This is a genomic window from Streptomyces sp. A0642, assembly GCF_004795105.1.
Lineage (GTDB): Bacteria > Actinomycetota > Actinomycetes > Streptomycetales > Streptomycetaceae > Streptomyces.
In genome coordinates, this window is the sequence record NZ_SSBL01000009.1 from 171,159 (window position 1) to 225,657 (window position 54,499).

A 54,499-nucleotide genomic window follows, 5' to 3' on the forward strand; every position below is an offset into this window, starting at 1 on the left:
CCGCATCACGGACGACCTCTGCACCCAGGCGGGCTTCGTCCCCCGGGTCGCCTTCGAGGGCGAGGAGGCGGAGACCTTGCGGGGCCTGGTCGCGGCGGGCCTGGGCGTGGCATTGCTCCCGCCCCCCGCGGTGGCCCGCCCCGGGGTGGTGGAACTGACGGTGACGGCACCGCGGGCCGCCCGGGAGATCGGGGTGGCCTGGCTGGACGGGCACCCGGACACCCCGCCGGTGGCGGCGTTCAAGAAGTTCCTGCTGTCGCGACGGGGGAACCTGCTGCCGGACTGAGGGGGCGTGACATGCGGTCGGCGTTCGCCGCGGGTGTGGCTGCTCAGTACGGAGCCATCACCAGGTCGCCGATCACCGGGAGCCCGACCTGCGCGGCCAGCCAGGGCGCGCGCTCGGCCTCGATCTGCTTCACGTGGACGAAGACGGTGTGATCGGTGGCGGGCTCTTCCAGGTCGAGGTCGCGGACGTTCACGCACAGGGTCACGAACGCGCCTCTGGAACCACCGATATCCAGGCCGACTTCAGGGGCGGCCGGCCAGCCCACGAAGTCCCACCGCACCGTGGCAGGCGTGTCATGCAGCGATCCGAGAAACGCTCCCACCGTCTCCGGTGCCGCTGCGCAGGCCCTCAAGCGAATGGGCAGATGCGCCGACGGATCGTCGCCGTCCTCCGATGAGGCACTGTCGTCTTCGGTGTACCACGTCGCCCTCGGCAACACCTCCAACAGAGGCGTCAGGGTTCTTGTCGAGGAGATGTGTGCCTCGTAGTCGATTTCGAGCTCTCGCAGGTCAGCGATTGCCAGCAACCGCTCGACAACGCGCAGCCCTTCCGACAGATCGGTCGTTCTGAGGACGGGTTGCGCATACGAGTTGGCCATGGGCGGTGATTCTGTCGAGCTCAGTGCTGCGGCGCGACCACGTTTCGTACGCCGAGCGCCTCTCAGGGTGCGACGGTGGACGCGTACGCGGTGAAGTCCGACCACGCGGTGGCGGAGACGGTGAGCGGGCGGCGGGCGGTGTCCTTGGAGTCGCGGACGTGGACGGCGTGGGGGCGCAGGGCCACCTCGATGCAGTTGTCGCCGTCGCCGCCGCTGTAGCTGCTCTTGAACCAGTCCCGCTCTGTGGTGCTCATAGCGCTCCTCGCATCCGTTCCAGCAAGCTCACCGTAGCCCGGCAGTCCAGGGCCTGGGAACGCAGCTTGCCATAGCGCTGAAGCAGGATGCTCACTTCACTCGGAGCGGTGAGCAGGGCGCTTGAACGGTGTCCTTCGGTGTAGCCGAACCACTGGTTGCGAGGGCTCTCGGCGAGGTACAACTGCCCATCGATCCCTGTGTGATCCTCCTGCCGGAGTGGCATGATCTGGATTTCGACGTTGGTGTACCGGCCCATGGCCAGCAGGTGTTCGATGACGAAGGCGGTAACGCCCTCCCCACCCACCTGACGCTCCAGAACGGCTTGCTCGATGACGAAGCTGAAAGCGGTGTTGGGGCGTTCGCACAGCAGTCGCTGCCGTTCGAGCCGGGCCGCTACTTGCCGTTGGATCTGTGTCTCCGTGAGCGGCGGCAGCTGGCGTTCAAACAGGGCTCGGATGTAGCCCTCCGGCTGTAACAGCCCAGGGACCCCCCTGCACTCGTACGCGTACAGCGTGATCGCCTCCTCCTCGATCCCCGCCCACTGCTGGAACCAGGAGGCGAGCCCGGCCCTCCTGCGCAGGCTCCGCGCGGCGGCGCCCAGAACCTTCCCCGCGACCGGCCCCAGAGCCTCCGCCGCCCGCTCGGGGAGGTTGTCCGGCGGGAATCTCTTGCCCTGCTCGATCTTGGCGATGTAGGCGGGCGAGTACTGCACGCGGGGCGCGAACTCCTCCTGCGTGAGGCCCGCGGCCTCGCGCAGGGCCTTTATGACCGCACCGAACGTCCGCAGACTGTCGGACAGCTCGGGTTCGCCGTTCGCCGTGGTGTTCTCGTGGTCTGACGTCATCGCCGCCGCCCCGTCTTCCGTGCATCGATCAACTCATCAATGATCACGGACGGTTACTCACCCGGTCCAGAGCGTGCACCCATACAGGTGGATCTGTATGGGTGCCGTTCCTGCTGGAAGCGGTGGCTGAGGCGGAACGCTTGGCGCATGACAGCACTGCGCCAAGCCCAACCGCCGACAACCGTAAGCGTGTTCGTGCAACGCTGCTCCGCCACCCGCCTGGGCGCGACCCTCGCGAGGCGGCTGGCCGTGTGGAAACTCGACACCTGGGGGGTCCCGTACGACACCCAACTCTCGGACACCGTGGCGCTCCTCGTCGCGGAACTCGCGGCCAACGCGGTCCTCCACGGACGCGTGTCCGGGCGCGACTTCGAGTTGCGGCTCTCGTACGCGTACGGAACCGGAGTCGTACGGGTCGAGATCTCCGACACCCACGAGGCCCGACCGGACCCCGCGTCCGTTTCGCAGCCCGACGCCGAGGCCGACGGCGGCAGGGGACTCGTCATCGTGGAGGCCCTTGCCGCCCGGTGGGGCGTGAGCGACCGGCTCGGTCCGGGGAAGACCGTGTGGGCGGAAGCGGAGATCCCTCCGCCCGGTGGGGCGTCCCCTCCGGGCGGAGCGGCTCAGGCGGACCGGTGAGTCCTCCGGGCTGCCCCGGAGGGGCCCTCGGCGCGCAGGCGTGCGGTCCGGGCGAGGCGGAAGTCGAGGTAGGCCAGGGCCGCGACGATGACGGGAGCGAGGGTGCACATCAGCACCACCCGCAGGGCGCCGTCGGTCAGGGTGGCCACCATGACGATCACGACCGTACCGGCCACGAAACCCAGGATCTGCCGGTAGGACCGGAAGGATCCGATGGTCAGGGGCCTGCTGCTCTCCTCCGGCTCCTCCTCCGAGAAGGCGGCTCGGAGAGGATGGTCGGCCCCCTCCTTGCGTGCCTGGTGCCAGGCCAGGAACAGACGGGTGAGCACATAGACGGCGAACGCACCGAGGTAGATCCACCACTCGGTCGGACTGTCGGGTAAGGAGCGCGCCAGAGTCATGACGCCTCGCGTACCCCGGCCCCGTGGGAACAGACGATTCCGTATCCCGAAGGCTCACGGCTCCCTCCGCGCCGGCCCTCTCACCCCCGCAGCGACTCCCCGAACCCCGCCGCCAGCGGCATCCGCAGTCCCAGCGGCGGCGGGGCCGCCAGTGCGTCCGCGAGGGGGCGGGCGTAGCCCCGGCCGAAGAGGGAACCGCGGATGAAGTCCGCGGCCAGGGCGGTCACTTCCCTGTGGTGCTGGCGCAGGGCGTGGCCGTCCGAGTGGACCTCGAAGCGGCAGGTGTCGCGGTTGGACTTCTTGGCGCGTTCGGCCAGGCGGAAGGAGAGCTCGGGCTCCGAGCGGGCGTCGTTCGTGCCGTGGACGAGGAGGACGTGGCGGCCGACCAGGTGCTTGACCGGTTCCGGTTCGGCGTCCGGGCCGGCCGGCAGCCAGGGGGCCATCGCGAGGACCGAGGTGACGGCCGGGTGGCCGCCCGCGCGGAGGGCCGCCCGGCCGCCCATGCCGTGGCCGGCCAGGCAGACGGGGATGTCGCCGTAGCGGCGTACGACCTCGTCCACCGCCCATTCGGCGTCCGCCGCGAGGTGGGCTTCCGCGGTGTTCCAGCCGCGGCAGCGGTAGTGCACGACGTGGGCGGAGAGGCCGTCGTCGGCGCCGGCGCGGGCCAGGGCCCGGGCGAGGGGGAGCCGGCGGGCGTAGGAGAGGGAGGAGGGGCGGCGGTACGAGTAGGGCTCGCCGTCCGGGAGCAGCAGGACCACGCCGCTGACCGTGGGAGATGCTCCGGCCGTCCTGACGGCCCGTCCCAGCCTTGCAGCAGGCAGGGGGAGTGCGCGCTGTGCCATGACGCAACAGTGTCAGAAGGGCAGATGTACGCCACCCGTATTCGCGGTCTCTGTTACGTATCGGGAGCGCGCTCTACGCGCGTAGGCGTTAGAGTGCGTGGATGATGAGCCCCACCCTCAATGTGCCCGGCCAGGATCAGATCCGGCGTGCCCCCAAGGTCCTTCTCCACGACCACCTCGACGGCGGCCTGCGCCCGGGGACGGTCGTCGAACTCGCCGCGGCCAACGGATACGACGGACTTCCCGAGACGGATGCCGACAAGCTCGGCGTCTGGTTCCGGGAGGCCGCGGACTCCGGTTCGCTGGAGCGGTATCTCGAGACGTTCGCCCATACCTGCGCCGTGATGCAGACCCGAGACGCGCTCGTCAGGGTCGCCGCCGAGTGCGCCGAGGACCTCGCCGCCGACGGTGTCGTCTACGCCGAGATCCGGTACGCCCCCGAGCAGCACCTGGAAGCCGGTCTGAGCCTCGAAGAGGTCGTCGAGGCCGTCAACGAGGGCTTCCGGGAGGGCGAGCGCCGGGCGCGCCAGGACGGCAACCGGATCAGGGTGGGCGCGCTGCTCACCGCGATGCGCCACGCCGCGCGTTCGCTGGAGATCGCGGAGCTGGCCAACCGCTACCGCGAGCAGGGTGTCGTCGGCTTCGACATCGCCGGCGCCGAGGCGGGCTTCCCGCCCACCCGGCACCTCGACGCCTTCGAGTACCTCAAGCGCGAGAACAACCACTTCACCATCCACGCGGGCGAGGCCTTCGGCCTGCCGTCGATCTGGCAGGCCATCCAGTGGTGCGGCGCCGACCGGCTCGGCCACGGCGTCCGGATCATCGACGACATCGAGGTCGCGGAGGACGGCAGCGTGAAGCTCGGCCGCCTCGCCTCGTACGTACGGGACAAGCGCATCCCGCTGGAGATGTGCCCGACCTCCAACCTGCAGACCGGTGCCGCGACCTCGTACGCCGAGCACCCGATCGGGCTGCTGCGCCGCCTGCACTTCCGGGCCACCGTGAACACGGACAACCGGCTGATGAGCGGTACCAGCATGAGCCGGGAATTCGAGAAGCTGACCGAAGCCTTCGGATACACGCTCGACGACATGCAGTGGTTCACCGTCAATGCGATGAAATCAGCATTCATTCCTTTCGATGAACGTCTGGCCATGATCAATGACGTCATCAAGCCCGGATACGCCGAGCTGAAATCCGAATGGCTCTTCGAGCAGACCGCTGCGACCAGGGTTTCCAGCTCGCTCGCCGGCTGATCGACGGTCTTCGGGAAACGGCCGGGAGCGTGACTTCCGGCCGTTTTCCGTGTCTTTCGATGTTTGCGGGAGGGGCAGCGAGCTGACTAACTTGCAGAGCCGCTCACATCCCCTTCCCCAAGGATGAATTTCACATGAAGCAGTCTGCTGCCAGGACTCTCGGCGTCGCCGCTCTCGGTGCCGCTTTCGCCGCTGCCGCCGCCGGTACCGCGTCGGCTTCCGCGCTGCCGCTGGAGACCGCGACCAGCGCCCTGCCGGTCGCCGGCGCCCTGGCGAACGCCACGTCGACCCTGCCGGTCCAGGACACCGCCACCCAGCTGCTCGGCACCAGCCAGACGAAGGTCCTGGGCGACGTCACCGCCCCGGCCAAGGGCCTCCTCGGCGGTCTGCCCGCCGGTGGTCTGACGACCAGCGGTCTGTCGGCCAACGGACTGCCGCTCGGCCGCTGAGCCCGGTTCCGCACCTGCCTGTGGGCGGGCACCCGTAGGCCGGGTGCCCGCCCACAGGCGTGCGGAGGGACGAGGACTACCAGGCGGTCGCGGCCGACGACGGCCGCTCCTCGGGGAGCAGCAGCCACAGCGCCAGGTAGAGCAGGAACTGCGGGCCCGGCAGCAGGCACGAGATGACGAAGATGACGCGCATGGTCTTCGCGGAGGTGCCGAAGCGCCGTGCCAGCGCTGCGCACACTCCGCCGAGCATGCGTCCGTCACGGGGGCGGGCAAGTGCGGCCATGGTGGGCTCCTTCGCGAACCGTTGCTGAGAGGGAGCGGTCCGTTGTGCTCCCGATGTATCCAGGATGGCTCGCGGAACGGGGCGGGGCGTCGCTCTACGGGGCGATGCCGACCCTGGAAATCGTCGGGGTCGGCCCCTGAGACGCGGACACCGGCGCGGCCGGGGACGTGCGGGCGGCCCGGGGCAGTGAGCGGCGCAGCCGCGCGCGCCACGCCGGGACGACCAGGACGTGTGCGAGTGCGATGCCGATGGTGTTCAGGATCATCGAGTCGACGTCGACGACCTGGCCCGGCACCCCTGTCTGGCCCAGTTCGATGGCCAGCGAGATCAGCGCCCCGGCCGCGACGGTACGGGTCAGTGAGGCCCACGGCGAGACGAGGAGGCGGCCGCCGGCCAGCGGCAGCAGCACGCCGAGGGGGGCCAGCAGGAGGAGTTCCTTGCCGATGCGGCGGACGGCGGTGACCGGGCCGAGGGACAGGTCCGCCTTGATGCCGGCGAACGGCTGGAGGTTGGCGGCGGTCATCCACGGCACGTCCAGCGGGCGCAGAGTCAGCCACCCGACGAGCAGGAGATGCGCGAGGAGGAGGGACACTCCGACCGCGCGGAAGCGGATGACGGCTTGGCCGCCCGAACCTTGACGCACGTTCCCCAAGACGCGGGCGGCGGCGGGATCGGTTCCGCTCGTGCGGGGGAGACCTGGCTCACGCCGCGTCGTGGTGCCCGCGGAGGGGCCGGCCGGCCCCCTCCGGGGCCGCGTCGCGGGGTCCGCCGGGGCTGCCTTACGCCCGTGCCGCGTCGCGGGGTCCGCTCACGGCACCTGGGCCGCGTCCTTCGTCGGTACGGCCTCCGGGCTGGCCTTCGTCTCCGTGGTGCACACGTAGCCGCGCGGGGCGTAGTGCCCCGGGCCGCCGAGCGTGACCGAGCCGTCGGGGACGAGCGACTCGCTCTCGGCGTACGTGCAGACGATCTGCGCGAGCGCCTCGGACGGCAGGTCCTCCGGCTGCTCGCTGAGACGCAGGGTGCCCTTCGGGTCGCCCGCGAGGGGGCCGGCGACGCGGAGCGTCTCGGGGACGTGGGTGGAGAAGCCCGCCTGCTGTTCGGGGCCCGGCGGGTCCACGCGCAGTTCGTCCAGCAGGGCGCGGGCGATCCGCAGCCGGTCGGACGTCGTCTCCCGGACCTGGACCGTGCGGTCCACGGTGACCAGTTCCGAGGCGCAGACCAGATAGATCTGCACGGGGATGCCCTGCTGGGCCTGCGTGGCGATGTCCTCCGCCGGCATGGCGCACGGCACCCGGGACGGGGCCGGGCCCGCGTCGACGGGTACGGACGTCGTCCTGATCCCGCAGCCCGCCGCCAGTACGGCACAGAGCGCGGCACCGGCCAGGGTCGCGGCGGGACGGCGGCCCCGGCGTTCGCTGCGTGTCACGTCGCGTCGTCCTCCTCGTCCGGGATCCCGGCGCCGTGACCCTCGGTGCTGCCGTTCAGCGCCTCCGCGTCGCGCGGCAGGCGCAGGACGAATATCGCGCCGTCGCCGTCCGGCGAGTTGGCGGCGGTGATGTCGCCGCCGTGGATGTGCGCGTTCTCCATGGCGATGGACAGCCCGAGCCCGCTGCCCTCGGAGCGTGGCCGGGAGGCGCTGGCCTTGTAGAAGCGGTCGAAGACGTGCGGCAGCACGTCCTCGGGGATGCCGGGGCCGTGGTCGCGCACCTCGATGACGAGGTCGTCGTCCTCGGTCCGTACGGAGACCCGCACGGGTGAACCGCCGTGTTTCAGGGCGTTGCCGATCAGGTTCGCGAGGATCACGTCGAGCCGGCGCGGATCGAGGCGGACCATCATGCCGCGTTCGGCGTCCAGGTCCACCGCGTCCAGCCAGGCGCGGGCGTCGATGCAGGCGGTCACCTGGTCGGCGACGTCGACGGTGTCGAGGACCAGCCGGGCCGTGCCCGCGTCGAAGCGGGTGACCTCCATCAGGTTCTCCACCAGGTCGTTGAGGCGCCGGGTCTCGCTGACCACCAGGTGCACGGCGGGCGCGATCATCGGGTCGAGGCTGTCCGCCTCGTCCTCCAGCACCTCGGCGACCGCGGTGATGGCGGTCAGCGGGGTGCGCAGTTCGTGCGACATGTCGGCGACGAAGCGGCGGCTGGACTCCTCCCGCGCGCTCATGTCCGCGACCTTCTTCTCCAGGGAGCCGGCCGCTCTGTTGAACGTCCGGGAGAGATCGGCCAGTTCGTCGGTGCCGGACACCACGAGCCGGGTGTCGAGCTTGCCTTCACCGAGCTTGCGGGCGGCGTCGCCCAGCCTCTGCACGGGGCGCAGGACCGTCGTCGCCGCGGCCTGGGCGAGCAGGGCGGAGCCGACCAGGGCGAGCGCGGTGGCGATCCCCAGGGACCAGGCCAGCGAGTTGAGGTCCTGCCGTTCCTGGTCGAGCGACTTGAGCATGTAACCGGTCGGACCGCCACCGATGATCTTCGTGCCGGCGACGAGGTACGGCGTGCCGCGGATCGAGGTCCGCTGCCAGAACAGGTGGTACTGGTACTTGTTGCCCGCCTTGACCGGCTGCTTCCTGTCGACCTGCTCCTGCAGCGACACCGGCACGTTGTCCCGGGTGAAGGTGTCCAGGTCGGAGTTGCCGACGATCGGCTTGCCCGGGCCGCGTTCGTCGATCAGCAGCACGCTGTAACCGGGGCTGCTGCTCGCCATCTGCACGGCGGCGGTCTGGAGGTCCTCCCGGGTGGGGCGCAGCGGCAGCGACGCGGCACGGCTCTGCATCTCCTGCCGGAAGTCGCCGAGCGCGGAGTCCTGCGTACGCGTCAGCACCGCCTCGCGGTTCAGCCAGTACGCGATGCCCGACGCGGACACCGCGGCGGTCAGCGCGACCAGGGCGAAGACGACGACGAGCCGCAGCCGCAGGCTGGTCCAGCGGAGCCCGGCGAGCAGGCTCCGCCGTACAGCCGTGCTCACTGCGGCGAGTCCAGCCGGTATCCCACGCCCCGCACGGTACGGATCAGGGTCGGCGACGACGGCACGTCTTCCACCTTGGCGCGCAGCCGCTGGACACAGGCGTCCACCAGGCGGGAGTCGCCGAGGTAGTCGTGCTCCCAGACGAGGCGAAGCAGTTGCTGCCGCGACAGGGCCTGGCCCGGCCGGCGGCTCAGCTCCAGCAGGAGCCGCAGCTCGGTCGGCGTGAGCTGCAGGTCCTCCCCGTTCTTCGTCACGGTCATGGCGGACCGGTCGATCACCACGCTGCCGAAGGTGGCGGAGTCGGTGGACTCCCGCTCACCGCGGCGCAGTACGGCGCGGATGCGGGCGTCGAGCACCCGGCCCTGGACGGGCTTCACCACGTAGTCGTCGGCGCCGGACTCCAGGCCCACCACGACGTCGATGTCGTCGCTGCGCGCGGTGAGCAGGATGATCGGCAACTGGTCGGTGCGCCGGATGCGCCGGCACACCTCGAAACCGTCGATCCCGGGCAGCATCACATCCAGCACGACCAGGTCGGGCCGCTGCTCGCGCAGCAGGTTGAGGCCGTCCTCTCCCGTCGCCGCGGTGGCCACTCGGTGGCCCTGGCGTGACAGCGAGAGTTCGAGGGCCGTGCGGATGGCGTCGTCGTCCTCGATCAGCAACAGGAAAGGCACGGGGGTCATTCTGACCCATGGGGGAGCCCTAGTTCGACAGTTGGTCCCCTCCCATGCATCCCGCGGCCCCGGATCACGTCGGCGCCGGGCCCTGTGACAGGCCTGTGACAGTCGGCGGACAGGGCCATGAAATCGCCCCGGCAAGCTCGTTGGCACAAGGAACGGACGGACTCCACCGACGGGGGGCGCGAGATGAACGCAACGCACGGCATCACCACGAGCGCAGTTGTCACGCGTCTCCACGACCTCGGGCGGAGCACCGAGCAGTCCGGCGCCGCGCTGAACGGGCGGGGATGCGTCCGAGCCGCAGGGCGTTCGTACCCGTCGTCCGAGCGCAAGCCGTTCCTGACGGTGGTCGACGCGCCCGCCGCCACGGCGGCGGGCAACGGGGGAAGCACGTACGGGGAGGTCACGGGGGAGCGGAACGCCCCGGAGCGGGACGGGGACGCCGAAGCGGCGTTCACGGCCTACGTCCAGGAGCGCCGCGCCTCCCTGTACGCCACCGCCTACCACCTGACCGGTGACCGGTTCGAGGCCGAGGACCTGCTGCAGAGCGCCCTCTTCTCGACGTACCGGGCATGGGACCGGATCAGCGACAAGGCGGCGGTCGGCGGCTATCTGCGCCGCACCATGACCAATCTGCACATCAGCGCCTGGCGCAGGCGCAAGCTGAACGAATACCCGACCGAGGAGCTGCCGGAGACGGCGGGCGACACCGACGCGATGCGCGGGACGGAGCTGCGCGCCGTGCTCTGGCAGGCGCTGGCGCGACTGCCCGAGACGCAGCGCACGATGCTGGTCCTGCGCTACTACGAGGGCCGCACGGACCCCGAGATCGCGTCGATCCTCGACATCAGTGTCGGCACGGTGAAGTCCAGCATCTGGCGGTCGCTCCGCCGGCTGCGCGAGGACGAGGTCCTCAGCTTCGGCCGTGACGAGGAGGAGTCCTTCGGCGAGCTGGTGGCCTGAGGCAGCGGGGGGTACGGGGGCGTCGCTTCGGGGGAGGCGGCGGTGTGACGGGGGAACGGGGGCCGCTGCTTCGGGGGAGGCGGCGGTGTACGGGGTACGGAGCCGCCGCTTCGGGGGAGGCGGCGGTTTCACGGGGGAAGCCGAGGGGTCGGACGGGCCGGGGGGTCCTGTCCGGCCCCTCGGCGTTCGTGCGGGCCTTTCGGGGCCGCTGACCGAACCCCCGCTCCTCCTGTGTCACCCGGGGTCCGTCCGGGGAGGACGACAGCCCTTACGGGGCCGGGCTCGTCTTCGCCGGTGCCGGCGTCCGGCAACGGCCCGCCGCTGCCGCGGCCAGCCGGCCCAGGGCCTCCGCCTTGCCGCACGGGTGCGCCCCGAGTTCCACCTGGCGGGCCACGATGCGGCGTTCGGCGCGCATCAGGCGCCAGCCCCGGCGGAGGAGGAACGGCACGGATTTGCGGCCCTCGCGCAGGTCCCGCAGCAGGCGGCGGCGGAACGTCGTGGACGGACGGCCGCGCAGGCACAGGGCGTCCGCCAGGAGGCCCAGCGACTGGCACCGCTCGACGATGTCCGCGGCGAAGATCCCCTCGGCCACGAAGAGCGGCGTGCGCTCGATGTGGAAGCCCTCGTGACCGGTCCGGGAGCTGGTCGCGATGTCGTACACCGGTATGTCGGTCCGGCCGGTGCGGCACAGTTCCGTGATCGCGGCGACCGCCGCATCCGCGTCCCAGGAGAGCGCGGAGTCCCAGTCGATGTCCGTGCTTCCGCTGACGAGCGGCAGCGTGGGGTCGCCCGCCTCCTTGTAGAAGTCGTCGAGCCGCAGCACCGGAAGACCGGTGCGGGCGGCGAGGGAGGACTTGCCGGAGCCGGAGGGGCCCGCCAGCAGGACGACGCGGGTCGAAATCGCATGGGAACTCACGGAACACAAGTGTGAGGCATTGACCCGCACAGGGGATCCCCGGAGGTCCGGTTGGTATCCCGCATCACACCTCAACTACTCTGAGCACTCGATTGATTACTCGATCGATGGTTCGATCGGCCCGATCAGGTGGGAACTCCATGGCACGTCACGCACTTTCCAAGTCCCGGCGCCGCGCACTGCTGCGGGCAGGTCTGACCGTCACCGCGGTGGGTGCCGCGCTCGGAGCGGGGGGTGCGGCGGCCCAGGCGGCCCCGCTGCCCCTCGTGCAGGCGACGGGGACCGACACCAGCCTCGGCGAGGCGAGCGAGGCCGCGGGCGGCGCGGTCACGGGGGCGCTCGGCCACTCGCTCGACAACGGCATCGCGCCCGTGACGCATCTGCGTCTCGACCCGCTGGCCGGTACGGGCGTGGACCCGCTGGACAACGCGGTGGGGACGCAGGTCGCCGACTTCAAGCCGGTCTCCACCGCCGCCGTGACCGACCCGCTGACCAGCGGCGGCGCGCTGAAGGACCTGCCCCTGCTGGGGCCGGTCACGGGCCTGCTGCACGGCTGACACGGACGGCGGCCCGCGCCCGGGGTGTCCCGGGCACGGGCCGCCGCCGTATCCGTGTCAGTACGAGGAACCCGCCGCGCCCAGCGCGCCCGTCGGGTGCCACACCGTCTTGGTCTCCAGGAACGCCGTCAGGCGGCGGGTGCCCGGGTCGGCCGACCAGTCGGTGTCCGCGTCCGCGTCCTTGTCCACAGCCTGTGGGCGCGCGACGCGCTTCAGGTTGTCGGCCGCCGCGATCTCCAGCTCCTTCGCCAGATCCGCGTCGGCCCCCGTGAGGTCGATGCCGTTGACGTCCTGGTGCGAGGCGAGCGGCGTGGCGATCTCCGCCGTCCTCCCCGACAGGATGTTGACGACTCCCCCCGGCAGGTCCGAGGTGGCCAGCACCTCGCCCAGCGACAGGGCGGGCAGCGGGGACCGCTCCGAGGCCACGACGACCGCCGTGTTGCCGGCCGCGATCACGGGTGCGAGCACCGAGACCAGGCCCAGGAACGACGACTCCTGCGGCGCGAGGACGGTCACGACGCCGGTCGGCTCCGGGGTCGAGAGGTTGAGATACGGCCCCGCGACCGGGTTCGCGCCGCCCACGATCTGGGCGATCTTGTCCGTCCAGCCCGCGTACCAGACCCAGCGGTCCACCGCCGCGTCCACGACGGCCGCGGCCTTGGACTTCGACAGTCCCTCGGCCTCCGCGACCTCGCGGACGAACTGGTCCCGCCGGCCCTCCAGCATCTCCGCGATGCGGTAGAGGATCTGGCCGCGGTTGTACGCGGTCGCGCCCGACCAGCCGCCGAACGCCTTGCGCGCCGCCACGACGGCGTCCCGCGCGTCCTTGCGCGAGGACTGGGGAGCGTTCGCCAGCCACGCGCCCTTCGAGTTCGTCACCTCGTACACCCGGCCGCTCTCGGAGCGGGGGAACTTGCCCCCGACGTACAGCTTGTAGGTCTTGAAGACGCTCAGTCGCCCGTCAGACATCGAGGTAGGCCTCCAGACCATGACGGCCGCCTTCGCGGCCGAAGCCCGACTCCTTGTAACCGCCGAACGGCGAGGTCGGGTCGAACTTGTTGAACGTGTTGGCCCAGACGACGCCCGCCCGGAGCCTGTTCGCCACCGCGAGGATGCGGGAGCCCTTCTCCGTCCAGATGCCGGCCGAGAGGCCGTACTGGCTGTTGTTCGCCTTGGCGACCGCCTCGTCCGGCGTACGGAAGGTCAGCACGGACAGGACCGGGCCGAAGATCTCGTCGCGGGCGACGGTGTGCGCCTGGGTGACGCCGGTGAACAGCGTCGGCGCGAACCAGTAGCCGGCGGAGGGGAGCTCGCACGGCGCCGACCAGCGGTCCGCGCCCTCGGCCTCGCCCGTCTCGACGAGCGCGGTGATCCGGGAGAGCTGTGCCTCGGAGTTGATCGCGCCGATGTCGGTGTTCTTGTCCAGCGGGTCGCCGAGGCGCAGCGTGGAGAGCCGGCGCTTGAGGGCGTCCAGCAGCTCCTCCTCGATCGACTCCTGGACGAGGAGCCGCGAGCCCGCGCAGCAGACCTGGCCCTGGTTGAAGAAGATGCCGGTGACGATGCCCTCGACGGCCTGGTCGATCGGCGCGTCGTCGAAGACGATGTTGGCGCCCTTGCCGCCCAGCTCCAGCGTGGCCTTCTTGTCCGTGCCGGCGATCTGGCGGGCGATGGCCTTGCCGACCGCGGTCGATCCCGTGAAGGCGATCTTGTTGACGTCCGGGTGCTCGACGAGGGCCGAGCCCGCGTCCCCGTAGCCCGTCAGGATGTTGACGACGCCCTTGGGGAGACCGGCCTGCCGGCAGATGTCCGCGAAGAAGAGCGCGGAGAGCGGGGTCGTCTCGGCGGGCTTGAGCACGACCGTGTTGCCGGTGGCGAGCGCCGGGGCGATCTTCCACGCGAGCATCAGCAGGGGGAAGTTCCAGGGGATGATCTGCCCGGCGACGCCGAGCGGGCGCGGGTTCGCGCCGTAGCCGGCGTGGTCCAGCTTGTCGGCCCAGCCCGCGTAGTAGAAGAAGTGCGCGGCGACCAGCGGGAGGTCCGCGTCGCGGGTCTCCTTGATCGGCTTGCCGTTGTCCAGCGTCTCCAGGACGGCCAGCTCGCGCGAGCGCTCCTGGATGATCCGGGCGATCCGGAAGAGGTACTTGGCGCGCTCGGAGCCGGGCAGCGCCGACCACTTCTCGAACGCCCGGCGGGCGGCCTTCACGGCCCGGTCCACGTCCGCGGAGCCCGCCCGCGCGACCTCGGAGAGCACCTCCTCGGACGACGGGCTGACCGTCTTGAAGACCTTGCCGTCGGCGGCCTCGGTGAACTCGCCGTCGATGAACAGGCCGTACGAGGGGGCGATGTCGACGACGGAACGGGATTCCGGCGCCGGTGCGTACTCGAATGCAGATGCCATGGGAATCAGTCCACCGTCACGTAATCGGGGCCGGAGTAACGGCCGGTGCTGAGCTTCTGGCGCTGCATCAGCAGGTCGTTCAGCAGGCTGGAAGCGCCGAAGCGGAACCAGTGGTTGTCCAGCCAGTCCTCGCCCGCCGTCTCGTTCACCAGCACCAGGAACTTGATGGCGTCCTTGGTGGTGCGGATGCCGCCGGCCGGCTTCACGCCGATCTGGACGCCGGTCTGCGCACGGAAGTCGCGCACCGCCTCCAGCATCAGCAGGGTGTTCGCGGGGGTGGCGTTGACCCCGACCTTGCCGGTCGACGTCTTGATGAAGTCCGCGCCCGCCAGCATCCCGAGCCAGGAGGCCCGCCGGATGTTGTCGTACGTGGACAGCTCGCCGGTCTCGAAGATCACCTTCAGCCGTGCCCGGCCGCACTCGGCCTTCACGGCGAGGATCTCCTCGTACACCTTCAGGTAGCGGCCGGAGAGGAAGGCCCCCCGGTCGATCACCATGTCGATCTCGTCGGCGCCCGCGGCCACGGCGTCACGGACGTCCGCGAGCTTCACGTCGAGCGCGGCGCGCCCGGCGGGGAAGGCGGTCGCCACCGACGCCACCTTCACGCCGGAACCGGCCAGGGCGGCGACGGCGGTCGCCGCCATGTCGGGGTAGACGCAGACCGCCGCGGTGCGCGGGGACGTGCGGTCGGTGGGATCGGGGTTGACGGCCTTGGCGGCGAGAGCCCGGACCTTGCCCGGGGTGTCCGCGCCTTCCAGCGTCGTCAGGTCGATCATCGAAATGGCCAGGTCGATGGCGTACGCCTTGGCCGTCGTCTTGACCGAACGGGTTCCGAGCGAGGCGGCGCGCGCTTCCAGGCCGACGGCGTCGACGCCGGGCAGCCCGTGCAGGAAGCGGCGCAGCGCACTGTCGGACGCCGTCGCGTCGGCGAATGCGGGGGCAGTGGTGGGCATGGTCACCACATGAGCATATCTACGCGCGTAGCGGCCTGTACAGGGGGCCGTGGCCTTCGCGCATCACGCGGTGCCCCGGCGGACGGCGCGGCGGCGGGCGCCCGCACGTCCGGGCCCGCCCTGCCCTTCGGCGCGCGCACGTCCGTGACCTGCCCCGTCGTGCTCCGTACGCGTGTCCGGGCGGCCGCCCCCGCGTTCGCCGCGGACGTCAGGCAGAATCGGGCCCATGACGAGCCCCACACCGCCCTCCGAGCCCACCTACGCCGACCGGACGTTCCGGTCGCCCGCCGGGCTGGTCGGGGGTGTCCTCCTGATCCTGCTCCTCGGCTGGATCGGCGGGGACGCGGCCGTCCGGGGCGAGGGCCGGGTGCCGTGGCTGGCGCTGGCAGGACTGCTGGCCGTGGTGCCGCTGGTGGTCGCCTTCACGCTGCGGCCGGCGGTGTTCGCCAACGACCGGCGCGTCCGGATCCGTAATCCGTTCCGGACGATCACGCTGCCGTGGTCCGACGTCGCGGACGTCCGGGCCGGGTACTCGAGCGAGATCTTCACGCAGGACGGCGGGAAGTACCAGCTCTGGGCGGTCCCCGTCTCGCTGCGGCAGCGCAAGAAGGCTGCCCGTCACCAGTCCCGGCAGTCGATCGACGACCCGTACGGCAGGACGTCCGTCACCGCCGACGTGCGTGACACACAGGCGCGGTCGGCGGCCGCCGACCAGTCGGTGCGCGACCTCAGGGAACTGGCCGAACGCGCACGCGAGAAGCCCGCTGCCGAAAGCCCCGCCAAGGCGGTCCGCTGGGCCTACGAGGTGATCGTGCCGGCCGTGGTGGGGGCGGTGCTGCTGGTGGTGCTGGGCGCCATCGGCTGAGGGCCCGCCGACCGGTTCCGGGAACGCCCGGGCCGCCTTCAGGCCGCGCGTTCCCCGGTGCCGCCCCCCGGCGCGCCGTCCGCCCCGGCGGCGCGACCGCCGGCCGCCGCATGCCCCGCTCCGGCGAGAAACGGTTCCAGCAGGCCGAGCAGCGCCTTCGGACGGTGCAGCGGGATGATGTGGCCGCAGTCCTCCAGGAGGTGGCCGACGAGGTCGTCGGCCACCGGCCGGAGCTGCCTTTCGAGCGCCCTGCCCACCGGATGGGAGCCGATCGTCATGACCGGGACGGTCAGCCGGCCCGCGCGGACGGCTTCCCGGATCTGCTCCGCGCTCGTCGGCAGTTCCCGGTAGTAGGAGAAGGCGCACCGCAGTGCCTCGCCTCCGGTGCAGGCGCGGACGAAGGCGTCCCGGACGGCGGGAGCCACGCCCTCGCCGAGCGTCCCCTCGGTGAGGAACCAGTCGACGTACCGGGCTTCGTGCCCGGTGAGCACGGACTCCGCGAGTCCGGGCACACGGTGGAAACCGAACCACCAGGGCGCCCCGTGGGCGAGGAATTCCTCCGCGCCCGGCAGTCCGCCCATGAGCGATTCCATCAGGACGAGCCGCCCGACCCGGCCGGGGTGGCGCATGGCGAGCAGGAACGCCGGCGGTGCGCCCGCGTCGATGCCGATCACGGACGCGGAACTCTCCCCGAGAGCGTCGAGAAGGGCCCCGGCGTCGGCCGCGAGCGTACCGGCGTCGTAACCGCCCTGTGCCCGGCTGCTCAGCCCGAACCCCCGCAGGTCGGGTGCGATGACGCGGTGGCGGTCGGCCAGCTCGTCCATGACGTGGGTCCACAGCTGCCAGGTGTGGGGAAAGCCGTGCAGCAGCAGGACGGCGGGGCCTTCGCCGGCGACCGCCACGTTCAGCTCGACGCCGTTGGCCCCGATCCGGCGGAGCTCGACGGGGTGTCGAGGGTGGAGTGACGGGGGCGTTGACACGGGCATGGGGTCCTTCCGGGCGGTTACCAATGGTGACAACACAACGGTAGGTAACTAGCCTGGGGGCGCCAAGACCGCACTTCTGCCTCAGGTGGTGAGCTCCAGGTGACCTCTTCGGCACCACCCTCCCGCGACGGACGGCGGGGGGACCTCTTCGATCCGCAGTGCCCGACCCGCCGTCTGCTGGACCGCATCGGCACGAAGTGGATGTCGATGGCCGTCAAGGTGCTGGCCGAGGCGGCCCCCGGGGAGGTCCGCTTCGGTGAGCTTCAGCGCGCGATGACGGGCGTCTCGCAGAAGATGCTGTCGGTCACCCTCCGCGGGCTGACCCACGACGGCCTGGTCGGCCGCCGGGTGGAACCGTCGGTGCCGCCCCGCGTGTACTACCGGCTCACCCCGCTCGGCCTGACCCTGGTGGAACCGCTGGCCGCGCTGCGCGCGTGGGCCGAGGAGCACATGGCCGAGGTCGACCTCGCGAACCTGCGCGCCGAGCAGGAGGCGGCGGCCGACTCCTGACCCGCGGGAACGGGCGACGGCGGGCGGGACCGCCGGCTCACGGCCCGAGAGGCACGTGAGCCGGCGTCGTCCCGGTGCGCCGGGTCAGATCCCGGCGGCGGCGGCCAGATCGCGCTTGATGCCGGCCAGCAGCTCCGCGCCCCTCGCGCGGGCCGCGGGCAGCTCGTCGGCCGAGCCGACCGGCACCACGACCTCCAGATAGCACTTGAGCTTCGGCTCGGTGCCGCTCGGGCGGACGATCACCCGGGCGCCCTCCAGGTGATAGCGCAGCCCGTCCGTGGGCGGCAGCAGCCCGGTGCCGTTCGACAGGTCCTCGGCCGAGGTGACGGCCAGGCCCGCGAGCGCGGTCGGCGGCTGCTCGCGCAGGCGGCGCATGGCGTCCGCGATGACCGACAGGTCCTCGACCCGGACCGACAGCTGGTCGGTGGCGTGCAGCCCGTGGTCGACCGCGAGGTCGTCCAGCAGGTCGAGCAGGGTGCGGCCCCGCTCCTTGAGTACGGAGGCGAGTTCGGCGACCAGCAGCGCGGCCGTGATGCCGTCCTTGTCGCGGACCCCGTCCGGGTCGACGCAGTAGCCGAGCGCCTCCTCGTAGCCGTACCGCAGTCCGTCCACGCGGGCGATCCACTTGAAGCCGGTCAGCGTCTCCTCGTAGCCGAGGCCCGCCTTCTCCGCGATCCGGCCGAGGAGGGACGAGGACACGATGGACTCGGCGAAGACGCCGGTGACACCGCGGCCGACGAGGTGGGCGGCGAGCAGCGCGCCGACCTCGTCGCCGCGCAGCATCCGCCAGCCGCCGTCCGCCGCCGGGTCCGGGACGGCGACGGCACAGCGGTCCGCGTCCGGGTCGTTGGCGATGACGATGTCCGGGTCCGCGCGCCGGGCCGTGGCGAACGCGAGGTCCATCGCGCCGGGCTCCTCCGGATTGGGGAAGGCCACGGTGGGGAACGCGGGGTCGGGCTCGGCCTGCTCGGCGACGAGGACCGGGGCGGGGAAGCCGGCACGGTCGAACGCGGCGGTGAGCACGGAGGCGCCGACGCCGTGCATCGCCGTGTACACGACGCGGGCGGTACGCGGCGAGTCCGCCCCCAGCACCGCGTCGGTGCGCGCCAGGTAGGCGTCCAGGACCTCGTCGCCGAGGGTCTCCCAGCCGTCGTCGGGGCGGGGCACGGTGTCCAGCGGGCCGACCGCGGCGATCGCCGCGGCGATCTCGCCGTCGGCCGGCGGCACGATCTGCGAGCCGTCGCCCAGGTAGACCTTGTAGCCGTTGTCGCGCGGCGGGTTGTGGCTGGCGGTGACCTCGACGCCGGCCACGGCCCCCAGGTGCCTTATGGCGTACGCGAGCACGGGGGTGGGGAGCGGGCGGGGGAGCACCGCTGCCCGCAGACCGGCGCCGGTCATGACGGCGGCCGTGTCGCGGGCGAAGTCGGTGGACTTGTAGCGGGCGTCGTAGCCGATGACGACGAGGCCGCCTTCCTGGCCCTGGTCCTTCAGGTACGCGGCGAGGCCGGCGGCGGCGCGGATGACGACGGCGCGGTTCATCCGCATGGGCCCGGCGCCGATCTCACCGCGGAGGCCGGCGGTGCCGAACTGGAGCGTGCCGGCGAAACGGGCGGTGAGCTCGTCGAGGTCCTCGGCGGCGATGAGCGCGGCGAGCTCGTCGCGGGTCTCGGGGTCGGGGTCCTCGGCGAGCCAGGTCCTGGCCCGGGCGAGGAGGTCCTGGGTCGTCACGGTGTCGGCCTTTCCGGTGCGGGGGCGGGACGGGGTGGTGCGTGGTGCGGGTGGGGGCGGTGCGGGGATCGGGCCTGCGACGCTTCTGTTTCCCCTGCCCGCCCCTTCCCGAACCCGGGGCCCCGCGAGGCGCCCGCGCCTCGCACGCCGGCGGGGCCGGGGCCGCGCCTCGACGGCGAGGAGGCGCGGTCAGGCCTCTGGGGCCCCGGACGGAGTCCGGGGGAGACCGCGGAGCGGGGGCGGCGTCCCGGGAACGGGCGCCGCGCGGTCAGATCCGGTCCAGGACCCTCGCCAGGAGCGAGCCCATCCGGGCCGCCGAGTCGCGGCCCGCCTGCAGGACCTCTTCGTGGTTCAGGGGCTCGCCGCTCAGGCCCGCAGCCAGGTTCGTCACCAGGGAGATGCCCAGCACCTCCGCACCCGCCTCGCGGGCCGCGATGGCCTCCAGCACGGTGGACATCCCGACGAGGTCGCCGCCCATGACGCGGACCATGTTGATCTCGGCCGGGGTCTCGTAGTGCGGGCCGGGGAACTGCACGTACACGCCCTCTTCGAGGGTCTCGTCGACCTCCTTGCACAGCGCCCGCAGCCGCGGGGAGTACAGGTCGGTCAGGTCGACGAAGTTGGCGCCGATGATCGGCGACGCCGCCGTGAGATTGATGTGGTCGCTGATCAGGACCGGCTGTCCGGGGCGCATGCCCTCGCGCAGACCGCCGCAGCCGTTCGTCAGCACGACGGTCTTGCAGCCCGCGGCGACCGCGGTGCGCACCCCGTGCGACACGGCGGCCACGCCGCGGCCCTCGTAGAAGTGCGTACGGCCCAGGAAGACCAGGACGCGCTTGCCGCCGATGCGGTACGAGCGGACCTTGCCGCCGTGGCCCTCGACGGCGGGGGCGGGGAAACCGGGGAGGTCCGTCACCGGGAACTCGGCCTCCGGAGTGCCCAGCGCATCGCCGGCGGGCGCCCAGCCGGAGCCCATCACGAGGGCGACGTCGTGGGTCTCGGCACCGGTCAGCTCGCGCAGGCGGGCGGCGGCGTCGGCGGCGGCGACGTGCGGGTCGCCCTGGATGTGGTCCGGAATAACTGATGCGTTCACGCCGATGAGCGTAACCGCAGAATCCCTACGCGCGTAGATGCTCCTGTACAGAGTCTTGGCGCGTCCGTTCGTGCGTTCGTACGGCAATCCCGTGATGATCTTGGGAAAGCGCAGTTCAGAGGGGGCCCGAGGGGGTCGGAAGGGGCCTGCGGCGCTCAGCAGGGGCGCTTGCGGAGTTCCATCACATAATCGTGTGGCGCACCCGCGGAATCGGCCGCGTCGGCCACCTCGCCCAGGTACCGGGCCGACGGCAGCCCGCCCTCGTACCCGTTCAGCACGTACATCCAGGCCGGCTCCTCGCCGTCCAGCGTGTGCACCCGGACCCGCATGCGGCGGTAGATGTCCAGGCCGACGCCCTCCCAGCGGTCCATGGAGTCCTCGTCCATCGGCGCCAGGTCGTACAGCGCCACGAAGACCTGGGAGCGGGGCGCCTCGACCACGGTGGCCAGCGCGCCCTCCCAGCCCATCTGCTCGCCGCCGAACGTCAGCCGCCAGCCGTTCAGCCAGCCGGTGCCGCGCAGCGGGGAGTGCGGTGCGCGGCGCGTCATCAGCCGCGCGTCGAGGTTGCCGGCGTACGCGGCGTAGAGCGACATGGGATCGAGGGTACGGGAGGTGGCGGCGGGAGCGTCGATTCCTGAGAGGAACAACCCCGCCGGGCGGCCCGGATCCGTGCCCGGCCGCCCGTGTGCGGGGCGTCCCGGCGCACGTATGGAGGGCCCCGGGGCGAAGCACCTTGGCGCGTGCGGGACAATGAAGTACGTACTGCATTCCCCCGGGGCGGCTCCCCGGACCCCCGGCCGGGGCAGCAGACGGCCGCGGGACGAGAAACGCGAGGCGGACTTTTCGTGACCCGGATCGTGATCATCGGCGGCGGACCCGGCGGGTACGAGGCGGCATTGGTGGGCGCCCAGCTCGGCGCGGAGGTGACCGTCGTCGACTGCGACGGCCTCGGCGGCGCGTCCGTGCTCACCGACTGCGTGCCCTCGAAGACCCTGATCGCGACGGCGGAGGTGATGACCACCTTCGACTCCTCGTACGAGGAACTCGGCATCATCGTCGCGGACGACACGCCGCACATCGAGCAGGCGGCGCGTGTGGTCGGCGTCGACCTGGGCAAGGTCAACCGGCGGGTGAAGCGCCTGGCGCTCGCCCAGTCCCACGACATCACCGCCTCGGTCACCCGTGCCGGCGCCAGGGTGATGCGCGGACGCGGCCGTCTGGAGGGCCTCCAGGCCGCCGACGGTTCCCGCCAGGTCGTCGTCACCGCGGCCGACGGCACGGAGGAGACGCTCACCGCCGACGCCGTGCTGATCGCCACGGGCGGTCACCCCCGGGAGATCCCGGACGCCCTCCCCGACGGGGAGCGCATCCTGAACTGGACCCAGGTCTACGACCTCGACGAGCTCCCCGAGGAGCTCATCGTCGTCGGCTCCGGTGTCACCGGCGCCGAGTTCGCCGGCGCCTACCAGGCCCTCGGTTCCCGCGTCACCCTCGTCTCGTCCCGGGACCGGGTGCTGCCGGGCGAGGACCCGGACGCGGCGGCCGTCCTGGAGGACGTCTTCCGCCGCCGCGGCATGAACGTGATGGCCCGCTCCCGCGCCCAGTCCGCCAAGCGGGTCGGCGACCGGGTCGAGGTGACCCTCGCCGACGGCCGGGTCATCACCGGCTCGCACTGCCTGATGGCGGTCGGCGCGATCCCCAACAGCGCCGGCATGGGCCTGGAGGAGGCCGGGGTCCGGCTCAAGGACTCGGGCCACATCTGGACCGACAAGGTCTCCCGCACCAGCGCGCCGGGCGTCTACGCGGCCGGTGACGTCACCGGGATCTTCGCGCTCGCCTCCGTCGCCGCCATGCAGGGCCGGATCGCGATGTACCACTTCCTCGGCGACGCGGTGGCCCCGCTGAACCTGAAGACGGTCTCCTCGAACGTCTTCACCGACCCCGAGATCGCCACGGTCGGCTACAGCCAGGCCGACGTCGACGCCGGCAAGATCGACGCCCGCGTCGTCAAGCTCCCGCTGCTGCGCAACCCGCGCGCCAAGATGCAGGGCATCCGGGACGGTTTCGTCAAGATCTTCTGCCGGCCCGGCACCGGCATCGTGGTCGGCGGCTGTGTCGTCGCGCCCAAGGCGAGCGAGCTGATCCACCCCATCTCGATCGCGGTCGACAACAATCTGACCGTGGAACAGATCGCAAACGCCTTCACGGTGTACCCGTCCCTGTCGGGTTCGATCGCGGAAGTGGCCCGGCAGTTGCACACCCGGAAGACCGCGGGCGAGGCGTAACCCCCCTCGGGGAATCCGGCATTCCCCGGCAACCTCCGGCAACTCGGGCGGTCCGCCGGCCGCCGTTCGATCAGTACGGAACAACAACGGGGCCGCCTATACCACTTGGCGGCCCCTTGTATGTACAACTTCTGCTATTCGACGCAAACAGCTGAAAACGCGCGGTCGTGACGTTACTGTCAGTTCTGTGTTCGCTGCAGAACGTCGTCAGTTGATCCTCGAAATGGTGCGCGCCAACGGGGCGGTATCGCTCCGTGAGCTCGCCCGCGTCGTCCAGACCTCCGAAGTGACCGTACGGCGGGACGTGCGGGCACTGGAGGCAGAAGGACTCCTCGACCGCCGGCACGGCGGTGCGGTTTTGCCGGGCGGTTTTACGCGGGAGTCCGGCTTTCCGCAGAAATCCCATCTCGCCACCGCGGAGAAAACGGCCATCGCCGACCTGGCCGCCGGCCTCGTCGAAGAGGGCGAGGCCATTGTGGTCGGCGCCGGTACGACCACGCAGGAGCTGGCCCGCCGGCTCGCGCGGGTCCCCGGTCTGACCGTGGTCACCAACTCGCTGCTGGTCGCCCAGGCGTTGGCCCATGCCAACCGGGTGGAAGTGGTGATGACCGGGGGCACCCTGCGCGGCTCCAACTACGCCCTGGTGGGCAGTGGCGCCGAGCAGTCGCTCCAGGGGCTGCGGGTCTCCCGCGCCTTCCTGTCCGGGAGCGGTCTCACCGCCGAACGCGGACTCTCCACGTCCAACATGCTCTCCGCGAGCGTGGACCGGGCGCTGGTGCAGGCCGCGGGGGAGGTGGTGGTCCTCGCCGACCACACCAAGCTCGGCTCCGACACCATGTTCCAGACCGTGCCGACGGATCTCATCACCCGTCTGGTGACGGACGAACCGGCCGCGCACGACGACCGGGCGGCCGCGGAGCTGCAGGCCCTGGCGGACCAGGGTGTGCAGATCGCGGTGGCGGGTGCGGGAGGTGCGCCCGCCTCGGCGGACACCGCGCCGCCGGGCCGTGCGGCCCGGCGCGACATGCCCCTGCCGGGGCAGCGCCGTACGCACACCCAGTCGTTGCGGGGGCCGGCGGTGCTGGCTGACCAGGGTGGTCAGGGCGAGCGGGCGCGGGTGGCGGACCTGCGGCGGCGGTAGCGGGCCGGGAGGGGCTGGAGGCGCTGAGGCGGCGGCTCAGCCCTCGCGGCTCAGCCCCCGCAACGTCAGCGTGAGCAGGCGCCCCGCCAGATCCGGATCGTCCGGGGACTGCTCGGCGGCCAGCGCGATCGCGTTGGTCAGCTGCATCAGGTCGTCGATGGACACCTCGGCCCGCACCGCCCCGCTCGCCTGGGCGCGGGCCAGCAGCGCCGAACCCGCCTCGCGCAACGGCACGTTGCACGGGGACAGGGCCGAGCTCTCGTCCCGGCACGTCGACATGAGTGCCTGGGCCAGCCCCCGGTACTCACCCGCATGAGTGATGAGCGCACCCAGCCACTCCACCAGACCGGTGCACGGCTGCTCCGCCTCCGCCAGTTCGCGGGAACGGGCGATGAGGGAGGCCACCGCCTCCTGGAAGACCGCGCTCATCAGCGCGTGCCGGGTCGGGAAGTGCCGGTACAGCGTGCCGATGCCCACGCCCGCCCGTCGCGCGACGTCCTCCAGGGAGGCGTCGGTGCCGTGCTCGGCGAAGGAGTGACGGGCCTCGGTCAGCAGCCGGTCGTAGTTGCGGCGCGCGTCGGCGCGCATGGGCCGGTCCGGCGCGCGGACCGGTGTCCCTGCCGTACTCATCGCCATCGCGCAGTCCTCCCTGTGTCCGCCTCGGGGTCCAGGATGCCATCGCGCAACCGGAGGTGCTCTCCGTAACGCTGGACGGCCGGGCCGCACGCCGCAATGACCGGCGCCCCGGTCACGTCCTGCGACGTGAGCGGGGCACCGGTGGAACAGGTGGCGACGGACGCCGCGGATCAGTCCTTGATCTCGCAGATGACAGCGCCGGAGGAGACCGAGGTGCCGACCTCGGCGGCCAGGGCCTTGATGGTGCCCGCGCGGTGCGCGTTGAGGGGCTGCTCCATCTTCATGGCCTCCAGGACGACGATCAGATCGCCCTCCTTGACCTCCTGGCCCTCCTCCACCGCGATCTTCACGATGGTGCCCTGCATGGGGGAGGCGAGGGTGTCGCCGGAAGCCGCCGAGCCGGACTTCTTGGCCGCGCGGCGCTTGGGCTTGGCGCCCGCCGCGAGGCCCGTGCGGGCCAGGCTCATGCCGAGCGAGGAGGGCAGCGAGACCTCGAGGCGCTTGCCGCCGACCTCGACGACGACCGTCTCGCGGCCGGACTCCTCGTCCGCCTCCGCCTCGGCCGGGGCGGCGAACGGCTTGATCTCGTTGACGAACTCCGTCTCGATCCAGCGGGTGTGGATACGGAACGGGTCACTGGTGAACGCCGGGTCGGCCACGACCGCGCGGTGGAACGGGATGGCGGTGGCCATGCCCTCGACGTTGAACTCGGCCAGGGCGCGGGCCGCGCGCTGGAGCGCCTGCTCACGCGTCGCGCCGGTCACGATCAGCTTGGCGAGCAGCGAGTCCCAGGCGGGGCCGATGACCGAGCCGGACTCCACGCCCGCGTCGAGGCGGACGCCGGGGCCGGTCGGCGGGGCGAAGAGGGTGACGGTGCCGGGGGCGGGCAGGAAGCCGCGTCCCGGGTCCTCGCCGTTGATGCGGAACTCGAAGGAGTGGCCGCGCATCTCCGGGTCGCCGTAGCCGAGCTCCTCGCCGTCGGCGATGCGGAACATCTCGCGTACGAGGTCGATGCCCGTGACCTCCTCGGTCACCGGGTGCTCCACCTGGAGGCGGGTGTTGACCTCCAGGAAGGAGATCGTGCCGTCCACGCCGACCAGGAACTCGACGGTGCCGGCGCCGACGTAGCCGGCTTCCTTCAGGATCGCCTTGGACGCCGCGTACAGTTCCGCGTTCTGCGCGTCGGACAGGAAGGGGGCCGGGGCCTCCTCGACGAGCTTCTGGTGGCGGCGCTGGAGCGAGCAGTCACGGGTGGAGACGACGACCACGTTGCCGTGGGTGTCGGCCAGGCACTGGGTCTCCACGTGGCGCGGCTTGTCGAGGTAGCGCTCCACGAAGCACTCCCCGCGCCCGAACGCGGCGACGGCCTCACGGACCGCGGAGTCGTACAGCTCCGGGATCTCCTCGAGCGTGCGCGCGACCTTCAGCCCGCGCCCGCCACCGCCGAACGCGGCCTTGATCGCGATCGGCAGCCCGTGCTCCTCGGCGAAGGCGACGACCTCGGCGGAACCTCCGACCGGGTCGGGGGTCCCCGCCACGAGCGGGGCGCCCGCGCGCTGGGCGATGTGACGGGCGGCGACCTTGTCACCGAGGTCCCGGATCGCCTGCGGCGGCGGGCCGATCCACGTGAGACCGGCGTCCAGCACGGCCTGGGCGAACTCGGCGTTCTCCGAGAGGAAGCCGTAACCCGGGTGGATCGCGTCCGCCCCGGAGTCCTTGGCCGCCTGGAGCACCTTGGCCATGTCCAGATAGCTGGCGGCCGGGGTGTCACCGCCCAGGGCGAATGCCTCGTCGGCCGCACGCACGTGCAGAGCGTCGCGGTCCGGGTCTGCGTAGACGGCCACGCTCCCGATTCCCGCGTCCCGGCAAGCTCGGGCAACACGGACAGCAATTTCGCCACGGTTGGCGATGAGCACCTTGCGCACGATGGCTCCCTCCTTGTGAAACAAGCTGAGTTTAGGGACAACCGACACGGCCTTACGACCCGTCCCCACTCGTGAGCTTGCCCACACGGAGTGTGATTCGAGGCTTTCTCGAGTCGCGAAATCCCTTGTGGCACCACGGTACGCCGGAGACCATGACCGCACAGTAGCCACGAGGTGTGGTCCAGGTCTCTGTCGGCACGGGCAGCGACTCCCCGTATTTCTTTGTGGGCTTCCTACTAAGCGGTGCGAAAATCTTTGCCCGGCACACCGGGGCGCGCACAAGGGGGGTGTCAAGCCGTGCCGTGCGGGGGTGTGAAGGAGCTGCCGCAGCCCTTGTCCGCCGCATTACTCGTTAGTAAGGTCCGCGCTATCGCACGTACTGCAGGTAACAGGGGGTGAGCGCCGTGGGCGCCATGGTGCGCAGGCCGGTGGCTTTCATAGCCGCGCTCGTGCTGTTCGCGGAAGCCGTGGGCATCGTGATCGTCAACGTGGTCCTCGGGACGGTCGTCAAGAACCAGGACATGTCCCTGGCGGGCACGGACCCCGGCGTCATGTCCAAGGGCACCTGGGTGCTGGGCGGCGTCTCGGGACTCTTCCTGGTGCTGTGCGGCGTGCTGCTCCTGCTGGCCGGCGTCCGCGACCGGGCCCCGGGGCGCGTCGCCCGGATCGTGCTCATCGGCTGCGCCGTCGTCCACGGGGTCCTGGGCGCGCTGACGGTCGGTCTGGTGGGCTGGCCGGCGTTCGCCTTCATGATGGTGGTGCTCGGCCTGATCGTGCTGACGCTGGTGGCGTACGGCCCCGCCGAGGAGGAAACGGCCCCCGGCGCCGGGCCCGGGCAGCCGACGGCCCCCGCCCCCGTCTGAGCCGGGTCCCTCAGACCCAGAGGTCGGTGACCTGGATCCCGAGCTCGCCCAGCAGCCGCCGCAGCAACGGCAGCGAGAGTCCGATGACGTTGCCCGGGTCGCCGTCGATGGAGTCCACGAACGGCGCGGAGCGCCCGTCGAGGGTGAAGGCCCCCGCCACGTGCAGCGGCTCGCCGGAGGCCACGTAGGCGGCGACCTCGGCGTCCGAGGGCTCACCGAAGCGGACCGTCGTCGACGCGGTCGCGGCGGCGGTGCGCCCGCTGGCGGTGTCGATCAGGCTGTGGCCCGTCTGCAGCACCCCGGAGCGCCCCCGCATGGACTTCCAGCGGGCCGTGGCCTCCTCGGCGTCGGCCGGCTTGCCGAGCGCCTCGCCGTCCAGTTCCAGTACGGAGTCGCAGCCGATCACCAGCGCCCCGGCGGCCTCCGGACGGGCGGCCACGGCGGCGGCCTTGGCCCGGGCCAGGACCAGCGCCAGCTCGGCCGGTGTCGGCGCGCTCAGCGCGTCCTCGTCGACCCCGCTGACGATCACCTCGGGCGCGAAGCCTGCTTGGCGCAGGAGGCCGAGACGGGCGGGTGATTGGGAGGCGAGCACGAGACGGCGGGGTGTGGGCGTGGTCATGGGCGCCATCGTACGGACGCGGCGCGGGGGCGGGGGCGCCGCCTCCGGAGCCCCGCTCCTCGGTCTCGCCCGGACTTCGTCCGGGGGACGTCCCGGGGCTCGACCGCGTCAGCGCGTGCCCAGGGCGAGCATCGCCACGACCATGGCCAGGGCCAGGATCAGGCCCGCGCGGCGCATCATCTTCTCCGCGTCGCGGAGTTCTTTCGGAGGCTTGTTCTCGGGGTCGGACCACAACATGATCCGATCCTGCTGCCCGGACGGTGGCGGCGCCTGAGTACGCGTACTCAACCGCCGCCACACGCGCCCTAACCGGGCCAGTACGTACGTGCCCAGGCGCGCGGTCCGGGCAGGTGGCGGGCGCGCCGGGCCAGCCCGGCGGGGTCGGACCACTGCGCGGGCAGCTCCGGCGCACCGGACGGCGCGGCGGACACCGCCGCGGCGCGGGCCCGGACCACCGCCAGTGCGGCGGCCAGCTCCTCCGGGGTCGGGTTGCCCCGTACGACCTTGATCATGGCCAGGACCCTTTCTAGAGGGGGATGTTGCCGTGCTTCTTGGGGGGCAGCGACTCCCGCTTCGTCCGCAGCTGCCGCAGCCCCTTCACCACATGGGCCCGGGTCTCGGACGGCATGATCACCGCGTCGACGTAGCCGCGCTCGGCCGCCACGTACGGGTTGAGGAGCGCGTCCTCGTAGTCCGCCATCAGCTCGGCGCGGGTCGCCTCCTGATCCTCGGCGGCCGCGATCGTACGGCGGTGCAGGATGTTGACGGCGCCCTGCGCGCCCATGACCGCGATCTGCGCGGTCGGCCAGGCGACGTTGATGTCGGCGCCCAGGTGCTTGGAGCCCATGACGTCGTAGGCGCCGCCGAACGCCTTGCGGGTGATCACCGTGATCAGCGGGACGGTCGCCTCGGCGTAGGCGTAGATCAGCTTGGCGCCGCGGCGGATGATGCCGCCGTACTCCTGGTCGACGCCCGGCAGGAAGCCGGGGACGTCGACGAACGTCAGCACGGGCACGTTGAAGGCGTCACACGTGCGGACGAACCGCGCGGCCTTCTCGCTCGCGTTGATGTCCAGGCAACCGGCGAACTGCATCGGCTGGTTGGCGACGATGCCGACCGGGTAACCCTCGACCCGGCCGAAGCCGGTGAGGATGTTCGGCGCGAACAGGGCCTGCGTCTCCAGGAATTCGCCGTCGTCCAGCACGTGCTCGATCGCGGTGTGCATGTCGTACGGCTGGTTCGCCGAGTCCGGGATCAGCGTGTCGAGCTCGCGGTCCTCGTCGCTGACCGCCAGGTCCGCCTCCTCCGGGAAGGCCGGGGCCTCGGAGAGGTTGTTCGAGGGCAGGTACGACAGCAGCGACTTGACGTACTCGATGGCGTCCTTCTCGTCACCCGCCAGGTGGTGCGCCACACCCGAGGTGGTGTTGTGCGTACGGGCGCCGCCCAGCTCCTCGAAGCCGACGTCCTCGCCGGTGACCGTCTTGATGACGTCGGGGCCGGTGATGAACATGTGCGAGGTCTGGTCGACCATGACCGTGAAGTCGGTGATCGCGGGGGAGTAGACCGCGCCGCCGGCGCACGGGCCGACGATCAGGGAGATCTGCGGGACGACACCCGAGGCGTGCACGTTGCGGCGGAAGATCTCCGCGAAGAGGCCCAGCGCCGCGACACCCTCCTGGATGCGGGCGCCGCCTCCGTCGTTGATGCCGATGACCGGACAGCCGGTCTTCATCGCGAAGTCCATCACCTTGACGATCTTCTCACCGTAGACCTCGCCGAGCGAGCCGCCGAAGATGGTGAAGTCCTGCGAGTACACGCAGACGGGACGGCCGTCGACCGTGCCGTAGCCGGTGACGACGCCGTCTCCGTACGGCCGGTTCTTCTCGATGCCGAAGTTCGTCGAGCGGTGCCGGGCGAACTCGTCCAGCTCCACGAAGGAACCCTCGTCGAGCAGGAGATCGACGCGCTCCCGCGCGGTCAGCTTGCCCTTCGCGTGCTGCTTCTCCACCGCGCGCGCCGACCCGGCGTGGGTCGCCTCGTCGATACGGCGCTGGAGGTCCGCGAGCTTGCCCGCGGTGGTGTGGATGTCGATCTCTACCGGCTCGGACATCGGGTGGCGGCTCCCTGCCTGGTCACGGGGACGACGGTGCTGCTGATCAGCGGACGAACGGCTGACGGCCCGCACTCTGTACGGCTACTGATCCGTAGCGTATCGGCGCGGATACCGTTCGGCAGTGCGTCGTTTGACACACCTAGGGTGGCTTGCATGACACCCTCGGATGCGCCACAGAGCCGTTGGTCGGACCTGGACCGGCCGCCCCTGAACGTTCCCGCGCTGCGCCGCGGACTGCTGAGGCCGGGCGGGCTGTGGACCGTCCTCGACGTCGTCGACAGCACCGGTTCCACCAACTCCGACCTCGCCGGGCGTGCGGCCTCCCTCGCCGAGGGCGCCGTCCTGGTGGCGGAGGAGCAGACCGCCGGCCGGGGACGCCTGGACCGCACCTGGACCGCCCCGGCACGCTCGGGCCTGTTCTTCTCGGTCTACCTGACGCCGGGGGCCGTACCGGTGCAGCGGTGGGGCTGGCTGCCCCTCCTGGCCGGAGTCGCCGCGGCGACCGGCCTGGCGCGGTCGGCGGGCGTCGACACGGCACTGAAATGGCCCAACGACCTGCTGGTCACGGTCGGCGGACAGGAGCGCAAGACGGGCGGCATCCTCGCCGAGCGGGCCGGCGACGGCGTCGTCATCGGCATCGGCCTCAACGTCTCCCTGCGGGCCGACGAACTGCCCGCCCCCACCGCCGCCTCGCTCGCCCTCGCCGGAGCGGTCTCCACCGACCGCGAGACGCTGCTGCGGGGCGTGCTGCGTTCGCTGGAGCAGTGGTACGGACAGTGGCGGGCGGCCGACGGCGACGCGGCCGCCAGCGGCCTCCAGGAGGCGTACGCCGCGGGCTGCGCGACGCTCGGCCGGACGGTACGGGCGCAGCTGCCCGGCGACCGCACGCTCACCGGCGAGGCGGTGGCGATCGACGGGGACGGCCGGCTGGTCCTGTCCTCGGACGACGGCCTGCGGGAACCGGTCTCGGCGGGCGACATCGTGCACCTGCGCGGCGCGGAGGGCGGACTGACCTGAGAAGCTGGGGCCGGGCACCGCTCACGGCTTCCGAGCGGCGCACGCGGCTCGCCCCGTCCGGTCACGGCTCCACGACGTGAGGTAGGGCACACCTGCCGTATCGTTGAGGCGATCCACCGACAGATCGGCAGGGCAGTGCGCAGGGAACGGGCAGGAGGCGGCTGGTGACCGTCGACGACACGACCTCCGGAGCGGGCGACGAGCCCTCGCCGGACTCCTCGGTCCACGCGACACCGCATCACGAAGTCGACCACACGGCCGAACCGACCGACGATCCGCTCGCGATCCGGCTGGAACAGCTGATCCTGGGCGCGGACCGGCGCTACACCCCCTTCCAGGCCGCCCGGACCGCGGGTGTCTCCATGGACCTGGCCTCCCGGTTCTGGCGGGCCATGGGTTTCGCCGACATCGGGCAGGCCAAGGCGCTGACCGAGGCCGACGTCCTGGCGCTGCGGCGGCTGTCCGGTCTGGTCGAGGCCGGGCTGCTCAGCGAGCCGATGGCGATCCAGGTGGCCCGGTCGACCGGGCAGACCACCGCCCGGCTGGCCGAATGGCAGATCGATTCGTTCCTGGAGGGCCTCACCGAGCCGCCCGAGCCGGGAATGACCCGCACCGAGGTCACGTACCCCCTGATCGAACTGCTCCTGCCGGAGCTGGAGGAGTTCCTGGTGTACGTGTGGCGGCGCCAGCTCGCCGCCGCCACCGGCCGGGTCGTGCAGGCCGCGGACGACGAGGAGATGGTCGACCGGCGCCTGGCCGTCGGCTTCGCCGACCTCGTCGGGTTCACCCGGCTGACCCGGCGCCTGGAGGAGGAGGAGCTCGGCGAACTCGTCGAGTCCTTCGAGACCACCTGCGCCGACCTGGTCGCCGCGCACGGCGGCCGGCTCATCAAGACCCTCGGCGACGAGGTGCTCTTCGCCGCCGACGACGCGGGCACCGCCGCCGAGATCTCGCTGCGCCTCGTCGAGGCGATGACCCTGGACGAGACCATGCCGGCGCTGCGCGTCGGCATCGCGTTCGGCACGGTCACCACCCGGATGGGCGATGTCTTCGGCACCACGGTGAACCTCGCCAGCCGCCTCACCTCGATAGCTCCGAAGGACGCCGTCCTGGTGGACGGGGCGTTCGCCGAGGAGCTGACCCGTACGGGCGACGCCCCCGTCTCCGAGGCCCGGGCCGCGGCGGAGGCGGCTGCCGCCGCCGAGCGGGCCGAGAAGGAGGGCGCGGACGGCGGGGAGCCGGTACCCGCGCCCAAGTACCGCTACGGGCTCCAGCCGATGTGGCAGCGCCCCGTCCGCGGCCTCGGCATCGTCGAGCCGTGGCTGCTGGCCCGCCGCGGCGCGTCCTGACAGGTCCCCCGGCCCGCTGCCGCGCCCCGTCCTTGCACGACCCGAGCCGCCCCGGACCCCCCGCGCCGGGGGAGCCCCGGGATCCCTCGGGTCACGTCTTGACCCGACCCTGACCTCCCGCCCCGGGAGAGCTCTAGGATCCCTCCGGTAACGCTCGTTAACCGACAGGGGTGCACACTCATGACCGTCACGTCCGAGCAGCGGTTCGGGGATTTCGTCGTCGTACGGCGCCATGAAGGTCTGGAACACGTGGCCGAGCTGGTCCTCGACCGGCCGAAGGCCATGAACGCGGTGTCCACGGACATGGCCCGGTCGATCGGCGCCGCCTGTGCCGCGCTCGCCGCCGGCCCGGACGTCCGGGTCACCGTGCTCACCTCCAGCCACGAGCGGGCCTTCTGCGTGGGCGCGGACCTCAAGGAGCGCAACTCCTTCTCCGACCTCGACCTGGTGCGCCAGCGGCCCACCGCGCGCGCCGCCTACACCGGAGTGCTCGAATTGCCGATGCCGACGATCGCCGCGGTGCACGGCTTCGCGCTCGGCGGCGGGTTCGAGCTGGCCCTGTCCTGCGATCTGATCGTCGCCGACGCGACCGCACTGGTGGGGCTGCCCGAGGTGTCGGTCGGGGTCATCCCGGGCGGTGGCGGTACCCAGCTGCTGCCGCGCCGGGTCGGAGCGGCGCGCGCCGCCGAGCTGATCTTCACCGCCCGCCGGGTGGAGGCGGCGGAGGCGCGCGAGCTGGGGCTGGTCGACGAGCTGGTGGCGGAGGGCCGGGACCGGGCCGAGGCGCTCGCGCTCGCCGGCCGGATCGCGGTGAACTCCCCGGTGGGGCTGCGGGCGGCCAAGCGGGCGCTGCGGCTCGGCCACGGGCTCGATCTACGGGCGGGGCTGGAGGTGGAGGACGCGGCGTGGCGCTCCGTGGCCTTCTCGGGTGACCGTGCGGAAGGCGTGGCCGCGTTCAACGAGAAGCGGAAGGCGAACTGGCCGGGGGAGTGACGCCGGATGTGACTCGCTGTGAGCGTTGCGCGGCAACGCATCGCGTACGTCGGGCCGTGAACTGATCAATCCCTCGCAAACCTACATAAGCTGGGGCGATGGGTGGTGACGATGCGCGACTGCGGGCCGTGGTCTCGCTTGCACAGGCGATGGCGGCGGCGCACACCCCGCGGGGGTGCTGGCGGGCGGCCGCGCTGGGGGCCTGCCAGGCGCTGGGCGGCAGCTTCGCCGCGCTCTCGGTCTGGGAGCGCGGCCCCGGCCGGCTGCGGGTGCTGGTCAACGCGGGTGAGCGGGCCGAGGGGGAGGAGGAGTTCCCCGACGACGAGACGTACCCGGTGCACCAGTTCCCGGAGATCACCGAGTTCCTCCACGAGCGGTGGGCCGGGGGCGGTGAGCCGGACGCCTGGGTGGAGACCGCCGAGGGGCCGGTGGAGCCGGAGCCCGGGGACGCGGACGCGGGAGGCGCGGACGGGGCGGGTGCGCACGGGTACGGACACGGCTACTGCCATCAGCGGGTGGCGGCGCTGCGCCGGCGCGGGCGCGGGTGCTGTGTGGTCGCGCCGATCGTGCTGCACGGGCGTGCCTGGGGCGAGCTCTATGTGGCGCGGCCGGTGGGGGAGCCGGTGTTCGGCCGCCGGGACGCGGACTTCGCCACGGTGCTGGCCGCCGTCGTGGCCGCCGGGATCTCGCAGACCGAGCGCCTGGAGGAGGTGCGCAAGCTCGCGTTCACCGATCCGCTGACCGGCCTGGCCAACCGGCGGGCCGTGGACATGCGGCTGGACGAGGCGGTGGAGCGGCACCGGGCGGACGGTGCGGTGGTGAGCCTGGCCGTCTGCGATCTCAACGGCCTCAAGTGGGTGAACGACACACACGGGCATGCCGTCGGTGACCGTTTGCTGGAACGTTTCGGCTCCGTCCTGTCCCGGTGCGGGGCCATGCTGCCCGGGGCGCTGGCGGCCCGGCTCGGCGGGGACGAGTTCTGCCTGCTGGCGCTGGGGCCCGGGGCGGACGAGGTGGTCGCGGTGGCCACGGAGCTGTGCGAGCGGGCGGCCGAGCTGGAGTTCGGCAACGGGGTCGCCTGCGGGATCGCGTCCACGGGCGATCCGATCGGCCCGGTGGTCACCGCGCGGCGGCTCTTCCGGCTCGCGGACGCGGCCCAGTACCGGGCGAAGGCGGCCCGGTCCACGACGCCCGTGGTGGCGGGGCGTGACGGCGAGGTCATCCGGCTGGCGGACTCCCCGCCCGGATCCGCCCACGATCGCCGCCGGCTGCGGGGAGCGGTGCCCGAGGCGACGGACGAAGTAAGGGGTCATCCCGAGGACCACTAGTGACATGCGGGGTTTCAATCCGTACGCTTCTGAATATGGATATGCATACAGTCGTGGTGGGGACGTCCGGCACCACCGCTCAGGACGTCATCGCCGTGGCCCGCGGCAACGCCCGTGTCGAGCTCTCCGAGGCCGCGGTGCGCGCCCTGGCCGCCGCCCGCGAGACCGTGGAGGCGCTCGCCGCCAAGCCCGAGCCGGTCTACGGCGTCTCCACCGGATTCGGCGCCCTGGCCAGCCGCCACATCAGCCCGGAGCTCCGCGCCCAGCTCCAGCGCAACATCGTCCGCTCGCACGCCGCCGGCATGGGCCCGCGCGTCGAGCGCGAGGTCGTCAGGGCGCTGATGTTCCTGCGGCTGAAGACGGTCGCCTCCGGTCACACGGGCGTGCGGCCCGAGGTCGCGCAGACCATGGCGGACGTGCTCAACGCCGGGATCACACCCGTCGTCCACGAGTACGGATCGCTCGGCTGCTCCGGCGACCTGGCGCCGCTCTCGCACTGCGCCCTGACCCTGATGGGCGAAGGCGACGCCGAGGGCCCCGACGGGATCGTGCGCCCCGCCGGCGAACTCCTCGCCACCCACGGCATCACCCCGGTCGAGCTGCGCGAGAAGGAGGGCCTCGCCCTCCTCAACGGCACCGACGGCATGCTCGGCATGCTCGTGATGGCCCTCGCCGACCTGCGCACCCTCTACACCTCGGCCGACATCACCGCGGCGCTCTCCCTGGAGGCCCTGCTCGGCACGGACAAGGTCCTCGCCCCCGAGCTGCACGCCATCCGCCCGCACCCCGGCCAGGGCGCCAGCGCCGACAACATGCTGCGGGTGCTCGCCGGTTCGGGTCTCACCGGCCACCACCAGGACGACGCGCCGCGTGTCCAGGACGCGTACTCCGTGCGCTGCGCACCCCAGGTCAACGGGGCCGGCCGCGACACCCTCGCGTACGCCGCGACCGTCGCGGAGCGCGAGCTGGCGTCGTCGATCGACAACCCGGTGGTCCTGCCCGGAGGCCGGGTCGAGTCCAACGGCAACTTCCACGGGGCGCCGGTCGCGTACGTCCTGGACTTCCTGGCGATCGTGGCGGCGGACCTCGGCTCGATCACCGAGCGCCGCACCGACCGGCTGCTGGACAAGAACCGCTCGCACGGACTGCCGCCGTTCCTCGCCGACGACGCCGGCGTGGACTCGGGCCTGATGATCGCCCAGTACACCCAGGCCGCGCTGGTCAGCGAGATGAAGCGGCTCGCCGTCCCCGCCTCCGCCGACTCGATCCCGTCCTCCGCGATGCAGGAGGACCACGTCTCGATGGGCTGGTCGGCCGCGCGCAAGCTCCGTACCGCCGTCGACAACCTCGCCCGCATCGTCGCCGTCGAGCTGTACGCGGCGACCCGCGCCGTCGAACTGCGCGCCGCGCAGGGCCTGACCCCGGGCCCCGCCTCGCTCGCCGCCATCAAGGCGCTGCGGGCCGCGGGCGTCGAGGGTCCCGGTCCGGACCGCTTCCTGTCGCCGGACCTGGCCGCGGCGGACGCCTTCGTCCGGGCGGGCGGGCTCGTCTCGGCCGTCGAGCCGGTCACGGGACCGCTGGCCTGACCCGGGCCCCGGAGCGGGGCCTCGGACGTACCGCGCGGGAGCGGCCACCGGGCGGACCCGGTGGCCGCTCCCGCGTACGGTCACAGGGCCGGCTGCGGACCTCCGCGACGGCCGGCATAGGTGACGACGCCGGCCCCCATGCCCAGGAACGCCATGCCGCCGATGACGTACGGCGTCGCGTCGATGCCGGTCCCGTCGTCGGCGAACGTGCTGGAGTCCAGGTCGGAGCCGTGCCGTGCGGCGCCGTGGCCGGCCGCGCCCTGCGCGGCCCCCGCATCGCCGGCGTTGGCCGACGGGACGAACCACAGGGCGCACAGCAGCGTTCCCGCGGCGGTGGCGGTCAGAAGCGGGCGGCGGGCGATGGCCACGGAATCGGTCCCCCTCGAGGCAGACGTAAGGGAGAGGGCCCCGGCGAATACCGGGCCCCCTCAGGCCTGTTGCGCCGATGCTAATGAACGCAGCGGGTCGGGCGAAAGCCATGGCGGCCGGCGGCTTACGCTCCGCCTCATGAGCATTTCTGAGACATCCCGATTCGTTCGCCTTCGCGTGGAAATGGTGGTGGAGATCACGGACGCCGACGCCCTGAGCGGGACGGCGCTGGAAAGCATCGCCGCGGAGTACGGCGAGCCCGGTGGGGAGTCCGCCGTGGAACGCACGCATGCCGAGACCGCGGTACGGGAAGACGGTGCGGAGGCCCTCGCCTCCCTGATCGACCCGTTCGACCTGGTCAGCGAGGTGCCGGGGGTCGAGCTGACCCAGGCTTCCTGGAGCAGCGAGACCATCGACTACGACCCGGACCACCCGGACGGATGGGATCTCGATGACGGCCAGGACGAGGGCGGCGACGTGGACGACTTCGACGACGTCCAGGAGGACGACGGCGACGGCGCCGCTTCCGGCGTCCCGCACAATGGGGAGGAGAACGACAGGAACGGCAGCACGCAGCGGCGGGCCTAGCCAGTGGGAACACCGGCCCCGGCCCGCTCCGGCGGACCGGGGCCGGCGCGCGTGACGCGGCCGGTGGAACCGGACGGCGGCCGTGCGGTACAACCGGGTCGTGCACCGGCTCGTACGCAGGTGGCAGGTGGTGGGAACCACGGCCGTCACCACGGCGTCGATGAGTGGTGTTCCCCACATCTCAGGCAGATGTGGAACGGGGCACCCGCACAGGGTGTTCTGGGAGTAGTGACGGGGCATCGCCGACCGACGGGTCGGCACGGGGTTTTTCGGGGTTTTTCGGCAACGATGGAGAAGCGTGTGATGACGGACAGCAAACGGCGCAAGGGCCTCATGGCCGCGTCGGCACTGCTCGGCGGCGTGCTGGTGCTTACGGCCTGCAGCGACGGCGACAAGGGCGGCCCCAGCCCCGAGAGCTCGAAGTCACAGGCGGCCGAGGTCGACAAGGCGGCGGCCCAGGAGGCGTCCGAGGCGCAGATAGCGATCTCGCCGAAGAACGGCGCGACCAACGCGAGCATCAACAACGCCGCCAAGGTCACCGTCACCAAGGGCAAGCTGACCGTCGTCACGATGACCACGGCGGCCGGCGAGACCGTCAAGGGCACCCTCTCCGCCGACGGTACGAGCTGGAAGCCGGACGCCCAGCTGGAGCGGTCCACCACGTACAAGATCAACGCGACGGCGCAGGACTCGAAGGGCCGCGAGGCGCACGAGAACTCCTCCTTCACCACCGTGTCTCCCGCCAACAGCTTCATCGGGAACTTCACCCCCGAGGACGGCTCCACCGTCGGCGTCGGCATGCCCGTCTCGATCACCTTCAACAAGGCGATCACGGACAAGAAGGCCGTCCAGGCCGGCATCACCGTGACGTCCAGCAGCGGCCAGCAGGTCGTCGGCCACTGGTTCAACTCCCAGCGCCTGGACCTGCGCCCCCAGGACTACTGGACGGGCGGCTCCACCGTCACGCTGAAGCTGGCGCTCGACGGTGTCGAGGGTGCGGACGGCGTCTACGGGGTGCAGCAGAAGACGGTCACGTTCAAGATCGGCCGCAACCAGGTGTCGACCGTGGACGCCAAGACCCACATGATGACCGTCACCCAGAACGGCAAGACGATCAAGACCATCCCGATCTCGGCCGGTTCCTCGGACAACCCGACGTACAACGGCCAGATGGTGATCTCCGAGAAGTTCAAGGAGACCCGGATGGACGGCTCGACGGTCGGCTTCACCGACGACGACGGCAAGGGCGAGTACGACATCAAGGACGTGCCGCACGCCATGCGGCTGTCCACGTCGGGCACCTTCATCCACGGCAACTACTGGGGCGCCAAGTCGATCTTCGGCAGCGCCAACACCAGCCACGGCTGCGTCGGTCTCGCCGACACCAAGGGCGCCGGCGACCCCAACGCCCCCGCCGCCTGGTTCTACAACAACTCCATGATCGGTGACGTGGTCATCGTCAAGAACTCCCCGGACAGGACCATCCAGCCCGACAACGGCCTCAACGGCTGGAACCTCAGCTGGGCCCAGTGGACGGCGGGCTCCGCGGCCTGAGCGGACCGCACCCCCGCACCACCCCGTACGCCAGGCGGCGGCACCGGATCCCCACGGATCCCGGAGCCGCCGCCTTTGGCGTTCCGGACGGTTCTCATCCCGCTCTCATCGGGGCCTTAACCCACCATCACCAGCGGTCCCTAGCCTCGCGCCATGTTCCTCACCTACCTCCGGCGCGAACTGCGCCGCCGCAGAAAGGCGGCGCTCGTCGTCGCCTCGGGGCTCGCCCTCGGCATTGCGCTGGTCATCATCGTCAGCTCGGTCTCCTCGGGCATGAGCAAGGCCCAGGACAAGGTCCTCCAATCGCTGTACGGCCTCGGTACGGACATGACCGTCACCAAGGCCGCCGCGGCTCCGGGCTCCGGCGCGGAGCGCCCCAGGTTCCAGTTCGACGCCAAGGACAGCGACGACGAGGCGACGCAGAGCACGGACCGCGTCATGGTCCAGGGCTTCCAGACGCTCGCCGCCACCACGGTCGGCAAGGTGAACGGGCAGAGTGGCGTCGCCGAGGCCGTCGGCGGGCTGAGCCTGACCGTCATGAAGGTGGACGGCCAGTTCAAGCGCGGCGAGTTCAAGCAGGACGACACCACCACCGAGGGCGGCGGCCGCGGCGGTCCCGGCGGCGGCAGCGCCCAGCCGCAGGGAGAGGTCCAGGGCGGCGGCGCCTCCTTCGACGTCAACTCCTACACCGTGTACGGCACCGACGTCGCCCAGCAGGACCTCGGACCGCTCACCTCGTCGAAGATCACCGCGGGACGCACCTTCAAGACCACGGAGACCAACGCCAAGGTGGCCGTCGTCGACGCCGCGTACGCCAAGGAGAAGAAGCTCTCCACCGGCAAGACGGTCACGATCCACGGCACCACGTTCACGATCATCGGCGTCTCGACGGCCGACAGCGGTGACGCGGCCGCCAACCTCTACATCCCGCTCCAGCAGGCGCAGACCCTCGCCGACGCGAAGAACAAGATCACCACCGTCTACGTCAAGGCCGCGGACTCGCAGCAGATCGACAGCGTCAAGGCCGCGATCCAGAAGAACATCACCGGCACCACGGTCACCACGTCCGCCGACCTCGCGGACACCGTGTCCGGGTCCCTGTCCACCGCCTCCGACCTCGCCTCCAGCGTCGGCAAGTGGCTCTCCATAGCCGTCCTCATCGCCGCCTTCCTGGTGGCCGGGCTCCTCACCTCCTCCGCGGTCAGCCGCCGCGTACGCGAGTTCGGCACTCTGAAGGCGCTCGGCTGGAAGAGCGGCCGGGTCACCCGCCAGGTCATCGGCGAAGCCCTCGTCAACGGACTGATGGGCGGCGTCCTCGGCATCGCCATCGGCCTCGCCGGCGCGTACGCCGTCACCGCTGTCAGCCCCACCCTCACCGCCCAGCTCGGCTCCTCCGGGGGCGGCGGTGCGATGCGCGGCGGCATGATGGGCGGCCCCGGCCGCCAGACCGCGTCCAAAACCCTCGACATCGCGCTGACCGCGCCCGTCTCCCTCTCGGTCATCCTGATCGCCGTCGGCCTGGCCGTGGCGGGCGGGCTGACCGCGGGCGCCTTCGGCGGCTGGCGCGCCTCCCGGCTGCGCCCCGCGGACGCGTTGCGCCGCGTCGAGTAGCCCGCGCGGGGGAGGCCCGGCGCCGGGCATCCCCCACCCCCGTCCCCCAGCGAACCGCGATCCGAGGCGATCGGTGCAGCGGTCGCAGGAGATCCGCGACCACCGCCCAGCAGGAGTTGGCCCATGTACACCCTTCAAGGCGTCACCAAGCGCTACACGCGCGGCAAGTCCACCGTCCACGCCCTCGACGGTGTCGACCTGACCATCGAGGACGGCGGCCGGCTGGTCATCCAGGGTCCCACCGGCGGCGGCAAGTCCACCCTGCTGCAGATGCTCGGCGGCCTGGACCGCCCCACGTCCGGCAGCGTCGAACTCGACGGGGTGGACCTCGCGAAGCTCAGCGAGGCCAGACTCACCAAGGTGCGCGCCGAGAACATCGGCTTCGTCTTCCAGAGCTTCAACCTCATCCCGACGCTCACCGCCCAGGAGAACGTCGAGACGGCCCTCGTCCCCCTCGGCGGAAAGGCGTCCGAGCGGCGCAGAAGAGCCGCCGAGGCGCTCGACTCGGTCGGGCTGGGCGAACGCCTCGGCCATCTGCCCGGCGAGATGTCCGGCGGCCAGCAGCAGCGCGTCGCGATTGCCAGGGCCCTGGTGAAGCGGCCCAAGGTGCTGCTCGCGGACGAACCCACGGGCAACCTCGACGAGTCCATGCGCGACGAGGTCATGGAGGTGCTGGAGACCATGTGGAAGGAGCACGGGCTCACCTTCGTCATGGTCACCCACGACAGCGCGATCGCCCGCAGGGCCCCGCGCCTGGCCACCATCCGCAAGGGCAGGGTCACCCTCACGGAGAACGCCGCCGCCTGACCCGGCAGCCGGTCGTGCCCTGGGGCCGGCGGACTCGTACGACGGTCCGCCGGCCCCGCCGGTCCGGCGCGCGGCGGCCTGCCGGTCCGTCGGCTCGGCGGTCCGGGCTCGGGGCGGCGCGGGCGTCCCGGGGGTTGCGGTCGGCTCAGCCCGCCCGGCCCGCGGCGGCCCGGCGGTGCGCCGCCAGGTCGGTGCGGAGGACCTGGCGCAGGCCCACCGGGTCGCCGTACGCGGCACCTTCCGCCCGCCGGCCGGGTCCGTCCGCGCCCCCCGACGCGGGCAGCCGGGCCCGCAGCCCGTACCAGGGCTGCAGCGGCAGCCAGCACAGCCCGTACAGCCAGCGCCGCACCAGCTGCCAGGGGCCCGGACGTCCCACGTCCGGCAGGCTCACCACCCGTATCCCCATGATCAGTTTCCCCGCGCCCGCGCCCACGACCGCGGTGAGCACCACGTGATTGAGGAACGAGAGGACGAGTACCGGCCCGATCAGGAGCCCGGCGACCTCGGGAACGGCCGCCGACTCCGCGTAGGGCCGGACGAGTAACCCGGCGGTGACCAGGCAGAGGTAGCAGTCGAGTCCCACGGCGAGGTAGCGGCGCGTCTCGCCGGCCCGGGGCGGTGTGCCCGGCGCCGGCCGCTCCGCCCGGCCGGGCACGTGCACGGGCCCCGGCTGCCCGTAGCCGATCAGCGGCGCGGCGGCCAACGGCGGTGTCCTGTAAGGAGTGTGAGGGTCCCGGCCTTGGCGGTTCCCCCGTGATGTCGTCATGACGGAATCATGTCTGATAGCCCGTCACCGCGGGCCCGGACCGCCGACTGCGTACCCCTTACCTGCGGGGTAATCGACGCCTTCCGCCGCCCTGGGCAGCATGGTGTCCACCAGCCGACACGACAGCCGGAGGACGAGACCATGACCGCCTACGCACTCGCGCACCTGTACCCCGAGGGCCTGCCCGGCGAGGAGGTCCTCGACTACATCGCGCGCATCCAGTCGACGATGGACCCCTATGAAGGCCGCTTCCTGGTCCACAACACACCGGTCGAGGTCGTCGAGGGCGACTGGCCCGGCGCCCTCGTCGTCATCGCCTTCCCCACGATGGAGGCGACCCGCGCCTGGTACGCCTCGCCCGCCTACCAGGAACTGCTGCCGCTGCGTACGCGCCACATGGCGGCCGACGTGGTGTTCGTGGAGGGTGTCGGGCCGGACTACGACGCCTCGGCGACGGCGGCCGGGATGCGGGCGGCGGTGCTCCCGGAGGCGGGGCACGTCACGCGGAGCCCGCGCGAGGACTGAGGGCCGGGCCGCCCACCGACCTCACAACCCCTGGCGCGGGCCTGTGAGGTTCACCACTTCGGATGATGTGCGCGCTCGCCGCAACCCGTCCGATTCCGCCCGGAACCGGCCTGCGGCCCGGCTGTTGCGGGCTTCCTGTGCCAGGCGGCAGGGGATCACCATGCGGATGCCCATGGAGCATCCGGTCGCCCCACTGGGAGACTCGGGACGCCCCGACCACGGAAGGTCTTGATCAGATGCCGACCCCTCCCGACTCCGCACCCGTGCACGCGGCCGCCCGCGTCATCGAGCCGCTGTACGCGGAGATCCTCCGCCGCAACCAGGGCGAGAAGGAGTTCCACCAGGCCGTACGGGAAGTCCTGGAAACCCTCGGCCCGGTGCTGGCCCAGCGGCCGGAGTTCGTGGACGCCCGGATCATCGAGCGCATATGCGAGCCGGAGCGGCAGCTCATCTTCCGCGTGCCGTGGTCGGACGACTCCGGTGACATCCACGTCAATCGCGGCTTCCGGGTGGAGTTCTCCAGTTCGCTGGGCCCGTACAAGGGCGGCCTGCGCTTCCACCCCTCGGTCAACCTCGGCATCGTGAAGTTCCTCGGCTTCGAGCAGATCTTCAAGAACGCCCTCACCGGCATGCCCATCGGCGGCGGCAAGGGCGGTTCCGACTTCGACCCGAAGGGCCGCTCGGACGCCGAGATCATGCGGTTCTGCCAGTCGTTCATGACGGAACTCCACCGCCACCTCGGCGAGTACACCGACGTCCCCGCCGGTGACATCGGCGTGGGCGGCCGCGAGATCGGCTACCTGTTCGGCCAGTACAAGCGCATCACCAACCGCTACGAGTCCGGAGTCCTCACCGGAAAGGGGCTCGGCTGGGGCGGCGCCCTGGTGCGCACGGAGGCCACCGGGTACGGCTGCGTCCTGTTCACCGCCGAGATGCTCCGCAGCCAGGGCGACAGCCTCGACGGCCGGCGCATCGCCGTCTCCGGCTCGGGCAACGTCGCGATCTACGCGATCGAGAAGGCGCAGCAGCTCGGCGCCACGGTGGTGACCTGCTCCGACTCCGACGGCTACATCGTGGACGAGAAGGGCATCGACCTCGCCCTGCTCAAGGAGATCAAGGAGGCCGGCCGCGGCCGCGTCTCCGAGTACGCCGCGCGCCGCCCCGAGGCCGTCTTCGTGCCGGGCGCCGGCGTCTGGAACGTGCCCTGTGACGTGGCGCTGCCCTGCGCCACGCAGAACGAACTCCACGAGGCCGACGCGCTGACCCTCGTCCGCAACGGCGTGAAGGCGGTCGCGGAGGGCGCCAACATGCCCACCACCCCCGAGGCCGTCCGTGTGTTCCAGGACGCCGGCGTGGCCTTCGCGCCCGGCAAGGCGGCCAACGCGGGCGGCGTGGCCACCAGCGCCCTGGAGATGCAGCAGAACGCCTCCCGCGACTCCTGGACGTTCGCCCACACCGAGGCGCGCCTCGCGGAGATCATGCGCCACATCCACGACTCCTGCTACGTCACGGCGGAGCGGTACGGCAGCCCCGGGAACTACGTGGCCGGCGCGAACATCGCCGGCTTCGAACTGGTCGCGGACGCCATGCTGGCGCAGGGGCTGATCTGACCGGACGCCCGCACACGCGTACGGGGCCGGGGCGCTGACGCGTCCCGGCCCCGGGCGGGCCGTGACGGTCTCCGCCGTGTGCGTGCGGGCGGATCCGGGGTGGTCCACGACGTCCGGGCGACCTACGGGCCATCCTCGTTCCTCGCCCCGGACGACAGGGTGCTACCCCGTGGCAGCCGGCCGGCGCCGGAACGTCTCGGCCAGGGCCGTGTTCGCGACCACCACGACGGCCATGGCCAGTGCCGCCGCCGGGTGCCCCACCGCGTACAGGCCGAAGGCGCCGCCGCCCAGCACCACGGCCTTCACCGCGAGCACCCCGGCCAGCGGCAGCCGGAAGCGGGCGCGGGGTGCGGCGAACAGTCCCCACAGGGTGGCGGCGATCGCCGCCGCCGCGGTGCCCAGGAGCAGCTGGACGAGCACGCCGTCCCCGAGGCCGTACCCCCACCGGAACAGGCAGGCCAGCGCCGCCACTTCCACCACGAACGCCAGAAGTTCGTTGGCGGCCCACCAGGGCCGGCCGCTCCACGAAGGGATCGCCGGTCTGTCCGTGCGGCCGTCGCGCATGATGAGCCCCCCGCCCTCGACGTTCACGTGCGAGCGAGGATAACCGGATCAGCCCTCGGCGGGGGCCACTCCGATCGGGCACGAGACGCCCGTCCCGCCGATGCCGCAGTAGCCCGCCGGGTTCTTGTCCAGGTACTGCTGGTGCGCCGGCTCCGCGGGCCAGAAGGTGCGGCCCTCCGCCGGGAGGATCTCCGTGCTGATCTCGCCGTAGCCGGAACCCGTGAGGACCTTCTGGTACGCCTCGCGGGAGGCCGCCACGGCCGCCGCCTGCTCGGGGGAGTGGGTGTAGACCGCGGAGCGGTACTGCGTGCCCACGTCGTTGCCCTGGCGGAAGCCCTGGGTGGGGTCGTGGGACTCCCAGAAGACCTTCAGGAGCTGGGCGTACGTGACCACCTTCGGGTCGTAGACCACGCGGACCGCCTCCGTGTGCCCCGTCAGGCCCGAGCAGACCTCCTCGTACGCCGGGTTCTCCGTATAGCCGCCCTGGTAGCCGACGAGCGTCGTCCAGACGCCGTCCGTCTCCCAGAACTTTCGCTCGGCGCCCCAGAAACAGCCCATCGCGAAGTCGGCGACCTCCAGACCCTCCGGGTAGGGGCCCAGCAGGGCGTTGCCCAGGACCGTGTGGCGGGACGGAACGGTGAATTCCGGGACGGCGCGGCCTCGCAGAGCCTCCTCCGGGGTGGGGAGCTGCGGGGTGCGGCGGTGCAGGAACATGCGGGGGCTCCTCTGGGTCGGTGTACTGCTCGTACAACATCCCGGGAACGCCCCGGATTCCTGCCCCGGGCGGTCAGCGCCGGGGCGTGCCGTCGTCGGACTCGACGGACTCCACGTAGGCGGCGGCCCGCTTGCGGGCCTTGAACCAGAAGTACAGGCCGAGGCCGATGAGGATCAGGGGTATCAGTCGGGGCACGGGAACACCGGTCCTTGTCGGAGGTACGTGGGGCGTTTCTCGCCGCAACGGTCGCACATCGCGGGCCGCGGGCGGCCCCCGCTACCGCGGGAGCGTCGCCGGGCTCCCGCCGTTCGCCTCGTAGCCCGCCACCGCCAGGGCGCGGTAGACCGTGTACTCGGCGGCCGGGTCGGAGTTCTCCGTCCACGGCAGCGCGCCCACGTGACCGTCGATGTGGACCAGCTGGTTCATCGCCTCGGACCAGCGTTCCATCCGGACCAGGAACAGCACCAGCAGATGACGGACGTGGGCGAGCATCGGGTCGTCGGCGCGGGCCGCGTGAACGGCGAACAGCGCGCCCTCGACCGCCTTCGTCACCACGTGGCTCCGGTAGAACCCCTGCACCAGATTGACCTCGGGCAGATGCTCGTACACCGCGAAGAGCGGCAGCGCGGCCAGCAGCGAGCCCTGGGGGGCGCGGGCGGCGGCCGCCGTCGCGAAGCGGTCGGCCTCCTCGCGCGAGCCGTGCCACTTCTCGCACCAGAAGTGCAGGGCCGCCAGGTGCGCGCCCATGTGGGCCGGGGCACGGTCGATGATCTTCGCCCAGAGCTGGTCGAACTCCTCGTGGGAGTAGCCCAGTCCGCGCGCGACGGCCAGCTCCACCAGATACGGGACCGGGTCGCCCGGGGCCAGCAGGGCCGCCTCGCCGACCACGGTACGGGCCTCCTCCAGGATGATCCGGAAGTCGTCCGTGCCGGCGGTCGAGGAACGCCAGGCCTGCTGGACCAGGAACTCCGCGTGCACGGCCGCGCCGCCCGCGTCCTTCGGCGCCTCGGCCCGCCACTTGCGCAGCCACGCACCGCCGGCGCCCGGCCGCTGCATCAGCTCCAGCGACGCGGCCCCGGCGAACGCCTGCACCCGCTGCCACCGCACCTCGCCGTCCTTCGGCGTCCCCGACAGCAGCTGGGACGCGGCCCGCCACTCCTGGGTGTGCTGGACGACGTCGAGCACGTCGAGGAGGTCCTGGTCGGGGCCCGGCATCCGGATGTCCAGCTCCTCCTGGCGCGCGAAGCCGTAGGTGTCCGGGTCGGCGGCGTCCGGGGAGCCGGGCGCCACCTGACGGATACCACCGCGGCGGCGCAGCACGAACGGGCCGGCGACCGCGGCGAGCATGCACAGGGCGAGCAGGAACCACAGAATCTCCATGCCCCCATTGTCACCGGACGGCACGGTGCTCCGTGAGCGGCCTCGGCGGCGGACTACGCTCGGGGCTCATGAGCGACCAGCACAGCTTCGAGACTCTCGCGATCCATGCGGGAAACACCGCCGATCCCCTCACCGGCGCCGTTGTTCCGCCCATTTACCAGGTGTCCACGTACAAGCAGGACGGCGTGGGCGGCCTGCGCGGCGGCTACGAGTACAGCCGCAGCGCCAACCCCACGCGCACCGCGCTGGAGGAGAACCTCGCGGCCCTGGAGGGCGGCCGCCGCGGACTCGCCTTCGCCTCCGGTCTCGCCGCCGAGGACTGCCTGCTCCGTACGCTGCTGACGCCCGGCGACCACGTGGTCATCCCGAACGACGCCTACGGCGGCACGTTCCGGCTGTTCGCGAAGGTCGCCTCGCGCTGGGGCGTGGAGTTCTCGGTCGCCGACACCTCGGACGTGGCGGCGGTCCGGGCCGCGATCACCCCGCGCACCAAGGCGGTCTGGGTGGAGACCCCGTCCAACCCGCTGCTCGGCATCACCGACATCGAGGCCGTCGCCGGTGTCGCCCGCGCCGCGGGTGCGCGCCTCGTCGTCGACAACACCTTCGCCAGCCCCTACCTCCAGCAGCCCCTCGCCCTGGGCGCCGATGTCGTGGTCCACTCCACGACCAAGTACATGGGCGGCCACTCGGACGTCGTCGGCGGCGCCCTGATCGTCAACGACCCCGACCTGTCGGAGGAGCTGGCGTACCACCAGAACGCGATGGGCGCCGTCGCCGGGCCGTTCGACGCCTGGCTGGTGCTGCGCGGCATCAAGACCCTCGCCGTACGGATGGACCGGCACAGCGAGAACGCCACCAAGGTCGCCGACCTGCTGACCCGCCACCCCCAGGTCACCCAGGTCCTCTACCCGGGGCTGCCCGGGCACCAGGGGCACGAGGTCGCCGCCAAGCAGATGAAGGCCTTCGGCGGAATGGTGTCCTTCCGCGTCGCGGGCGGCGAGGAGGCCGCCGTCGAGGTCTGCAACCGCGCGAAGCTGTTCACGCTCGGTGAGTCGCTCGGCGGCGTCGAGTCCCTGCTGGAGCACCCGGGCCGGATGACGCACGCCTCCGCGGCGGGCTCCCCGCTGGAGGTCCCGGCCGACCTGGTCCGGCTCTCCGTCGGCATCGAGAACGCCGACGACCTCCTGGCCGACCTGACGCAGGCGCTCGGCTGATCTCGTCACGAACAAAAGCGGTGGCGGGGCCGGGGAAACCGGTCCCGCCCTCGGGCATCGCGCCCTCGGCTTTCGTTCGTCGCGCTCCTCAGACCGAGGCCTTCTCGTCCTCCAGCGAGGCCCTGACCTGCTCGCGCAGCTCGGGGCTGTCGGTGTGTTCATGGACGGAGACCGCGTGCTCGGTCGCGGCCCGCACGACTTCGTCCTCCTCGCCGGAGATGGTCAGCGAGCAGTTCGACACACTCGGATACTTGCGGCAGTCGGCGATCTTCCTGGTCATCACAGCCTCCTCGGCCGTTGCCATTCCAGGATAGATCGGACAGCCGTGCGTGACCCGTCAACGATCGGCCCGTGAGCCGGCGGGGCCCCTCAGTGACCCCGGCGGGCGTTGAGCCGTGCGGCCTGGCGTGTGAGGTGGTCGCGCTCGGCCAGGTTCGTGGCCTGGTGGGCCGCTTCGGCGTACAGCCGGGCCGCCGTGACCGGGTCGCCGTCGCGCTCGTGGAGGTACGCCGCCACCGCGCGGTGGCGCGGCAGGGAGGCGTCCACCGCCGCGAGCGCCGCCAGGCCGGCGCGCGGCCCGTCGGCCTCCCCGACGGCGACCGCGCGGTTCAGGCGGACGACCGGGCTGTCGGTCAGGCGCGCGAGTTCGTCGTACCACTCGACGATCTGCACCCAGTCGGTCTCCCCGGCGGCGGGCGCGTCGGCGTGCAGGGCGGCGATGGCGGCCTGGGCCTGGAACTCGCCCAGCCGGTCGCGGGCGAGGGCGGCCTGGAGGATGCCGACGCCCTCGGCGATCAGCGTGGTGTCCCACCGGCCGCGGTCCTGCTCGGCGAGCGGCACCAGGCTGCCGTCGGGAGCGGTCCTGGCGGCCCGCCGCGCGTGGTGGAGCAGCATGAGGGCGAGGAGCCCGGCCACCTCCGGATGGTCGATACGTGCCGCCAGCTGACGGGCCAGCCGGATGGCCTCGGCGGCCAGGTCGACATCGCCGGAGTAGCCCTCGTTGAAGACCAGGTAGAGGACGCGCAGCACGGTGGCGACGTCGCCGGGCCGGTCGAACCGCACGTCGGACACGGTGCGCTTGGCCCGGCTGATGCGCTGCGCCATGGTCGCCTCGGGCACCAGGTAGGCCGCGGCGATCTGGCGCGTGGTCAGCCCGCCGACCGCGCGCAGGGTGAGCGCGACGGCCGACGCCGGGGTCAGTGAGGGGTGGGCGCACAGGAAGTAGAGCTGGAGCGTGTCGTCCTCCGCGGCCGCCGGCCCGGGCGCCGGCTGCTCCTCGACCCGGTCCTCGCGGCGCCGGCGGGCGGCGTCGGCGCGGGTCGCGTCGAGGAACTTGCGCCAGGCGGCGGTGATCAGCCACCCCTTGGCATCCCGGGGCGGGTCGGCCTCCCAGACTCGCAGCGCCTCGACCAGGGCGTCCTGCACGGCGTCCTCGGCCGCCGCGAAGTCGGCTCCGCGGCGGACGAGGACGGTGAGCACGCTCGGTGTGAGGCTCCTGAGCAAGACCTCGTCCACTGGTGTCGTCACTCCGTGATGGTGGGCGTCTCGGTCAGGAACGGGCGCAGCTCCAGCCACTCGTGGATCGGCCTGCCGCCCGCGCCCGGGGCGGCCGACAGCTCCCCCGCCAGCTCGACGGCGCGCTCGTAGCCGTCGACGTCGATGATCATCCAGCCGGCGATGAGGTCCTTCGTCTCGGCGAACGGTCCGTCGGTGACCGGCGGGCGCCCCTCGCCGTCGTACCGGACCCACGCACCCTCGGGGGCCAGCGCCTGGCCGTCGACGAACTCGCCCGTCTTCTCCAGCTTCGCCGCGAAGTCGTGCATGTACTGCATGTGGGCCGAGATCTCCTCCGGCGTCCACTGGTCCATGCACACGTCGTTGACCGGAGCCGGGGCGCCGCGGTAGTGCTTCAGCAGCAGGTACTTGGCCATGATGGTTCTCCTCGGTGCTGGTGCGGCCCCTTGTGGCCGCGTTCATCCCAGGGACGGAGCCGCTGACGGGTTCTCGACATCGCCGTCGGATTTATTTTCTGAAGTCCGTGGACGAGCGTAGAGGAGCCGCCCCGCGAGGCCCGGGTCCGTCGCCCGGCCGGCGGGGCCGCCCCCCGGCCTCCAAGTCCGCGGCCCTACCAGCCTTCCAGTGGTGGCGTCGTCGTGGCGGGCGGCGCCTGCCACGGCTCGGCCACCACCGCCCACACCGTGAAGGCCACCACCGCCCCGGCCGCCGCCAGGAGCCACAGCCGTCGCAGCACCCTCCGCCGGCGCAGCAGCCGGGCGCCGCGCTCAGCGGCCCGGGCCGCGAGGCCGGCGGGCACCTGCGGACGGGAGGCCTCCAGCATCCGCCGGACCTCGTCCTCCTTGCGTCCCATCCCGCTCACGGGGCAGTCCCCAGGGCCCCGGTGCGACCCCGGCGCGTGGTCGGGCCCCGGGTGCCGCGCATCGTGGCCACCGAGCGGTTGCAGACCGCGCGGACCCGGTCCACCGGAACGCCGAGCAGCGCCGCCGTCTGCTCCTCCGGCACCCCTTCGTACAGGCGCAGCACCAAGACCAGGCGCTCCTGCGGGCTCAACGCGTCCAGCAGCCCGCCGCGCGGGCCGTGATGGCGCCACGCCTCACGGGCGAACCGGGCGGCCAGGTCCTGCCGGGTGCGGTTGTACGGATCCTCCCCGTGCAGCTGGTCCCAGTCCGCGTACGTCCGGGCCAGCGCGGCCGTCAGGAGCCGCCGCGCACGCGCGTTGGCCCCGGGCGGATCCGCGGGCTCGGCCGTGAGCAGGGTCGCGGTGTGCAGCAGCCGGCCCGCCGCCCCCGCGACGAAGGCCTCGAACTCCTGGGCACGGAACCGCTGTCGGACCGTATGGCGCTCTCGCACGAGGTCCATCGGAGCGCTCCGCGGCCCCCGGGTCAACCCCCGCGACCGGTGGAGACGGGGCTCGTGCCGGGTTGCCCCGCCAGGCCGCGGACAGCGTTCCGCGGGCGCTATCCCGCCGACGAGGTCTGGTGCGCCGCCTGCCGCGCGGCCAGCGCCGCGTTGAACCGGGTGAGCAGCGTGCAGAACGTGTCCCGCTCGTCCTCGGACCACTCGTCGGTCACCTGCGACATCAACTCGCGCCGCGAGGCCCGCACCTCGTCCAGCCTGGCCTGGCCGCGCGGGGACAGCTGGAGCACGACCGCGCGGCCGTCCTCCGGATGCGAGGTGCGCTTGACCAGACCCGTGTCCACGAGCGGTGCGACCTGCCGGGTCACCGTCGAGGAGTCGATCCCCATCCCGGCGGCGAGCGCCTTGACGCCCATGGGCCCTTCCCGGTCCAGCCGGTTGAGCAGCAGATACGCGGCACGGTCCATCGAGTTGCGCACCTGGCCCACGCCGCCGAGGCGGGTCTGTTCGGCACGCCGGGCGAAGACCGCCACCTGGTGCTGCAGAGCGTCGAGAAGGTGGTCGTGACCCGGCTTCTCCGGGGTGGCGCCCCCGGAAGGAGACGCGGCAGTCGTCATGTCCTGAGGGGGCATGGCCGGGAGCTCTCTTCGTGCGGTGTCGGATGGGTGGGGGACAGAGTACGCGGCCCCGGGGCAACGCGTACCAGTGCCGCACAAACCTGCGGACATCGCCGCAGGAGGGGACGCGCGACGGCGGCCGCAACCCCTTGGGGACCGACCGGCGGGCGGGGGCGGCGTCACGGGGCTGGGCACCCACATCTGCGGCGTTGTCGTCGATCGCAAGGGCTCCGCCCTTGCTCAGTCCTCCGCCTTGCAGCCGCACGCACCCAGCCCCGCTCCTGCTTCCGCCCCCGCCCGCCGGCCGGTCCCAGCTGCAAGACTTGCGGTATGAACTTCCCGCCGCCCGGCCGTTTTCCCCCGCTGATCCTCGACGACGTCCGAGGGGCGCAGAAGATGCTTTCCGGCGTCTCCAGGGTCACCCCGCTGGAGGGCAGCCGCCATCTGTCGGCGCTGGTCGGCGCACCCGTCCAGTTCAAGTGCGAGAACCTGCAGCGAACCGGCTCGTTCAAACTGCGGGGCGCGTACGTACGCATCTCCGGTCTGTCCCCGGTCGAACGGGCCGCAGGCGTCGTCGCCGCGAGTGCCGGAAACCATGCGCAGGGTGTCGCGCTCGCGTCTGCACTGCTCGGCGTACGGTCGACGGTCTTCATGCCCGTGGGCGCACCGCTCCCCAAGATCGCCGCGACCCGTGAGTACGGAGCGGAGGTGCGGCTGCACGGCCATGTCGTCGACGAGACGCTCGCCGCCGCGCAGGAGTACGCGCACGAGACCGGCGCGGTCTTCATCCACCCCTTCGACCACCCCGACATCATCGCCGGGCAGGGCACGGTGGGCCTGGAGATCCTGGAGCAGTGCCCCGAGGTGCGCACGATCGTCGTCGGCGTCGGCGGCGGCGGTCTCGCGGCGGGCATCGCCGTGGCCGTGAAGGCGATCCGGCCCGATGTGCGGATCATCGGCGTGCAGGCGGCGGGCGCGGCCTCCTATCCGCCCTCCCTGGCCGCCGGCCACCCCGTGTCGATCGGCGCGCTCCAGACCATGGCGGACGGCATCAAGGTCGGCCGCCCCGGCGACGTGCCGTTCGGCCTGGTCCAGGAGCTGGTCGACGAGGTCCGTACGGTCTCCGAGGACGAGCTGTCCAGCGCCCTGCTGCTCTGCCTGGAGCGGGCGAAGATGGTGGTGGAGCCGGCCGGGGCCAGCCCGGTGGCGGCGCTGCTGAGCGACCCGAAGTCGTTCCGCGGCCCGGTGGTGGCGCTGCTGTCCGGCGGCAATGTGGACCCGCTGCTGATGCAGCGCATCCTCACCCACGGCATGTCGGCGGCCGGCCGCTACCTGAGCCTGCGGCTGCGCCTCACGGACCGCCCCGGAGCGCTCGCGACCATGCTGGGCGTGCTGACGGTGGCCGATGCCAACGTCCTCGACGTCAGCCATGTGCGTACGGACCCGAGGCTCGGCCTCACCGAGGCCGAGGTGGAGCTCCACCTGGAGACCAAGGGCCCGGAGCACTGCGAGGAGGTCGCGGCGGCGCTGCGGGAGGCGGGGTACCTCGTCCTCACCTGACGGGTGTCCCACCCGGGGTCCCGCAGACGACCCGCTCCCGATCCCTTGTCGGACGCGATGTATCGCATTACTGTGCGTGCGCCCGGCCCCGGGACGTACACGCGTTCGTCTCGTGTCTTCACCGGGCGCGGCCCCACGGGCAAATCTAGGATCTGTGAGGAAGTCACCCGAACGCACTGGGGGAACCCCATATGCCAGGCGCCATCTACGCCGAAGGTCTGGTGAAGACCTTCGGAGACGTACGAGCACTCGGCGGCGTCGACCTCGACGTGCCGCAAGGCACCGTCCTCGGACTTCTCGGCCCCAACGGAGCCGGCAAGACCACCGCCGTACGCGTCCTCACGACGCTGCTCAGGCCCGACAGCGGCAGCGCCTTCGTCGCGGGCATCGACGTACTGAAGAAACCCAACGAGGTGCGGCGCTCCATCGGGCTCTCCGGCCAGTTCGCCGCCGTCGACGAATACCTGACCGGCCGCGAGAACCTCCAGATGGTCGGCCAGCTCTACCAGATGTCCTCGCGCGACGCGAAGGCCCGGGCGGTGGAGCTGCTGGAGCGGTTCAACCTGGCCGACGCGGCCGACCGGACCACCAAGACCTACTCCGGCGGCATGCGCCGCCGGCTCGACCTCGCGGCGGCGCTCGTCGTCTCCCCGCCGGTCATGTTCATGGACGAGCCGACCACCGGTCTCGACCCGCGCAACCGGCAGCAGCTGTGGGAGGTCATCGAGGAACTGGTCGCCGGCGGCACCACACTGCTGCTGACCACGCAGTACCTGGAGGAGGCCGACCGGCTCGCCCACGACATCTGCGTGATCGACCACGGTCTCGTCATCGCCCGCGGCACGTCCGACCAGCTCAAGGCCCGCACCGGCGGCGAACGCGTCGAGGTCGTCGTGCACCAGCCCGACCAGATGGCACCCGCCCGCGACGTCCTCACCCGCCTGGGCAAGGGCGCCGCCACCGTCGTCCCGCACATGCGGAAACTGACCGTCCCGGTCGACGGCGGCGCGAAACTCCTCGCCGAGATCATCCGCGACCTCGACGCCCGCGGCGTGGAGATCGACGACATCGGCCTGCGCCGGCCCACCCTCGACGACGTGTTCATCTCCCTCACCGGCCACGCGGCCGAGCAGGAGAAGACCGACGAGAACGGGGCGGACGCCCCGGAGCCCGCCCGGACGGAGGCAGAGAAGTGAGTGCCGTTACCGACGCGACCCCGGGTCGCGCGCTGCGCCGCGCCGGCGGGATCGGCCAGTCCGCCCGCGACTCGCTGGTCATCGCCCGCCGGAACCTGATCCGCATGAGCAGGATCCCGGAGATGCTGCTCTTCGGGGTCATCCAGCCGGTCATGTTCGTGGTGCTGTTCAGCTACGTCTTCGGCGGCTCCCTCGTGGTCGACGGCTCGACCAGCGCCAGCGAGTACCGCA

62 protein-coding genes (2 of these 62 only partly in view) are annotated in these 54,499 nt (G+C 72.0%); 26 read left to right on the top strand and 36 right to left on the bottom strand.

The window, feature by feature from the left end; genetic code table 11:
• On the top strand, positions 1–286 hold the end of the coding sequence (locus tag E6R60_RS18505) for a LysR family transcriptional regulator (protein WP_136327683.1). Its footprint begins 668 nt before the window's first position; the window shows 286 of its 954 coding nt (coding positions 669–954); the start codon falls outside the window, past its left edge; the stop codon is at positions 284–286.
• A gap of 43 nt (positions 287–329) precedes the next feature.
• Here the strand turns inward: E6R60_RS18505 and E6R60_RS18510 are convergent, their stop codons facing one another.
• From E6R60_RS18510 to E6R60_RS18520, 3 genes are all read right to left on the bottom strand, one after another.
• Positions 330–884 carry a hypothetical protein gene (locus tag E6R60_RS18510; protein ID WP_136327684.1) on the bottom strand — a complete coding sequence of 185 codons (555 nt, stop codon included), beginning with the start codon at positions 882–884 and terminating at the stop codon, positions 330–332.
• A gap of 62 nt (positions 885–946) precedes the next feature.
• Entirely contained in the window at positions 947–1,138 is a 192-nt protein-coding gene (locus E6R60_RS18515) for a DUF397 domain-containing protein (protein WP_136327685.1), read from the bottom strand.
• Complete coding sequence (locus E6R60_RS18520) at positions 1,135–1,983, bottom strand: helix-turn-helix transcriptional regulator (protein WP_136327686.1); 849 nt, start codon at positions 1,981–1,983, stop codon at positions 1,135–1,137. Before E6R60_RS18520 ends, E6R60_RS18515 begins: the two co-directional genes overlap by 4 nt.
• Positions 1,984–2,172: 189 nt before the next feature.
• On the opposite strand from E6R60_RS18520, the gene E6R60_RS18525 reads away from it, so the two are divergent.
• Positions 2,173–2,622, top strand: coding sequence for an ATP-binding protein (locus tag E6R60_RS18525; protein ID WP_136327687.1), 450 nt, complete (start codon positions 2,173–2,175; stop codon positions 2,620–2,622).
• On the opposite strand, the gene E6R60_RS18530 is transcribed toward E6R60_RS18525, so the two are convergent.
• Together E6R60_RS18530 and E6R60_RS18535 are read right to left on the bottom strand one after the other, a co-directional pair.
• Complete coding sequence (locus E6R60_RS18530) at positions 2,607–3,023, bottom strand: hypothetical protein (protein WP_136327688.1); 417 nt, start codon at positions 3,021–3,023, stop codon at positions 2,607–2,609. The genes E6R60_RS18525 and E6R60_RS18530 overlap by 16 nt on opposite strands.
• 80 nt (positions 3,024–3,103) lie before the next feature.
• Positions 3,104–3,865, bottom strand: a complete 762-nt coding sequence (locus tag E6R60_RS18535) for an alpha/beta hydrolase (RefSeq protein ID WP_168713640.1) — start codon at positions 3,863–3,865, stop codon at positions 3,104–3,106.
• Between the two features lie 101 nt (positions 3,866–3,966).
• On the opposite strand from E6R60_RS18535, the gene E6R60_RS18540 reads away from it, so the two are divergent.
• Positions 3,967–5,121: an adenosine deaminase gene (locus E6R60_RS18540; protein WP_136327689.1), complete on the top strand. Its 1,155-nt coding sequence runs from the start codon at positions 3,967–3,969 to the stop codon at positions 5,119–5,121.
• Between the two features lie 134 nt (positions 5,122–5,255).
• Positions 5,256–5,570 (top strand): hypothetical protein, encoded by a 315-nt coding sequence (locus tag E6R60_RS18545; RefSeq protein WP_136327690.1) that lies wholly within the window; start codon positions 5,256–5,258, stop codon positions 5,568–5,570.
• Between the two features lie 76 nt (positions 5,571–5,646).
• Here E6R60_RS18545 and E6R60_RS18550 read toward each other — a convergent pair whose 3' ends face one another.
• The 5 genes from E6R60_RS18550 to afsQ1 all read right to left on the bottom strand — a co-directional run bounded on the left by E6R60_RS18550 (position 5,647) and on the right by afsQ1 (position 9,488).
• Positions 5,647–5,853 (bottom strand): PspC domain-containing protein, encoded by a 207-nt coding sequence (locus E6R60_RS18550; RefSeq protein ID WP_136327691.1) that lies wholly within the window; start codon positions 5,851–5,853, stop codon positions 5,647–5,649.
• Positions 5,854–5,947: 94 nt separating this feature from the next.
• Positions 5,948–6,496 carry a VanZ family protein gene (locus tag E6R60_RS18555; protein ID WP_136327692.1) on the bottom strand — a complete coding sequence of 183 codons (549 nt, stop codon included), beginning with the start codon at positions 6,494–6,496 and terminating at the stop codon, positions 5,948–5,950.
• A 165-nt stretch (positions 6,497–6,661) separates the two neighbouring features.
• Positions 6,662–7,279 carry a hypothetical protein gene (locus E6R60_RS18560; protein ID WP_136327693.1) on the bottom strand — a complete coding sequence of 206 codons (618 nt, stop codon included), beginning with the start codon at positions 7,277–7,279 and terminating at the stop codon, positions 6,662–6,664.
• Entirely contained in the window at positions 7,276–8,814 is a 1,539-nt protein-coding gene (locus E6R60_RS18565; protein ID WP_136327694.1) for a HAMP domain-containing sensor histidine kinase, read from the bottom strand. The genes E6R60_RS18560 and E6R60_RS18565 overlap by 4 nt, the downstream gene beginning before the upstream one ends.
• Positions 8,811–9,488 carry a two-component system response regulator AfsQ1 gene (afsQ1, locus tag E6R60_RS18570; RefSeq protein WP_185095372.1) on the bottom strand — a complete coding sequence of 226 codons (678 nt, stop codon included), beginning with the start codon at positions 9,486–9,488 and terminating at the stop codon, positions 8,811–8,813. Before afsQ1 ends, E6R60_RS18565 begins: the two co-directional genes overlap by 4 nt.
• 192 nt (positions 9,489–9,680) lie before the next feature.
• Between afsQ1 and E6R60_RS18575 the strand changes: the two genes are divergently transcribed.
• Entirely contained in the window at positions 9,681–10,457 is a 777-nt protein-coding gene (locus E6R60_RS18575) for a SigE family RNA polymerase sigma factor (protein ID WP_136327696.1), read from the top strand.
• A 268-nt stretch (positions 10,458–10,725) separates the two neighbouring features.
• On the opposite strand, the gene E6R60_RS18580 is transcribed toward E6R60_RS18575, so the two are convergent.
• Positions 10,726–11,373, bottom strand: coding sequence for a uridine kinase (locus E6R60_RS18580; protein ID WP_240802612.1), 648 nt, complete (start codon positions 11,371–11,373; stop codon positions 10,726–10,728).
• 140 nt (positions 11,374–11,513) lie between these two features.
• On the opposite strand from E6R60_RS18580, the gene E6R60_RS18585 reads away from it, so the two are divergent.
• The gene (locus E6R60_RS18585) at positions 11,514–11,930 is read left to right on the top strand and encodes a hypothetical protein (protein ID WP_136327697.1); all 417 of its coding nucleotides are present in this window, start codon (positions 11,514–11,516) and stop codon (positions 11,928–11,930) included.
• 57 nt (positions 11,931–11,987) lie between these two features.
• Here the strand turns inward: E6R60_RS18585 and E6R60_RS18590 are convergent, their stop codons facing one another.
• The 3 genes from E6R60_RS18590 to deoC are packed head-to-tail and all read right to left on the bottom strand — an operon-like array spanning position 11,988 to position 15,281.
• Positions 11,988–12,899 carry an aldehyde dehydrogenase family protein gene (locus E6R60_RS18590; protein ID WP_136327698.1) on the bottom strand — a complete coding sequence of 304 codons (912 nt, stop codon included), beginning with the start codon at positions 12,897–12,899 and terminating at the stop codon, positions 11,988–11,990.
• Positions 12,892–14,328, bottom strand: a complete 1,437-nt coding sequence (locus E6R60_RS18595) for an aldehyde dehydrogenase family protein (RefSeq protein WP_136327699.1) — start codon at positions 14,326–14,328, stop codon at positions 12,892–12,894. Before E6R60_RS18595 ends, E6R60_RS18590 begins: the two co-directional genes overlap by 8 nt.
• 5 nt (positions 14,329–14,333) lie before the next feature.
• Complete coding sequence (deoC, locus tag E6R60_RS18600) at positions 14,334–15,281, bottom strand: deoxyribose-phosphate aldolase (RefSeq protein WP_136327762.1); 948 nt, start codon at positions 15,279–15,281, stop codon at positions 14,334–14,336.
• Between the two features lie 226 nt (positions 15,282–15,507).
• Between deoC and E6R60_RS18605 the strand changes: the two genes are divergently transcribed.
• A complete protein-coding gene (locus E6R60_RS18605; protein ID WP_136327700.1) occupies positions 15,508–16,146 on the top strand; it encodes a PH domain-containing protein in 639 nt (212 codons plus the stop codon).
• 38 nt (positions 16,147–16,184) lie between these two features.
• Here E6R60_RS18605 and E6R60_RS18610 read toward each other — a convergent pair whose 3' ends face one another.
• Positions 16,185–17,132 carry an alpha/beta hydrolase gene (locus E6R60_RS18610; RefSeq protein WP_136327701.1) on the bottom strand — a complete coding sequence of 316 codons (948 nt, stop codon included), beginning with the start codon at positions 17,130–17,132 and terminating at the stop codon, positions 16,185–16,187.
• Positions 17,133–17,231: 99 nt separating this feature from the next.
• On the opposite strand from E6R60_RS18610, the gene E6R60_RS18615 reads away from it, so the two are divergent.
• Positions 17,232–17,642: a helix-turn-helix domain-containing protein gene (locus E6R60_RS18615; protein ID WP_136327702.1), complete on the top strand. Its 411-nt coding sequence runs from the start codon at positions 17,232–17,234 to the stop codon at positions 17,640–17,642.
• A gap of 84 nt (positions 17,643–17,726) precedes the next feature.
• Here E6R60_RS18615 and E6R60_RS18620 read toward each other — a convergent pair whose 3' ends face one another.
• The 3 genes from E6R60_RS18620 to E6R60_RS18630 form a co-directional block, all read right to left on the bottom strand.
• On the bottom strand, positions 17,727–19,370 hold the full coding sequence (locus E6R60_RS18620) for a phospho-sugar mutase (protein ID WP_136327703.1): 1,644 nt from the start codon (positions 19,368–19,370) through the stop codon (positions 17,727–17,729).
• 268 nt (positions 19,371–19,638) lie between these two features.
• Entirely contained in the window at positions 19,639–20,463 is an 825-nt protein-coding gene (locus E6R60_RS18625) for a purine-nucleoside phosphorylase (protein WP_136327704.1), read from the bottom strand.
• 155 nt (positions 20,464–20,618) lie between these two features.
• Positions 20,619–21,056 (bottom strand): gamma-glutamylcyclotransferase, encoded by a 438-nt coding sequence (locus E6R60_RS18630; protein WP_136327705.1) that lies wholly within the window; start codon positions 21,054–21,056, stop codon positions 20,619–20,621.
• A 252-nt stretch (positions 21,057–21,308) separates the two neighbouring features.
• Between E6R60_RS18630 and E6R60_RS18635 the strand changes: the two genes are divergently transcribed.
• Entirely contained in the window at positions 21,309–22,748 is a 1,440-nt protein-coding gene (locus tag E6R60_RS18635; protein ID WP_136327706.1) for an NAD(P)H-quinone dehydrogenase, read from the top strand.
• Positions 22,749–22,935: 187 nt separating this feature from the next.
• Positions 22,936–23,889, top strand: a complete 954-nt coding sequence (locus tag E6R60_RS18640; RefSeq protein ID WP_136327707.1) for a DeoR/GlpR family DNA-binding transcription regulator — start codon at positions 22,936–22,938, stop codon at positions 23,887–23,889.
• Positions 23,890–23,925: 36 nt separating this feature from the next.
• Here the strand turns inward: E6R60_RS18640 and E6R60_RS18645 are convergent, their stop codons facing one another.
• Both E6R60_RS18645 and E6R60_RS18650 read right to left on the bottom strand, forming a co-directional pair.
• A complete protein-coding gene (locus E6R60_RS18645) occupies positions 23,926–24,525 on the bottom strand; it encodes a TetR/AcrR family transcriptional regulator (RefSeq protein ID WP_136327708.1) in 600 nt (199 codons plus the stop codon).
• A gap of 170 nt (positions 24,526–24,695) precedes the next feature.
• Positions 24,696–26,450 carry a biotin carboxylase N-terminal domain-containing protein gene (locus E6R60_RS18650; RefSeq protein ID WP_136327709.1) on the bottom strand — a complete coding sequence of 585 codons (1,755 nt, stop codon included), beginning with the start codon at positions 26,448–26,450 and terminating at the stop codon, positions 24,696–24,698.
• 404 nt (positions 26,451–26,854) lie between these two features.
• Here E6R60_RS18650 and E6R60_RS18655 point away from each other — a divergent pair, with 404 nt between their 5' ends.
• Positions 26,855–27,313: a hypothetical protein gene (locus tag E6R60_RS18655; protein ID WP_136327763.1), complete on the top strand. Its 459-nt coding sequence runs from the start codon at positions 26,855–26,857 to the stop codon at positions 27,311–27,313.
• Positions 27,314–27,323: 10 nt separating this feature from the next.
• On the opposite strand, the gene E6R60_RS18660 is transcribed toward E6R60_RS18655, so the two are convergent.
• The 4 genes from E6R60_RS18660 to E6R60_RS18670 all read right to left on the bottom strand — a co-directional run bounded on the left by E6R60_RS18660 (position 27,324) and on the right by E6R60_RS18670 (position 30,042).
• On the bottom strand, positions 27,324–27,932 hold the full coding sequence (locus E6R60_RS18660) for a nucleoside triphosphate pyrophosphatase (RefSeq protein ID WP_136327710.1): 609 nt from the start codon (positions 27,930–27,932) through the stop codon (positions 27,324–27,326).
• Positions 27,933–28,040: 108 nt separating this feature from the next.
• On the bottom strand, positions 28,041–28,169 hold the full coding sequence (locus E6R60_RS37815) for a hypothetical protein (protein WP_276613975.1): 129 nt from the start codon (positions 28,167–28,169) through the stop codon (positions 28,041–28,043).
• 68 nt (positions 28,170–28,237) lie between these two features.
• Positions 28,238–28,444 carry an acyl-CoA carboxylase epsilon subunit gene (locus E6R60_RS18665; protein ID WP_136327711.1) on the bottom strand — a complete coding sequence of 69 codons (207 nt, stop codon included), beginning with the start codon at positions 28,442–28,444 and terminating at the stop codon, positions 28,238–28,240.
• A 14-nt stretch (positions 28,445–28,458) separates the two neighbouring features.
• On the bottom strand, positions 28,459–30,042 hold the full coding sequence (locus E6R60_RS18670; protein WP_136327712.1) for an acyl-CoA carboxylase subunit beta: 1,584 nt from the start codon (positions 30,040–30,042) through the stop codon (positions 28,459–28,461).
• A gap of 156 nt (positions 30,043–30,198) precedes the next feature.
• Here E6R60_RS18670 and E6R60_RS18675 point away from each other — a divergent pair, with 156 nt between their 5' ends.
• From E6R60_RS18675 to hutH, 5 genes are all read left to right on the top strand, one after another.
• Positions 30,199–31,062 (top strand): biotin--[acetyl-CoA-carboxylase] ligase, encoded by an 864-nt coding sequence (locus E6R60_RS18675; RefSeq protein WP_136327713.1) that lies wholly within the window; start codon positions 30,199–30,201, stop codon positions 31,060–31,062.
• A 164-nt stretch (positions 31,063–31,226) separates the two neighbouring features.
• Positions 31,227–32,411: an adenylate/guanylate cyclase domain-containing protein gene (locus E6R60_RS18680; protein WP_136327714.1), complete on the top strand. Its 1,185-nt coding sequence runs from the start codon at positions 31,227–31,229 to the stop codon at positions 32,409–32,411.
• Positions 32,412–32,591: 180 nt separating this feature from the next.
• Positions 32,592–33,404, top strand: coding sequence for an enoyl-CoA hydratase-related protein (locus E6R60_RS18685; RefSeq protein WP_136327715.1), 813 nt, complete (start codon positions 32,592–32,594; stop codon positions 33,402–33,404).
• 98 nt (positions 33,405–33,502) lie between these two features.
• Entirely contained in the window at positions 33,503–34,732 is a 1,230-nt protein-coding gene (locus E6R60_RS18690; RefSeq protein ID WP_136327716.1) for a GGDEF domain-containing protein, read from the top strand.
• A 35-nt stretch (positions 34,733–34,767) separates the two neighbouring features.
• On the top strand, positions 34,768–36,318 hold the full coding sequence (hutH, locus tag E6R60_RS18695; protein ID WP_136327717.1) for a histidine ammonia-lyase: 1,551 nt from the start codon (positions 34,768–34,770) through the stop codon (positions 36,316–36,318).
• Positions 36,319–36,398: 80 nt separating this feature from the next.
• Here hutH and E6R60_RS18700 read toward each other — a convergent pair whose 3' ends face one another.
• The gene (locus tag E6R60_RS18700) at positions 36,399–36,686 is read right to left on the bottom strand and encodes a hypothetical protein (RefSeq protein WP_136327718.1); all 288 of its coding nucleotides are present in this window, start codon (positions 36,684–36,686) and stop codon (positions 36,399–36,401) included.
• A gap of 139 nt (positions 36,687–36,825) precedes the next feature.
• Here E6R60_RS18700 and E6R60_RS18705 point away from each other — a divergent pair, with 139 nt between their 5' ends.
• The 4 genes from E6R60_RS18705 (at position 36,826) to E6R60_RS18720 (ending at position 41,247) form a co-directional block, all read left to right on the top strand.
• Positions 36,826–37,275: a hypothetical protein gene (locus E6R60_RS18705; protein ID WP_240802613.1), complete on the top strand. Its 450-nt coding sequence runs from the start codon at positions 36,826–36,828 to the stop codon at positions 37,273–37,275.
• 288 nt (positions 37,276–37,563) lie between these two features.
• Complete coding sequence (locus tag E6R60_RS18710; protein WP_136327719.1) at positions 37,564–38,829, top strand: Ig-like domain-containing protein; 1,266 nt, start codon at positions 37,564–37,566, stop codon at positions 38,827–38,829.
• Between the two features lie 153 nt (positions 38,830–38,982).
• Positions 38,983–40,440: an ABC transporter permease gene (locus tag E6R60_RS18715; RefSeq protein ID WP_136327720.1), complete on the top strand. Its 1,458-nt coding sequence runs from the start codon at positions 38,983–38,985 to the stop codon at positions 40,438–40,440.
• 123 nt (positions 40,441–40,563) lie between these two features.
• Positions 40,564–41,247, top strand: coding sequence for an ABC transporter ATP-binding protein (locus E6R60_RS18720; protein ID WP_136327721.1), 684 nt, complete (start codon positions 40,564–40,566; stop codon positions 41,245–41,247).
• A 145-nt stretch (positions 41,248–41,392) separates the two neighbouring features.
• Here E6R60_RS18720 and E6R60_RS18725 read toward each other — a convergent pair whose 3' ends face one another.
• A complete protein-coding gene (locus E6R60_RS18725) occupies positions 41,393–41,902 on the bottom strand; it encodes an RDD family protein (protein WP_240802618.1) in 510 nt (169 codons plus the stop codon).
• 252 nt (positions 41,903–42,154) lie between these two features.
• Here E6R60_RS18725 and E6R60_RS18730 point away from each other — a divergent pair, with 252 nt between their 5' ends.
• Both E6R60_RS18730 and gdhA read left to right on the top strand, forming a co-directional pair.
• Positions 42,155–42,538 carry a DUF1330 domain-containing protein gene (locus E6R60_RS18730; RefSeq protein WP_136327723.1) on the top strand — a complete coding sequence of 128 codons (384 nt, stop codon included), beginning with the start codon at positions 42,155–42,157 and terminating at the stop codon, positions 42,536–42,538.
• A gap of 236 nt (positions 42,539–42,774) precedes the next feature.
• Positions 42,775–44,148: an NADP-specific glutamate dehydrogenase gene (gene gdhA / locus E6R60_RS18735; RefSeq protein ID WP_136327724.1), complete on the top strand. Its 1,374-nt coding sequence runs from the start codon at positions 42,775–42,777 to the stop codon at positions 44,146–44,148.
• Between the two features lie 162 nt (positions 44,149–44,310).
• On the opposite strand, the gene E6R60_RS18740 is transcribed toward gdhA, so the two are convergent.
• The 4 genes from E6R60_RS18740 to E6R60_RS18750 form a co-directional block, all read right to left on the bottom strand.
• Positions 44,311–44,712, bottom strand: coding sequence for a YrdB family protein (locus E6R60_RS18740; RefSeq protein ID WP_136327765.1), 402 nt, complete (start codon positions 44,710–44,712; stop codon positions 44,311–44,313).
• Positions 44,713–44,760: 48 nt separating this feature from the next.
• Positions 44,761–45,426 (bottom strand): peptide-methionine (S)-S-oxide reductase MsrA, encoded by a 666-nt coding sequence (gene msrA / locus E6R60_RS18745; protein ID WP_136327725.1) that lies wholly within the window; start codon positions 45,424–45,426, stop codon positions 44,761–44,763.
• A gap of 73 nt (positions 45,427–45,499) precedes the next feature.
• Positions 45,500–45,622, bottom strand: coding sequence for a hypothetical protein (locus tag E6R60_RS37820; protein ID WP_276613976.1), 123 nt, complete (start codon positions 45,620–45,622; stop codon positions 45,500–45,502).
• Positions 45,623–45,703: 81 nt separating this feature from the next.
• Positions 45,704–46,807 carry a hypothetical protein gene (locus tag E6R60_RS18750; RefSeq protein WP_136327726.1) on the bottom strand — a complete coding sequence of 368 codons (1,104 nt, stop codon included), beginning with the start codon at positions 46,805–46,807 and terminating at the stop codon, positions 45,704–45,706.
• Between the two features lie 68 nt (positions 46,808–46,875).
• Between E6R60_RS18750 and E6R60_RS18755 the strand changes: the two genes are divergently transcribed.
• Positions 46,876–48,021, top strand: coding sequence for a cystathionine gamma-synthase (locus tag E6R60_RS18755; RefSeq protein WP_136327727.1), 1,146 nt, complete (start codon positions 46,876–46,878; stop codon positions 48,019–48,021).
• Positions 48,022–48,109: 88 nt separating this feature from the next.
• Here the strand turns inward: E6R60_RS18755 and E6R60_RS18760 are convergent, their stop codons facing one another.
• The 6 genes from E6R60_RS18760 to E6R60_RS18785 all read right to left on the bottom strand — a co-directional run bounded on the left by E6R60_RS18760 (position 48,110) and on the right by E6R60_RS18785 (position 51,527).
• Entirely contained in the window at positions 48,110–48,301 is a 192-nt protein-coding gene (locus E6R60_RS18760) for a DUF1059 domain-containing protein (RefSeq protein ID WP_136327728.1), read from the bottom strand.
• Between the two features lie 89 nt (positions 48,302–48,390).
• Positions 48,391–49,536 carry a DUF6596 domain-containing protein gene (locus E6R60_RS18765; RefSeq protein ID WP_136327766.1) on the bottom strand — a complete coding sequence of 382 codons (1,146 nt, stop codon included), beginning with the start codon at positions 49,534–49,536 and terminating at the stop codon, positions 48,391–48,393.
• Between the two features lie 8 nt (positions 49,537–49,544).
• Positions 49,545–49,952, bottom strand: coding sequence for a YciI family protein (locus E6R60_RS18770; RefSeq protein WP_136327729.1), 408 nt, complete (start codon positions 49,950–49,952; stop codon positions 49,545–49,547).
• 194 nt (positions 49,953–50,146) lie between these two features.
• Positions 50,147–50,398: a hypothetical protein gene (locus E6R60_RS18775; RefSeq protein WP_136327730.1), complete on the bottom strand. Its 252-nt coding sequence runs from the start codon at positions 50,396–50,398 to the stop codon at positions 50,147–50,149.
• Positions 50,395–50,889, bottom strand: coding sequence for a sigma factor-like helix-turn-helix DNA-binding protein (locus tag E6R60_RS18780; protein ID WP_136327767.1), 495 nt, complete (start codon positions 50,887–50,889; stop codon positions 50,395–50,397). Before E6R60_RS18780 ends, E6R60_RS18775 begins: the two co-directional genes overlap by 4 nt.
• Before the next feature lie 107 nt (positions 50,890–50,996).
• Positions 50,997–51,527 (bottom strand): MarR family transcriptional regulator, encoded by a 531-nt coding sequence (locus E6R60_RS18785; protein WP_136327731.1) that lies wholly within the window; start codon positions 51,525–51,527, stop codon positions 50,997–50,999.
• 315 nt (positions 51,528–51,842) lie between these two features.
• On the opposite strand from E6R60_RS18785, the gene ilvA reads away from it, so the two are divergent.
• From ilvA to E6R60_RS18800, 3 genes are all read left to right on the top strand, one after another.
• The gene (gene ilvA, locus E6R60_RS18790) at positions 51,843–53,072 is read left to right on the top strand and encodes a threonine ammonia-lyase (RefSeq protein ID WP_136327732.1); all 1,230 of its coding nucleotides are present in this window, start codon (positions 51,843–51,845) and stop codon (positions 53,070–53,072) included.
• Positions 53,073–53,263: 191 nt separating this feature from the next.
• Entirely contained in the window at positions 53,264–54,268 is a 1,005-nt protein-coding gene (locus E6R60_RS18795; protein WP_136327733.1) for an ATP-binding cassette domain-containing protein, read from the top strand.
• Positions 54,265–54,499: the beginning of an ABC transporter permease gene (locus E6R60_RS18800; protein WP_136327734.1), read on the top strand. It continues 617 nt past the right edge of the window; 235 of the gene's 852 nt are visible here — the first part of the coding sequence; its start codon is at positions 54,265–54,267; its stop codon lies off the right edge, out of view. Before E6R60_RS18795 ends, E6R60_RS18800 begins: the two co-directional genes overlap by 4 nt.

Coding starts and splice junctions, on each gene's coding strand:
- E6R60_RS18605 (WP_136327700.1), top strand. CDS start 15,508: ATGACGAGCCCCACACCGCCCTCCGAGCCCACCTACGCCGACCGGACG.
- E6R60_RS18540 (WP_136327689.1), top strand. CDS start 3,967: ATGATGAGCCCCACCCTCAATGTGCCCGGCCAGGATCAGATCCGGCGT.
- E6R60_RS18545 (WP_136327690.1), top strand. CDS start 5,256: ATGAAGCAGTCTGCTGCCAGGACTCTCGGCGTCGCCGCTCTCGGTGCC.
- deoC (WP_136327762.1), bottom strand. CDS start 15,281: ATGCCCACCACTGCCCCCGCATTCGCCGACGCGACGGCGTCCGACAGT.
- E6R60_RS18630 (WP_136327705.1), bottom strand. CDS start 21,056: ATGTCGCTCTACGCCGCGTACGCCGGCAACCTCGACGCGCGGCTGATG.
- E6R60_RS18575 (WP_136327696.1), top strand. CDS start 9,681: ATGAACGCAACGCACGGCATCACCACGAGCGCAGTTGTCACGCGTCTC.
- E6R60_RS18770 (WP_136327729.1), bottom strand. CDS start 49,952: ATGGCCAAGTACCTGCTGCTGAAGCACTACCGCGGCGCCCCGGCTCCG.
- E6R60_RS18675 (WP_136327713.1), top strand. CDS start 30,199: ATGACACCCTCGGATGCGCCACAGAGCCGTTGGTCGGACCTGGACCGG.
- E6R60_RS18670 (WP_136327712.1), bottom strand. CDS start 30,042: ATGTCCGAGCCGGTAGAGATCGACATCCACACCACCGCGGGCAAGCTC.
- ilvA (WP_136327732.1), top strand. CDS start 51,843: ATGAACTTCCCGCCGCCCGGCCGTTTTCCCCCGCTGATCCTCGACGAC.
- E6R60_RS18515 (WP_136327685.1), bottom strand. CDS start 1,138: ATGAGCACCACAGAGCGGGACTGGTTCAAGAGCAGCTACAGCGGCGGC.
- E6R60_RS18510 (WP_136327684.1), bottom strand. CDS start 884: ATGGCCAACTCGTATGCGCAACCCGTCCTCAGAACGACCGATCTGTCG.
- msrA (WP_136327725.1), bottom strand. CDS start 45,426: ATGTTCCTGCACCGCCGCACCCCGCAGCTCCCCACCCCGGAGGAGGCT.
- E6R60_RS18690 (WP_136327716.1), top strand. CDS start 33,503: ATGGGTGGTGACGATGCGCGACTGCGGGCCGTGGTCTCGCTTGCACAG.
- E6R60_RS37815 (WP_276613975.1), bottom strand. CDS start 28,169: ATGTTGTGGTCCGACCCCGAGAACAAGCCTCCGAAAGAACTCCGCGAC.
- E6R60_RS18585 (WP_136327697.1), top strand. CDS start 11,514: ATGGCACGTCACGCACTTTCCAAGTCCCGGCGCCGCGCACTGCTGCGG.
- E6R60_RS18530 (WP_136327688.1), bottom strand. CDS start 3,023: ATGACTCTGGCGCGCTCCTTACCCGACAGTCCGACCGAGTGGTGGATC.
- E6R60_RS18715 (WP_136327720.1), top strand. CDS start 38,983: ATGTTCCTCACCTACCTCCGGCGCGAACTGCGCCGCCGCAGAAAGGCG.
- E6R60_RS18610 (WP_136327701.1), bottom strand. CDS start 17,132: ATGCCCGTGTCAACGCCCCCGTCACTCCACCCTCGACACCCCGTCGAG.
- E6R60_RS18520 (WP_136327686.1), bottom strand. CDS start 1,983: ATGACGTCAGACCACGAGAACACCACGGCGAACGGCGAACCCGAGCTG.
- E6R60_RS18705 (WP_240802613.1), top strand. CDS start 36,826: ATGAGCATTTCTGAGACATCCCGATTCGTTCGCCTTCGCGTGGAAATG.
- E6R60_RS18750 (WP_136327726.1), bottom strand. CDS start 46,807: ATGGAGATTCTGTGGTTCCTGCTCGCCCTGTGCATGCTCGCCGCGGTC.
- E6R60_RS18595 (WP_136327699.1), bottom strand. CDS start 14,328: ATGGCATCTGCATTCGAGTACGCACCGGCGCCGGAATCCCGTTCCGTC.
- E6R60_RS18740 (WP_136327765.1), bottom strand. CDS start 44,712: ATGCGCGACGGCCGCACGGACAGACCGGCGATCCCTTCGTGGAGCGGC.
- E6R60_RS18755 (WP_136327727.1), top strand. CDS start 46,876: ATGAGCGACCAGCACAGCTTCGAGACTCTCGCGATCCATGCGGGAAAC.
- E6R60_RS18720 (WP_136327721.1), top strand. CDS start 40,564: ATGTACACCCTTCAAGGCGTCACCAAGCGCTACACGCGCGGCAAGTCC.
- gdhA (WP_136327724.1), top strand. CDS start 42,775: ATGCCGACCCCTCCCGACTCCGCACCCGTGCACGCGGCCGCCCGCGTC.
- E6R60_RS18645 (WP_136327708.1), bottom strand. CDS start 24,525: ATGGCGATGAGTACGGCAGGGACACCGGTCCGCGCGCCGGACCGGCCC.
- E6R60_RS18760 (WP_136327728.1), bottom strand. CDS start 48,301: ATGACCAGGAAGATCGCCGACTGCCGCAAGTATCCGAGTGTGTCGAAC.
- E6R60_RS18710 (WP_136327719.1), top strand. CDS start 37,564: ATGGAGAAGCGTGTGATGACGGACAGCAAACGGCGCAAGGGCCTCATG.
- E6R60_RS18590 (WP_136327698.1), bottom strand. CDS start 12,899: ATGTCTGACGGGCGACTGAGCGTCTTCAAGACCTACAAGCTGTACGTC.
- E6R60_RS18550 (WP_136327691.1), bottom strand. CDS start 5,853: ATGGCCGCACTTGCCCGCCCCCGTGACGGACGCATGCTCGGCGGAGTG.
- E6R60_RS18785 (WP_136327731.1), bottom strand. CDS start 51,527: ATGCCCCCTCAGGACATGACGACTGCCGCGTCTCCTTCCGGGGGCGCC.
- E6R60_RS18665 (WP_136327711.1), bottom strand. CDS start 28,444: ATGATCAAGGTCGTACGGGGCAACCCGACCCCGGAGGAGCTGGCCGCC.
- E6R60_RS18730 (WP_136327723.1), top strand. CDS start 42,155: ATGACCGCCTACGCACTCGCGCACCTGTACCCCGAGGGCCTGCCCGGC.
- E6R60_RS18660 (WP_136327710.1), bottom strand. CDS start 27,932: ATGACCACGCCCACACCCCGCCGTCTCGTGCTCGCCTCCCAATCACCC.
- hutH (WP_136327717.1), top strand. CDS start 34,768: ATGGATATGCATACAGTCGTGGTGGGGACGTCCGGCACCACCGCTCAG.
- E6R60_RS18685 (WP_136327715.1), top strand. CDS start 32,592: ATGACCGTCACGTCCGAGCAGCGGTTCGGGGATTTCGTCGTCGTACGG.
- E6R60_RS18795 (WP_136327733.1), top strand. CDS start 53,264: ATGCCAGGCGCCATCTACGCCGAAGGTCTGGTGAAGACCTTCGGAGAC.
- E6R60_RS18535 (WP_168713640.1), bottom strand. CDS start 3,865: ATGGCACAGCGCGCACTCCCCCTGCCTGCTGCAAGGCTGGGACGGGCC.